This is a genomic window from Pseudomonas sp. IT-93MI4, from assembly GCF_949767635.1.
In the GTDB taxonomy this organism is placed as follows: domain Bacteria; phylum Pseudomonadota; class Gammaproteobacteria; order Pseudomonadales; family Pseudomonadaceae; genus Aquipseudomonas; species Aquipseudomonas putida_A.
Genome location: NZ_CATKPP010000054.1, coordinates 343069 through 400179 on the forward strand (window position 1 = coordinate 343069; position 57111 = coordinate 400179).

Here is a 57111-nt window from a genome sequence, read left to right on the forward strand (position 1 = left end):
TGAAAAATGCGCTGAATGGCGGATTGCATTCGCGAGCAAGCCCGCTCCCACAGGGTTCGGTGTGTACAGATAACATTATGTACACACCCATCCACTGTGGGAGCGGGCTTGCTCGCGAAGAGGCCAGTTCAGGCAACACAACACTGTCAGGCACTACGCGCCTGCAACAGCTGCACCGCACACAACGCAATCCGCGCACAGGCATCCGCCAGCTGCACCCGATCCAGCACCAACCCGATACGAATATGCCCCGCCGCACTCGGCCCGAACGCTTCGCCAGCCAGCACAGAGACCCCATAACCTTCCAGCAATCGCTCGGCAAACGCCTGCGCGCCAAACCCGGTCTGGCGCACATCGACCATCACGAACATCCCGCCATCCGGGCGAATCGGTTGCAACCCCGGGCAACCACGCAAGCGCTCGCACACCAGATCGCGGCGCAACCGATATTCCTCGCGCATCTGCGTCACCTCCGGCAGATCGCTTGCCAACGCGACCTCCGCTGCTTTCTGCACAAAATCCGGCAGGCCGAAAAGCATGCTCAACGACAGGTTCACCAGATGCTCGGCCAGCACCTTCGGCCCGATCGACCAGCCAATGCGCCAACCGGTCATGGCATGGGATTTCGACAGGCTGTTGATGGTTGCCGTGCGTTCGGCCATGCCCGGCAGGCTCGCCGGGCTGATGTGTTCGCCCTCGTAGAGCAGATCGCTGTAGACCTCATCACTGATCAGCCACAAATCGTGGCGCACGCACAGCGCCGCCAACTCTTGCCAGATCAGCAGCGACAGGCTCGCGCCGGAAGGATTGTTGGGACTGTTGAGCAACATCGCGCGGGTCTTCGGCGTGATCCGTGCAGCGACATCAGCGGGATCAACACGAAAGCCGTTTTCCGGTCGAACCGGCACCGGCACCACCGTCGCACCGCACGCGCCGAACACGCCCTCGTAGGTCACGTACATCGGCTCGGCGACGATCACTTCATCGCCCGGATCCAGCAGGCATTGCGCGACCGAATACACCGCGCATTGCGCGCCGGGCAGCACGATCACGTGTTCGGCATCCACCACCTGACCGCTGCGCCGCTGGTGGCGAGCGGCGATCAGCTTGCGCAGCGCCAAACGGCCACGCACCTCGGAATAATGCGTATCGCCGGCCAGCAGACTGTCGATGGCGCCATGAATGATCGGCAGCGGCGTGTCGAAATCCGGATCCCCTACACTCAGCAGCAGGATATCGACCCCCTCGGCGCGCAGCTCCAGCGCTCGGTCATGAATCTGCCAGGCTGCGGCGCCCTCCCCGGCGATGCGTTGGGTCAAGGCTGAATAGCGCATGCACGTCTCCTGATTGCGCGGTTTCCAGCCTTCACCCTAGGTCAAATCACAAACCGCGCCAGCCGCTTTGTCCTTTGGATGAATTTAAAGAAGAACTTCGTACTGTGGTCGATTAGCGGTCGACTGACTACCTGTCAGAGTTGACAGTAGACCCACTTCACAAACGCTCGCTTAATCAACATGAGGAAACAACTGCGGCCCCCTCTAATCGAAACGACGGAGTGTTGAAACGATGACGAATCTGAATGAAAAAACCCTCTTATTGGACGCACCGGAAATCCCCGATGCGCTACCCAATTTCCCTGGCAGTCAGGTTAACCTGTTGCCATTGAGTGCATTGGTATCTCCACTAAAGGTGTTAATTCCAGACTGGCAGTGTTCACCTCCTGATCCAGGCGTGCCCGTACTGTTAAGGCTGTTGTTAAACGGGAATAGGGTGGCGGACTATCGTTTTACGACACCCATCGACCCGGAGCTTTTCCCATTTGAGGCCCATATCCCTGAGACACACCTGGTACAAGACGGCGTATATGAGGTTTCATACATCCTCGATATTGGCGGGAATGAAGACATGGCCGCGAGCACGCCGATCACGGTTGATCTAACGGCTCCCAACTTCGGCAATCCGGGAGAGCCTCCGCAATTTCCACCAGAAATCGACAGTGAGGGGATCACACGGCAGTATCTCGCCACCCACAATGATGAAGTTCTGGTAACCATTGGCATCTATATGCAGCAGCGAGTCTGCGACAGCATCGAATTTCACTTTGGCTCACTTGCGTCGGAGCCGGTCATCATTGAAACGGTGCGTGACGCAACTTCACGTACCGTTATCAAACTGAGTGGCGCGATTATCCGTGGGATAGGCTCCGGCACCATGTTCGCGTTTTACAGGCTACGCGATCGTGCAGGAAACCTTGGGCAACAATCTTTGTTTAAGCAAGTCAAAGTGGACCTGTCTTGAAACGCTGACTCTTCGAGGTGGGCCGAACACTCATCTGGTTCGGCCCACTTCAGGCAACTGCGTATTTCTCAAATCACAAAGCGCGCCACCATCGCATTCAAATCCACCGCCAGACGCGACAGCTCATGGGTCGCGGCGCTGGTTTGATTCGCGCCGGCAGCGGACTGCGTGGCCAGATCACGGATGTTGACCAGGTTGCGATCAACTTCACGGGAGACCTGCGCCTGTTCTTCCGAGGCGCTGGCGATCACCAGGTTGCGCTCGTTGATCTGGTGGATCGACTGGGTGATTTGCTCCAGCGCCACACCCGCAGCGCGGGCCATTTCCAGAGTGGTCTGGGTACGCTGGTTGCTTTGCTGCATCGACGACACCGCTTCGCCGGTGCCGTTCTGGATGCCGGCGACCATTTTTTCGATTTCCTGGGTCGATTGCGCGGTGCGATGGGCCAATGCGCGAACTTCGTCCGCCACCACCGCAAAACCGCGTCCGGCCTCACCGGCACGCGCTGCTTCGATCGCCGCGTTGAGGGCCAGCAGGTTGGTCTGTTCGGCGATGGCGCGGATCACATCCAGCACCTTGCCGATGTCGCGGCCCTGTGCAGCGAGGCCTTCGATCATTTGCGCGGTGCTCTGCACGTCATGGGTCATGGTCTGGATCGCGTCAACGGTTTTCACCACTTGATCGCGACCTTCGCGGGCGGCCTGGGTCGACTGGTTCGAGGCTTCGGAGGTCGAGACCGCGTTACGTGCGACTTCTTCCACAGCGGCGGTCATTTCGTTGACGGCGGTGGCGGCCTGTTCGATCTCGTTGTTCTGCTGTTGCAGGCCACGGGAGGCTTCTTCGGTGACCGCGCTCAGCTCTTCGGCCGCCGCGCCCAACTGAGTCGCGGAACCGGCGATCTGTTCGATGGTTTTGCGCAGGTTGATCTGCATCGTGGACAGGGCTTGCAGCAGTTGGGTGGCTTCGTCCTTGCCATCGACTTCGATGGACTGGGTCAAGTTGCCGCCAGCGATGGTTTGTGCCGCCTGCACGGCACGATTCAATGGGGTGACGATGCTGCGAGTCAGCAACAGGGCCAGCAGTACCGTGGCGAGCGCGGCGACCACGGCAACAACGATGATGCCGGTAATGGCGCTGTCGTAATGTTCACCGGCCTGGGTGGAGGCGACTTTCGCACCCGCCGCGTTGATCGCGATCAGCTTGTTGAGTTGCTCGCCCATCTGGTCGGTGCCGTCCTTGATTCGCGTGTTGATCAAGGTGCGCATCTCGTCGACCTTGTCCTGACGCGACAGCTCCATCATCTGGTTTTGCGCTTGCAGGTAGTTGTCGAGCGTGGTCGCGAACGTCTGATACAACGCACGCTCTTCGCTCTCTGCCGGCAACGCGGCGTAACTGGCCTGAGCGCTGCGAACCTTGTCCACCAGCACGCCGATGCGTGTTTGCGCTTCTTGCAGACCTGCCGGGTCGCGGTTGACCAGAATCCGGAACGACAGAATCCGCAGGCGCAAAACGTTTTCCGTGACCACGCCAAGGTAAGTGACGCTGGGCAGTTGGTTGGTATCCATGTCGATGGAAGCCTGGCGGATGGTCGACATGCGGTTGACGGCGAACACGCCAAGGACAATCACCAACAAGGCGATAAAGGCAAAACCGAGGAAGGCGCGGGGTGCGATATTCAGGTTACGCAAGGACATGGTTGGACTCTCGGATAGAGGTAGCTGCGAGCGTCCGTGCCGTCATCACTGGCCCTTGGGGGCGGGACCAGTCAGGCGTCACTGTTCGAGGGAATCTGTGTGCGCCTGATCTCTGTATCGGCGGGGCTTTAGGAAGATTTGGTGAAAAGCGAAAATATTTTTCAAGGTGTTTCACCACTGAAACACCCTGACACCAACCCTCTGTGGCGAGGGGATTTATCCCCGATCGGCTGCGCAGCAGTCGCAAAATCTCAAAACTGGTTTTTTGCGAAAAACGCGGGGGGCTGCTTAGCAACCCATCGGGGATGAATCCCCTCGCCACAACATCTTCACGCAGTCAGTTATTGAGTTTGGCCATCTGCCAGACCCGGGCGATGTCCGTCGCGCGTTCGCGCAACAAGCGTGGAGCTTCGGCACAGGCCTGCTCCAGGGTCATCGGGCCGCTGGTGACGGCGAATGCGGCGTCGATGCCGTGCTCGTAGAGTTCCTGATAACCCTCACCCAAGGTGCCGGCGATGACGATCACCGGCACGCCGTGCTGCTTGGCAATTCGCGCCACGCCGAACGGGGTCTTGCCGCGCAAGGTTTGCGCGTCGAACCGCCCTTCTCCCGTGATCACCAGATCGGCGCCGTTGACCGCTTCGGCCAGCCCCACCAACTCGGCCACCACTTCCACGCCGGCCTGAAATTGCGCGCCAAGAAACGCCTTGGCCGCAAAACCCAATCCCCCCGCCGCACCACTGCCCGGCTCATCGCGAACGTCCTTGCCCAACGCTTGCGCGCAGAGCTCGGCGAAGTGCCCCAGCGCCTGATCCAGTTGCTGCACTTGCGCCGGCGACGCGCCCTTTTGCGGGCCGAAAATCGCCGAGGCGCCGTGCGGGCCGCACAGCGGATTGTTAACGTCGGCGGCGATGTCGAAGCGCACGTGGGCCAGACGCGGATCAAGCTCGCTCAAGTCCAGTCGCGCCAGTTGTGCCAGCGCCAAGCCGCCCGGCACCAATGGCTGACCCTGCGCATCGAGCAATTTCACCCCGAGCGCCTGCATCGCGCCGGCGCCGCCGTCGTTGGTGGCGCTGCCGCCAATCGCCAGAATCACCCGTTGCGCGCCGGCATCCAGCGCGGCGCGAATCAGTTCGCCGGTGCCGAAAGTGCTGGTGATGCAGGCATCGCGTTGCCCCGTAGGCACTAATTGCAAACCACTGGCCTCGGCCATTTCGATGATCGCGGTGTGATTGTGTGGCAACCAGCCCCACGCGGCATCGACCGGCGCACCCAGCGGCCCGCGTACTCGGGTGCGGCGCAGTTCACCCTCGCAAGCGGCGAGAATCGATTCCACCGTGCCCTCGCCGCCGTCGGCCATCGGGCATTTGACCAGTGTTGCTTGCGGCCAGACTTGCGCCAACCCCAGCGCAATGGCCTCGGCAACGCCTTGGGCACTCAGGCTGTCCTTGAACGAATCGGGGGCGATGACGATCTTCATGCGAATTCTCCAGTTCCAATGCTCCTCATGCTGCCAGTCGGCCTGCGCATTGACGCCGGTCCGCTGCACAAGGGCGGTGGGCGTTTATTGTTCATTTCTACAAAGACCTTGTATGGAATGTGCCGACGCCTTCGCGAGCAGGCTCGCTCCCACATTTGAAATGCATTCCCCCTGTGGGAGCGAGCCTGCTCGCGAAGGTGTCGGTGAAAACACCCGATCAGTCCGGCTCAGTCTGAGGAAGCAACTGCACCCCGAGGTACAACGCCAGCATCCCGTCGAGTTTCAGCGGATCAACCCCGCTCAACTCAGCAATCCGCTCCATCCGATAACGCAGACTGTTGCGATGAATGCCCAGCGCATCGGCGCAGGCCTGACTCTGCCCGTCGTGTTCACACCAACTGCGCAGGGTTGCGAGCAACTGGCCGTTGCTGTCTTTGGCGATGACTTTGCGCAACGGTTTGAGCAGTTCATCCAGCGCGTCGTCATTGCGATGGCGCCAGAGCATCACCGGCAAGCGATAGCGATTGAGCGTCAGCAGTCGCGACTGCGGCAGCACCTCACGCCCATACGCCAGCAGATCGCCGACCCGTCGATAACAGCGGCGCAAACCGGCCAGCCCATCCGCCTGCCCACCCACAGCGATGCGCAGAATATTCCAGCCGAGGCCATCGAGTTTTTCCAGCAGGCGATCATGCTCAACCGTTTGACTTGCCGGTCGGCACCACAGCAGCGACGACTTGGCCGAACTCACGCACCAGCTGTCCGGGTAGCGCGAGGCCAGCCAGGCGCTCAAGGCCTCGACGGTTTGCCCCGGCCCGTGCTCCAGACCCAGTTCGAACAGATATGGCACCCGGGTCAACTGCGGCTTGAGCCCCAATTGCTGCGCCTCATCGACCAGCCGCGGCGAATCCCCGGCTTCGCTCAACAGCAACGCCAACAAGTCATCGCAACGCTGGCGCCGCCATTGCTGCTCGGCCTGCTGGTTGCGCTGACCGACGAGCATTTCGGCGGTCATGCGCACCAGTTCGGCGTAGGTGCGCAGTTGCTCCGGTTCGCCGGTAATGCCGAGCACGCCGATCAGGCGTTGATCGAGCATCAGCGGCAGGTTGATCCCCGGCTGCACACCCTTCAAGTGCACAGCGGTTTGTGCGTCGATCTCCACTACCCGCCCGTTGGCCAGCACCAGTTGCGCGCCTTCGTGACGGGTGTTGATGCGCTCCGGCTCGCCACTGCCGAGGATCAGGCCCTGGCTGTCCATGACGTTGACGTTGTAGGGCAAAATGGCCATGGCCCGGTCGACGATATCCTGAGCGAGGTCGTGATCGAGTTCGAACATGATCGGCAAAATCCTTAAGCAGCGGCGGCGGACGGTTGTTCACCCGCACAGGGTCTGGCGGCAAACCCTGTGCTCAGGCACAAAGACAATCCGGCCACAGGTGGCCGAGACTCTCGGGGCGATCAACGTTAACCTGTGCATCGCAAAAAATCATAATAAAGAGAGAGCCGCTATGTCGCAGAGCGCCGCAGCTACCCAGACCATCGACGACGGTAAAAACGCCGTCTACAAACGCATCACCCTGCGCTTGATCCCCTTCATCTTCATCTGCTACCTGTTCAACTACCTCGACCGGGTCAACGTTGGCTTCGCCAAACTGCAGATGCTCGACGCATTGAAGTTCAGTGAAACCGTATACGGCCTCGGTGCCGGGATCTTCTTCATCGGCTACGTGCTGTGCGGCGTGCCGAGCAACCTGGCGCTGACCCGATTCGGCCCGCGCCGCTGGATCGCACTGATGATGATCGCCTGGGGCACGCTGTCGACCTGTCTGTTGTTCGTCACCACCCCGACCCAGTTCTACACCCTGCGCCTGTTCACCGGTGCGGCCGAAGCCGGGTTCTTCCCGGGCGTGGTGCTGTATCTTTCGCAATGGTTTCCGACGTTCCGCCGTGGACGGATCATGGCGCTGTTCATGTCGGCAATTCCGGTCTCGGGCCTGCTTGGCAGCCCGTTCTCCGGCTGGATCCTCAATCACTTCGCCGCCGGGCAAGGCGGACTGGCCGGCTGGCAGTGGATGTTCCTGCTGCAAGGCATTCCGACCGTAATCCTCGGCGCCCTCGCCTATTTCCTGCTCAGCGACAGCTTCGCCAATGCCAAGTGGCTGAGCCCGCACGAGCGCGCGGTGCTTGAGGCGGATCAGGCCGAAGACCTGGCGAACAAACCGAAAACCACCTCGGACTCGCTGCTCGCGGTGTTCAAGAACCCGGCGATCTGGGCTTTCGGCTTGATCTACTTCTGCATCCAGAGCGGCGTGTACGCGATCAACTTCTGGCTGCCGTCGATCATCAAGAACCTCGGTTTCAGCGACAACCTGGTGATCGGTTGGCTGAGTGCGATCCCCTATCTGCTGGCGGCGGTGTTCATGCTGCTGGTCGGGCGTTCGGCGGACTTGCGCAAAGAGCGTCGCTGGCACTTGGTCGTACCGATGCTTATGGGCGCCCTCGGTCTGCTGATCGCGGTGAACTTCGCCGCCAACCCGGCCATCGCCATTCTCGGCCTGACCATTGCCACCATGGGCGCGCTGACCGGTCTGCCGATGTTCTGGCCAGTGCCGACTGCCCTGTTGAGCGCGGGCGCCGCGGCCGGTGGTCTGGCGTTGATCAACTCGATGGGGCAAATGGCCGGTTTCCTCAGCCCGTACCTGGTGGGTTGGGTCAAGGACAGCACCGGTTCGACCGATGCGGCGTTGTATTTGCTGGCGGGTGTGATTGTTGGCGGGAGTTTGCTGGCATTGCGCATGACGCGGACGCTGCGCGCGTAATCACGCTTCCAGATCAAAAGATCGCAGCCTGCGGCAGCGCCTGCACGGAAATACGCGTTTCCCTGTAGGAGCTGCCGCAGGCTGCGATCTTTTTTTGCTCACTGATTGCAACGCCCGAACTTGCCAATGACGGAAAAATCCCGCAAAAACGCACGAATCTTTAAAGGATTTTTACCAATGAGCTCGATTCTCGATCTGGAGATCTTCGTCCGCGTGGCCGACTCCGGCAGCATCTCTGCCGCTGCCCGCGCGCTGGAACTGACGCCGGCCGCCGCAAGCATCGCGCTGAAGCGTCTGGAAACCCGCCTCGGCATCCGCCTGCTCGCGCGCTCTACCCGCAGCATGCGCCTGACCGAAGAAGGTCGGCGTTATCTCGACAGCGTACGCATTGCCCTGTCCGCCCTGGCCGAAGGTGAGCAGGCACTGAAGCAACACGGCGAAGGCCTCAGTGGAGTGCTGCAACTGGCTGCTCCGTCGGATTTCGGACGCAACGTGTTGTTGCCGTGGCTGGACGACTTCAAACGTGCACACCCGAATATTCAACTGCAATTGTTGCTCAACGATCGGCACGCCGATCTGTTCCGCGAAACCGTGGATGTCGCACTGCGCTTTGGTGTGCCCAGTGATTCGACCCTGGTCGCGTTGCCGATTCTGCCGGCGCATCGCCGTGTTGCCTGCGCCAGCCCGGACTATCTCGCCCGCCATGGCACACCGCAACATCCCGGCGAACTGTGCGAACACAGCGCCCTGCTCTACCTGCGCAATGGTCGGCCCTACAACACCTGGCGCTTCAGTCGCGCAGATGAAACGCTGGAGGTTGAAGTCCACGGCGACTACTTCAGCGATGACGGCGAAGTCGCACGACGCTGGGCACTGGCCGGGCATGGCATTGCCTACAAAGCCTGGCTGGACGTCGCCGAGGATGTGCGCGGCGGACGCCTGCTGACGCTGTTCGATGACTGGCATGGCGAGAGCGTACCGTTCAATCTGCTGTGTCCGCATCGGGTGCAGGTGTCCGAACGCGTTCGGGTGTTGCAGGCGTTTTTGCAGACGCGTTGCGCAGCGCTCAGCCGATAATTCACTTTGCCCCGTCGGATGCTTCTGGTATTTGATTGGAGTTTTCCCACCCGATAAAAGGATTTCGGCATGAGCTACCGCACACTGGGGCACTCGGGGTTGCAGGTGTCCACCCTCACCCTCGGCACGATGATGTTTGGCGAGCAGACCAGCGCCGAGGACTCGCTGCGCATCATCGACAAGGCCTGGGATCAGGGCATCAATTTCATCGACACTGCCGACGTCTATACCAATGGCCGCTCGGAAGAAATCGTCGGCGAGGCGATCGCCCGCCATCGGCACGAATGGGTGTTGGCGACCAAGGTCGGTTTCGGCCCGGCGGACGGCGTGCCAAACCGCAGCGGCTTGAGCCGCAAGCACATCTTCAATGGTCTGGAGGCAAGCCTGACGCGCCTCGGCACCGACTATCTCGACATCTATTACCTGCACCGCGAAGACCACAACACCCCTCTGGAAGTCACGGTGTCGGCGATTGGCGATCTGATTCGCCAGGGCAAGATTCGCTATTGGGGCCTGTCGAACTATCGCGGTTGGCGCATTGCCGAAGTGATCCGTATCGCTGACAAGCTCGGTATCGACCGCCCGGTGATCAGCCAGCCGCTGTACAACATCGTCAACCGTCAGGCCGAGACCGAGCAGATCAGCGCCGCGCAAACCTATGGCCTCGGCGTGGTGCCTTACAGCCCGCTGGCCCGCGGCGTGCTCAGCGGCAAGTACGCACCCGACGCCACTCCCGACGCCAACAGCCGCGCCGGGCGTCAGGACAAACGCATTCTGGAAACCGAATGGCGGGTGGAGTCGCTGCGCATCGCCCAGCAGATTCAGCAGTACACCCAAGGCCGTGGCGTTGGCATCGTCGAATTCGCGATTGCCTGGGTGTTGAACAACAGCGCGGTGACCTCGGCGATTGTCGGACCGCGTACCGAACAGCAGTGGGATGCTTACACCAAGGCGCAGGCGGTGCAGATCACGGCGGAGGATGAAGCGTTTATCGACTCGCTGGTGACGCCGGGGCATGCTTCGACGCCGGGGTTTAACGATGTGAGCCATTTTGTGTCAGGCCGTAAACCGCGTCAGGCCTGAAAGCCTCACAAGCCGGGCATCAGCGGCGTCAGCAGATTACGAGGGCAACACAAATCCATTGTGGGAGCGAGCCTGCTCGCGAAGAGGCCGGCACATTCAACATCTGCGTTGTCTGGCACACCGCTTTCGCGAGCAGGCTCGCTCCCACAGGTTTTGTGCTTATCTTCAGGATGTGGGAAATATTGATCACTCGGCCAATATTCAGCACAAAAACCACGTATCCTGCGCGCCCTGTTTGATCACCCATCCGCGAGGACAGTTTGTCTAAAGGTATCGCTCTATCGGTTTCAGCTTCGGTGCTGTTTGCCGTCATGTATTACTACACCTCGCTGCTCACCCCGTTGAGCGGCGTGGAAATCTTTGGCTGGCGGATGCTGCTCACCGTGCCGTGCATGACCGTGTTCATGCTGGTGTCGGGTGAATGGCGGCGGGTGCTGGAGTTGCTGCGCAAGGTGGCGGGCTATCCAAAGCTGATTGGCGGTCTGATTGTTTCGTCGGGTTTGCTCGGCGTGCAGTTGTGGCTGTTCATGTGGGCGCCGCTCAACGGCTACAGCCTCGATGTGTCGCTGGGTTATTTCCTGTTGCCGCTGGCGATGGTACTGACCGGGCGCATTGTGTACGGCGACAGCCTGTCGTACCTGCAGAAAATCGCGGTGTTCTTTGCCGTTCTCGGCGTGGCGAACGAGCTGTATCGGGTCGGCGGATTTTCCTGGGCGACCCTGGTGGTCGTGGTCGGTTACCCGCTGTATTTCGTCCTGCGCAAACGCCTGAAGACCGACAACCTGGGCGGTCTGTGGGTCGACATGACCTTGATGCTGCCGGTGGCGTACTGGTTCGTGCGCGGTGGTGAGCAAGGTTTCGCCGTGTTCGATCAGTATCCGGGCTTGCTCTGGCTGATTCCGCTGCTCGGTCTGATCAGTGCTTCGGCGCTGGTGGTGTACATCATTGCCAGCCGCTTGCTGCCGTTCAGCCTGTTTGGTTTGCTCAGTTACGTCGAGCCGGTGTTGCTGCTCGGCGTGGCGCTGTTGCTCGGTGAAAGCATCAAGGCCGGCGAGTGGCTGACCTACATTCCGATCTGGCTGGCGGTGGTGGTGTTGGTCTTCGAAGGCTTCAAGCACCTGATGCGGCAACGCCGCCCTTAATCGCACCACAAAACAACTGTGGGAGCGGGCTTGCTCGCAAAAGCGTCAGTTCAGTCAACAAAGACCTTGAACCAAAGACCGAATTCGCGAGCAAGCCCGCTCCCACAGTTTTTGCGGACGCAAAAAAATCCCGGCTGTGCATGACTGCAAGCCGGGATTTTTTCATTCTGGTGGAGGATTACTCGGTTGCGAGCACACCACGACGCACCTGATCACGCTCGATCGATTCGAACAGGGCCTTGAAGTTGCCCTCGCCGAAACCATCATCGCCTTTACGCTGGATGAATTCGAAGAACACCGGGCCCATCAGGGTTTCCGAGAAGATCTGCAGCAGCAGGCGCTTGTCGTCCGGGTTCGACGAGCCGTCGAGCAGGATGCCGCGCGATTGCAGCTGGTCAACCGGCTCACCGTGGTTCGGCAGGCGGCCTTCGAGCATTTCGTAGTAGGTGTCCGGCGGCGCGGTCATGAAGCGCATGCCGATCTTCTTCAACTGATCCCAGGTCTTGATCAGGTCGTCGGTGAGGAACGCCACGTGCTGAATGCCCTCGCCATTGAACTGCATCAGGAACTCTTCGATCTGCCCGGCGCCCTTGGACGACTCTTCGTTCAGCGGGATGCGGATCATGCCGTCCGGTGCGGTCATCGCTTTCGAGGTCAGGCCGGTGTATTCGCCCTTGATGTCGAAATAGCGGATCTCGCGGAAGTTGAACAGCTTCTCGTAGAAGTTGGCCCAGTAGGCCATGCGGCCGCGGTACACGTTGTGGGTCAGGTGGTCGATGATCTTCAGACCGGCACCGACCGGGTTGCGATCAACGCCCTCGATGAACACGAAGTCGATGTCATAGATCGAACTGCCTTCACCAAAACGGTCGATCAGGTACAGCGGCGCGCCGCCGATGCCCTTTATCGCTGGCAGGTTCAGCTCCATCGGGCCGGTTTCGATGTGGATCGGCTGAGCACCGAGTTCCAGTGCGCGGCTGTAGGCCTTTTGCGAATCCTTCACGCGGAACGCCATGCCACACACCGACGGGCCGTGTTCGGCCGCGAAGTACGAAGCGACGCTATTGGGTTCGTTGTTGAGGATCAGGTTGATCGCGCCCTGACGGTACAGGTGCACGTTCTTGGAGCGGTGGGTCGCGACTTTGGTGAAGCCCATGATCTCGAAGATCGGCTCCAGGGTGCCAGGAGTCGGCGATGCGAACTCGATGAACTCAAAGCCCATCAGGCCCATTGGGTTTTCGTATAAATCTGCCATGGTGACGCCTCATCATTCTTATCAATTAACCAGAGTTATTTGTCAGTAATGCTGAGACCGGCGGGCGGTGCGCAGGAGATGCCTCGCACACTGCGGGCGAGGAAGTCACCATAGATCAGTTGAAACCCGAATATCTTCATTGTCGACCCAAGGCTCTTGCGGGCGAGGCTTCTGCTGCCAGAAGACGTTTATTATTGTATGCGTAACCCGATTCTACACAGCGTAAATAGGGTTGTCTGCCCTCTCTATAAAATCCGCCTTTTTCGCATCGGTGCAAGGGGTTTGTTGCACAGGTAAATCCCCACCAGCACCAACCCGCCGCCCAGGCACATGCTCAACGTCAGTTGCTCGCCGAGCAGCAACGCGCCGAGCACCACCGCGGTCAGCGGATTCAGGGCAATGAACACGCCGGATCGGGTCGCGCCGATTTTGCGGATGCCATCGTAGTAGCCGATGTAAGCCAGCGCCGAGCCGAACACGCCGAGGTAAATCAGGCTCAGCCATTGTGCTGTGCCGAGGTTGATCAAGGCTGCTCCGCTGACCTCGCCACGCAACATTGCCAGCGCCCACAGCATCCCGCTGCCGATCAACACGGAAAAGGTCACGGTCTGCAGCGGGCCGATGGATTGGTTCAGCCCCCGGGAAAACAGCGAGTAAACACCCCAGCTCAACACGCAGCCAAAAATCAACAGATCACCGATCCACGCATCGGGTGTCACGGCAAGTAATTGCGGGTCACGGCTGACAATCACCAGGCCGGCGCCCGTGATGCAGATCGCGATACCGGCGACTTTCGCCCGACCCAGGCGCTCCTTGAACAACAACCACGAGGCCAGACCGATCACGGCCGGGTTCAACGCGACAATCAACGAAGCCCGTGAAGCGTTGATGTACTGCAGGCCATAAAAGAAGCACAGGTTGTAGAAGAAAATGCCGAAGAGCCCCAGCAAACTCAGTTGCAGCCATTGCCGGGGCGTCGGTCGCGCCAGCGGGATACGCGCTATCCACAGAAATCCGAGCAACGCGACGCTGGCGAGCAGGAAGCGCAGGCTGGCGGTGAACAACGGGCTGAGGCTGCCCGACAGAAAACGCCCGGCGACAAAGGTCCCGCCCCAAATCATGGTTACCGCTGCCAGCGTCAGGTATACCGGCCGGTCGGAGGCCGTTAGGTGGGTTTGCTCAAGGTTGCGCATGATGCTCCAAACGAAAGAAGTTGAAGGATGGCGTATCATTCCCCTCATGCCCTCTCATCGTAAAATGAGCAAAAACTCATGACCCTCACGCAACTGGAGATCTTCTCGCTGGTCGCCGAACTGCGCGGATTTACCCTCGCCGCCCATCGTCTGGGGATTTCGCAGTCGGCGATATCCCACGCGATGAAATCGCTGGAACAGGAGTTGGGCGTGGAGTTGTTGCGGCGGCACCAGTCGCAGGTGGAGCTCACCGATATCGGCGAGCAACTGCTGCAGCGCGCACGGGCCATGCTCGGTCTGGCCAACACCCTGCGCCAGGAAGCGGCCGATGCGCGGGGCATGAAAACCGGCACGTTGCGTATTGGCTCATTCGGCCCGACGTCATCGATCAAGTTGCTGCCGAAGATTCTGCAGCGCTATCGCGAAGTGCATCCGGGCATTGAAGTGCACATTGATGAGGGACCGGACCGGCAGGTGCTGCAGTGGCTGGAGGAGCGGCGAATTGACGTCGGTTTTGTGGTGCTGCCCGAGGAGCGCTTCGACACTTTTGCTCTGGTCGAAGACCAGATGGTTGCCCTGCTCCCGCTCGATCACCCATTGGCGGCACGTGCGGCGCTGAGCCTCCAGGATCTGTGTGCTGCCCCCTTTGTGCTGACCGAGGCCGGCTCATCGGAACTGGTTTCGCGTCTGTTCAGCGCCGCGCGCCTGCAACCGAACATTCGCTATCGTTGCTCGCAATTGCTCAGTACGCTGGACGTCGTCAGCCGGGGCGATGCCATCACCGTTGTCGCCGAAGGCTCATTGCCGGACGATCCAGCGCCGCGTTACCTGAAGAAGCCGCTGTTGCCGGCGGTACAACGCCTGATCGGCCTCGCTGTCCTCGATCAGCGTCAGGCTTCGCCCGCCACTCGGGCATTTATCGAACTCGCCACGCAGATCAACCAGCCGTGAGCGGCACAAGCGCCAGCGGCCATCTATCATCCCTTCTGACTTCACTGTTTTTCACCGGTGCGCCGTTGCCAGGCCTGCATTCGAGAGTTCCACCCCATCGCGACAGGATGCGCCAATGCCCTTGACCGTCAGACCCCGCCGCAAACGCAGCGTACGCATTTTTGTGAGCCTGCTTTGTGGTGTTTTGCCCGTCCTGCTAGGCGGCGGGATTCTGTATCTGCAAGCCGAACGCACCTTGCAACAGAGCACGCAAAATACCGCCGAGGAGGCGTTGCGCCAGTTTGAACTGATGCTCGACAACACCGCCCAGGCCGCCAGTGAATTGTTGCCATTGGCCGGCCAGCCCTGCGATAGCGTGAAACTGGCCTTGCGTGAACAGGTGACCCGTCGACCTTTTGTGCGCTCGACCAATCTGGTGTGGGACAACAACCTCTATTGCAGCTCGCTGTTCGGGGAGTTCAGGGAGGCCGTGAACCCGGGCGACTATACGCAGGGCAAACTGTGGTTGATGAATGGTAACCCCGTCACGCCCAACACCGCGCTGCTGGTGTATCGCCTCAGCGAAGGTCGCGGTGGCGCGCTGACCACCCTCGATGGTTATCACCTGAGCAACATCCTGCGCCTGATCGGCCGGCAGACGCTGCTGTTGTTGCAGGTCGGCGATAACTGGCTGTCCGTCGATGGCAAGGTGCATCAAGGCGCCCTGCCGCCGTTACCGGTGGCGCAGAGTATGCTCGCGTCTTCGCGCTATGCCTTCAGTGTCAGTGCAGGCTTTTCGCAGGGGCAAACGTGGCGCTACATGGCCGGCGAATACCCGCCGCTGTTCAGTCTGCTGATATTTTTCGGGGTGATCGCGGGCGCTATCGCCCACGTCCTGCAACGGCGCGCCACTTCGCCCAGCCATGAGATGCTGCGCGCGCTGGAGGCTGGCGAATTCATTCCCTACTTCCAGCCGGTGGTGCATGGCGACAGCCGGAAGTGGTCCGGCGCTGAAGTGCTGATGCGCTGGAGTCACCCCAAGGAGGGTCTGGTGCGTCCGGATCTGTTCATTCCGTTTGCCGAACATTCAGGCCTGATCGTGCCCATGACCCGTTCGCTGATGCAGCAGACAGCCGCCCTGCTCGGTCCATTGTCGGCGGACTTCGACAAACCGTTCCACATCGGCATCAACATCACCGCCAGCCATTGTCAGGATCTGCAACTGGTCGAAGACTGTCGCGGGTTTCTCGCTGCATTTTCCCCCGGCAGTATCAACCTGGTGCTGGAGCTGACCGAGCGCGAGCTGATTGAGCCAACCGATGTCACGCACCTATTGTTCGAGCAGTTGCACGCGCTGGGGGTGATGATCGCCATCGATGACTTCGGTACCGGCCATTCAAGTCTGGGCTACCTGCGAACATTCAATGTCGATTTTCTCAAGATCGACCAGAGTTTCGTCGCGATGATCGGCATTGATGCGCTGTCGCGGCATATTCTGGACACGATTATCGAACTGTCGGCCAAGCTCGATTTGGGTATTGTTGCCGAAGGTGTAGAAACTCAGGCTCAGGCTGACTATCTGACCGCACACCACGTCAACTTCCTGCAGGGCTATCTGTTCGGAAAACCCATGCCTGGCGCCGACTTCATCGATGCATTAAGTCACCATTAACTAAAAATAAATTAAGCCCGGCGCTGCGACCGGGCGCACCAAATTGATACAAAACACCACTGTTGTTACATGACGACAAGATCAGGATTTACTCTTGGCGCATTAACTACTACAATTTTTTCAGCCTGTGCAAGATTGGCAGGTGAGCCATTATCACCGAGTCGCTTCAAGGCTCTTGGCTTATAGCTTTGTTTGCGGTTGGTATCAGCCAAACACACTATTGGAGTAAAGATATTGTCCAGACTCGCTGAATTTCGTGCAGCTGAAAAGGCCCTTCAGGAACAGCTCAAGCAGTTGGAATCGCTGAAGAACGATGCCGGGCTCAAGAAAGAAATCGAATTCGAAGAAAAGCTCCAGGGGCTGATGAAAACCTACGGCAAAGGCCTGAAAGACATCATCGCCATCCTCGATCCGAACCCGTCCAAGTCCGGCCTGCAAGTGTCTGCCGCACCGAAAACCCGCCGCGCTCGCGTGGTCAAGGTCTATCAGAACCCGCACACCGGTGAACTGATCGAAACCAAGGGCGGCAATCACCGCGGCCTGAAAGCCTGGAAAGAACAGTACGGTGCTGCCACCGTTGATTCCTGGTTACGCGGTTAATCTTGCGTCAACAAACAAGCCCTGCTCTATGCAGGGCTTTTTTTCGACAATATCTAACAAAAGCAACGATTTCCGCCACGCTAGTTATCAATCTGCTTTAACACCCACAAGCCGTGAGGCTAAACATTTTGCGCCGGGATGTTGCAACCGCAACGACCGCTAAACTTTGTGCTTAATTCCTTCGGGTATCTAAACCCGTAGCGGTGCAAACAGACGCTTAAAGTTTCAAGCTGTTTCTCACTGCGACTATTTCCTCGGCGCTCGCCTTATAAACCTCAGCCTGACCCGCGTAAGAAAGTACATAAGCCTTATCCGTCGCGACCGCAGCAACCAATGTTTGCGACAACACATGACGGCCGTTTTCGGTGATCGTGCAGGTGGTCTCCAGTGCATCCAGAGCGGCGAGTTTTGCCGGATGTATCTTGTTGCAAACGCTTTGATAGCCACCCTGGAAGAAGTCTTTCTGAATAGATTTGCGCATTTCCAGCAGGACACCCTGCACATTGACCTGATGGCCTGCCTCAACCTGGCTCATGGTCAACTCCATCACCATCACCTGATTGCCGTCAGCATCGTTTTTCACCGCGCGCTGGCGCGAAACCTGAGGGGCTTGATCAGGCAGCGCCTCTACTTCCCAGCCTGCAGGCCAGGTGATACTGGGCTGATCCGCCAGCGCCGGACCGGCAAGCAGCGATGAGAAAAGGCAAACGAACAGCGCTTTGAACGGTCGGATCATTACCAGAGGCACTCGCAGATTGAGCTGCAAAGTCTGAGGCCCGGCCGCCCACAGAGCAAGCCGCGCATTCGGTTTGGCGATGCCGCCCCGCATGCGTATCATTGCGCCCATTCACTCGCCCCATTGTTACGGAGGGCCTATGAGCCTGCACGAACTGAACACTTTCCCCGGCGTCACCGCCACTCCAGACAGCGCAACCCGCAACTTCGTCTTCAACCACACCATGCTGCGTGTGAAGGACATCACCAAGTCGCTGGACTTCTACACCCGCGTACTGGGCTTCTCGCTGGTTGAAAAGCGTGATTTCCCGGAAGCCGAATTCAGCCTGTACTTCCTCGCGCTGGTCGACAAGGCGCAGATCCCGGCCGACGCCGCCGCCCGCACCGAATGGATGAAGTCGATCCCCGGCATTCTGGAACTGACCCACAACCACGGCACCGAAAACGACGCCGACTTCGCCTATCACAATGGCAACACCGACCCACGCGGTTTCGGCCACATCTGCATCTCGGTGCCAGACATCGTTGCCGCGTGCGCACGTTTTGAAGAGCTGGGCTGTGATTTCCAGAAGCGCCTGACTGATGGCCGTATGAAAAGCCTGGCGTTCATCAAGGACCCGGATGGCTACTGGGTTGAAATCATCCAGCCTGCGCCGCTGTAACTGACCACATAAAAGCCTTTGTGGGAGCGGGCTTGCTCGCGAAAGCGGTGAGTCATTCAGCGAAAATGTTGGCTGACAGGACGCTTTCGCGAGCAAGCCCGCTCCCACATTAATTTGTGTCAGGCATAAAAAAACCCATGATCGCTCATGGGTTTTTTCGTTTCAGCGACTGCCGTTTTACGCCGGCGCCGAAGTACGGATCAAGTGATCGAACGCGCTGAGGGAAGCCTTGGCACCCTCGCCCACCGCAATCACGATCTGCTTGTACGGCACAGTGGTCACGTCGCCGGCCGCGAAGATCCCCGGGATCGACGTCTCGCCACGGTTGTCGACGATGATTTCACCACGCGGCGACAGCTCGATGGTGCCTTTGAGCCAGTCGGTGTTCGGCAGCAGACCGATCTGTACGAAAATCCCTTCCAGCTCGACGCTGCGCAGTTCGTCAGTATTGCGATCCTTGTAACGCAGGCCGTTGACCTTCTCGCCATTACCGGTGACTTCAGTGGTTTGCGCACTGGTGATCACGGTGACGTTTGGCAGGCTGTGCAGTTTGCGTTGCAGTACCGCGTCGGCACGCAGTTGCACGTCGAACTCCAGCAGTGTCACGTGGGCAACGATACCGGCCAGGTCGATGGCCGCTTCAACGCCGGAGTTACCGCCGCCGATCACCGCCACGCGCTTGCCTTTGAACAGCGGGCCGTCGCAGTGCGGGCAGTACGCCACGCCCTTGTTACGGTATTCCTGCTCGCCCGGCACGTTCATTTCACGCCAGCGCGCACCGGTCGCCAGGATCACGCTCTTGGCTTTCAGGGTCGCACCGCTGGCGAAATGGACTTCGTGCAACTCGCCATTCTTGCCGGGAATCAGCTTGTCGGCGCGCTGCAGGTTCATGATATCGACGTCGTACTGCTTGACGTGTTCTTCCAGCGCCGTCGCCAGTTTCGGGCCTTCGGTTTCCTGCACGGAAATGAAGTTCTCGATGGCCATGGTGTCGAGCACCTGACCGCCGAAGCGCTCAGCCGCAACACCGGTGCGGATACCTTTACGGGCGGCATAGATAGCGGCCGACGCACCGGCCGGGCCACCGCCAACTACGAGCACATCAAAGGCTTGTTTGGCGCTGATTTTCTCGGCCTGACGCTCGATGGCGCCGGTATCGAGTTTGGCGAGGATTTCTTCCAGGCCCATACGGCCCTGGCCGAAGTTTTCACCGTTGAGGTAGATGCTCGGCACGGCCATGATCTTGCGATCGTTAACTTCGTCCTGGAACAACGCGCCGTCGATGGCGACGTGACGGATGTTCGGGTTCAGCACGGCCATCAGGTTCAACGCCTGGACCACGTCCGGGCAGTTCTGGCACGACAGCGAGAAGTAGGTTTCGAAACTGAACTCACCTTTGAGCGAGCGGATCTGTTCGATCACTTCGGCACTGGCTTTCGATGGGTGGCCGCCGACTTGCAACAGGGCCAGCACCAGCGATGTGAATTCATGGCCCATCGGGATGCCGGCAAAACGCAGGCTGATGTCGGCACCCGGACGGTTGATCGAGAACGACGGCTTGCGGGCATCGGTGCCGCTGTCGATCAGGGTAATCTGGCTCGAAAGACTGGCAACGTCTTTCAGCAGGTCAAGCATTTCCCGGGATTTCGCACCGTCGTCGAGGGAAGCAACGATCTCGATCGGCTGGGTAACCCGTTCCAGGTACGATTTCAACTGGGCTTTAAGATTGGCGTCCAACATACGGGCGATCTCCTGTGTCTTTATTCGAGGCGAAAAAAAGCCCGAGCGAATCTCGCCCGGGCTTTTTCAATGGGCGGTGCAGCTTACTGAAGTAGGTGCGGAGTCCCGCCCTGTGTTGCGTGTCTCACAGACTCAGATCTTGCCGACCAGGTCCAGGGACGGAGCCAGAGTGGCCTCGCCTTCTTTCCATTTGGCCGGGCAAACTTCGCCTGGGTGAGCAGCAACGTACTGAGCAGCCTTGATCTTGCGCAGCAGCTCGGAAGCGTCACGGCCAACGCCGCCATCGTTCAGTTCAACGATTTTGATCTGGCCTTCAGGGTTGATCACGAAGGTGCCACGGTCAGCCAGGCCAGCTTCTTCGATCAGCACGTCGAAGTTGCGGGAGATGACGTGGGTCGGGTCGCCGATCATGGTGTATTCGATTTTGCCGATGGCTGGCGAGGTGTTGTGCCAGGCAGCGTGAGCAAAGTGGGTGTCGGTCGAAACGCTGTAGATTTCCACGCCCAGTTTCTGGAACGCGGCGTAGTTGTCGGCCAGGTCTTCCAGCTCGGTTGGGCACACGAAGGTGAAGTCGGCTGGGTAGAAGAACACTACGGACCATTTGCCTTTCAGGTCAGCGTCCGAGACTTGTACGAAGTCGCCGTTTTTGAATGCGGTAGCTTTGAACGGTTTTACTTGGCTGTTGATGATAGGCATTGATGACTCTCCGTCAGGGTTGTGAATTCGATGGGTGAATCCTACCCACTCACTCGACGGATGGCTCATTGGCAAACCTGATGCTGCTGATTTGTTTTCGCTATTAGCAGACTGTATTAATAGAAGAAAACCATATCTACGACGAAGCCGGTTTGTCCGTAATCCGGGCCATCCCGTGAAAGGGGCTGGCTTCAACATAGCGCATGGCTGACTTCATATCCTTCCAGCCGACGTAACTCATGAGCGATTTCAGATCCCAGCCGCTTTGATGCGCCCACGTGGCAAAGCCGCGGCGCAGGGAATGGCTGGTGTAACGCTCGGCCGGGATGCCGGCGCGCTCGAGCGCCTGACGCAACAGCGGAATGATGCTGTTGGCGTGCAAGCCCTCCTCGCTCAGATGCCCCCAGCGGTCAACGCCGCGAAACACCGGGCCGCGTACCAGCGCTGCCTCGGTGATCCAGTCGATATAAGCCTGCACCGGGCACAGCTTGAGCAGCGCCGGCGCCTGATACGTCTGCCCGAGGTTGTCGCGGTCGCCCTTGCTGCGCGGCAGGTAGAGGGTGATGCCGCTGCCGGCGTGCGCCTGCACGTGCTCGATCTGCAGACGGCACAACTCGTCACTGCGGAAGCCCCGCCAGAAGCCCAGCAGAATCAGCGCCCGATCGCGATAGGCCTTGAGCAACTGCGGACGATCCTGATTCTGCCTGGCGCTACTGGCTTCCTGCTCCAGCCAGTCGACCACTTGCTGCAGATCGTGCAATTGCAACGGTTCGGCCTGTTTTTCCTGCGCCGGATGCAGTGCGCGAATGCCTTTGAACACTTTGCGCACCACCGGCGCCTTGGTCGGATCGGCAAAACCCTGACTGTTGTGCCACTGCGCCAGCGCTGACAGCCGCAGTTTCAGTGTGTTGATCGACAGCACCCCGGCATGCTCGACCAGATACCGCGCCACGCTGTCGGCGGTCGCTGGCAGGAAGCCGCCCCACTTCACTTCGAAATGCTCGATCGCCGAACGATAGCTGCGGCGGGTGTTGTCACGGGTGGCGGCTTGCAGATAGCGATCGATCTCGCTCATGGGCAGTGTTCTCGCAGGCGTACTGATTGCTGGATGAAAAAACCGATTCAGGGGTCTGACATTGGGTAATACCAGTATATCCCGCCTGTGATTAATCAAGCATTTAACTTTATTTTCAGCGTGGTACACTTCGTACTTTGGTGGCATGTACCACAGTACGTAATGGTAGGAGTTAAAATGGCCCGTGGTGGCGTTAACAAAGCAGTGGTGCAGATCGCGCGCTCAGCGATTCTGGCCCGAGGCGAACACCCCAGCATCGATGCAGTACGCATCGAACTGGGCAACACCGGTTCGAAAACCACGATCCATCGCTATCTGAAAGAGCTGGATGACGGCAGCCAACCGGTCGAAGCGTCCGCGGAACCGATCAATGACGAACTGACCGCACTGGTCTCGCGTCTCGCCCAGCGCCTGAAAGAACAGGCGCAAGAGCCGATCGAACTAGCGCGCGAGCAGTTCGAAGAGCAGCGCGAAACCCTGGAAGCGGAACTCAAGCAGGTGCGCCAGGCACTTGAGCAACTGGAACAACAGCACGACATTCAAGGCGCGGCGCTGGCCAAGGAATCCGAAGCGCTAAAAGAAACCCGCTCGATGCTGCAGACCGAGCAAACCCGCAACGCCGGACTCAATCAGGCGCTGGCTGATTTCGAATTGCGCCTGCAGGACAAGGACGAGCAGATCCGCTCGCTGGAAGAGAAACACCTGCACGCCCGCGATGCTCTCGAGCATTACCGCAACGCCACTAAAGAGCAGCGCGAGCAGGAGCAGGCCCGTCACGAAGGACAGCTGCAGCAGTTGCAGATGGAATTGCGCCAGGCGCAACAAAGTGCACTGGTGCGTCAGGACGAGATCACTCAGTTGCATCGCGATAACGAACGCCTGCTCACGGAAAACCGTGGCACCCAGCGCGAACTGAGCCTGATGCAGGATCAGCTCAAGCACAGCAACCAGCGTCAGGATCAGTTGCTGGAGCAAGCCACTCGCGTCGACAACGAACGCACCCTCCTCCAGGAACGCCTGCGCGTGGCCCTGCTGGAAAGTCAGACGCTGAAACAGGATGCCGACGAACAGCGGCAGCTCAATCAGTCACTGGAAAAGGAACTGACCAAAACTCAGGCCAGCCTCGAAGACAGCCTGCGTCTGGCGGCTACCGTTGCGGCAGCGCCAGACACAGCCAAAGCGAAGGACGCTTAAGCGCCGACCGGCGTACGCATGGTGACGAACTCTTCGGCGGCCGTCGGGTGCACCCCGATCGTGTCGTCGAAGTCACGCTTGGTCGCGCCAGCCTTCAGCGCGATCGCCAAGCCTTGGACGATCTCCCCCGCGTCCGGGCCGACCATGTGGCAACCGAGCACCTTGTCGGTCTTGCCGTCGACCACCAGTTTCATCAGGGTTTTCTCCTGACACTCGGTCAGCGTCAGCTTCATCGGGCGGAAGCGGCTCTCGTAAATCACCACTTCATGCCCCGCTTCCCGCGCCTCTTCTTCGGTCAGGCCGACAGTGCCGATGTTCGGCAGACTGAACACGGCGGTCGGGATCATCTTGTAATCCACGGGACGGTATTGCTCAGGCTTGAACAAGCGCCGCGCCACCGCCATGCCTTCGGCCAGTGCCACTGGCGTCAGTTGCACCCGACCGATCACATCACCCAGCGCCAGAATCGACGGCTCGCTGGTCTGGTATTGCTCGTCAACCTTGATGAAACCTTTGTCGGTGAGCTGCACATCGGTGTTTTCCAGCCCAAGGTTGTCCAGCATCGGACGCCGGCCCGTGGCGTAGAACACGCAATCGGCTTCGAGCACGCGGCCATCCTTGAGGGTCGCTTTCAGGCTGCCGTCAGGCTGTTTGTCGATGCGCGCGATGTCGGCGTTGAATTGCAGATCCATGCCGCGTTTGGTCAGCTCTTCCTGCAGATGCCTGCGCACCGAGCCATCGAAACCACGCAGGAACAGATCACCGCGATACAGCAGCGTAGTGTTCGCGCCCAGACCGTGGAAAATCCCGGCGAACTCGACCGCGATGTAACCACCACCGACCACCAGTACCCGCTTCGGCAGCTCTTTGAGGAAAAACGCCTGATTGGAACTGATCGCGTGTTCGTGCCCCGGGATTTCCGGAATCTGCGGCCAGCCACCCGTGGCAATCAGAATGTTTTTCGCGGTGAAGCGCTCACCGTTGACCTCGACCTCGTGCGGGCCGACGATCTTCGCGTGGGCTTCGTGCAGGGTCACGCCGCTGTTGACCAGCAGGTTGCGATAAATGCCGTTGAGGCGATTGATCTCGCGGTCCTTGTTGGCGATCAGGGTCGTCCAGTCGAAATTTGCTTCACCCAGACTCCAGCCGAAACCGGACGACTGTTCGAAGTCTTCGGCGAAATGCGCGCCGTACACCAGCAGTTTCTTCGGCACGCAGCCGACGTTGACGCAGGTGCCGCCCAGGTAACGGCTCTCGGCCACCGCCACTTTCGCGCCGAAACCGGCGGCGAAGCGCGCTGCACGTACACCGCCGGAACCGGCACCAATCACATAAAGGTCAAAATCGTAGGCCATTGCTATCTCCTCGGCAGGCCAACAGCATACCCGCCGCCGTCTATTGGGCAAGCGCCGTGAGCAGCTTTTCGCCCGTCTCGGCGAAGTCGGGAAATATCTCCAAATAATAATATTTCTTGTTTGTTACTAAATCGCCGGCCTGCACCTCGTCTTTGAACCAACGGATTTTTTCCCTCGAAGACAAGGAGTCGGCTGCGATGTTCGCGCCCATTACCCGTTCCATGACCCTGACTGTCGGCTTGTTCAGCATGGCGTTGAGTCCCGATCTGCTGGCTGAAACCGATCCTGAAACAGCGCCACAATCCGCCGCCCAGGCGCTGGAACTGGACGCCACCAGCGTCAGCGCCGAAGGCCTCGGCGTTAACACTGAAAACACTGATTCCTACACCACTGGCGCGATGAGCACCGCGACGCGAATGAACCTGTCGATCAAGGAAACCCCGCAATCGGTGTCCGTAGTCACGCGCCAGCAGATGGATGATTTCAAGCTCGGTACCTTATCCGAAGCCATGCGCCAGACCACCGGCATCGTCGTGCAACACAACGACTCGGATCGGGTCAGCTATTCGGCGCGGGGTTACCCGATCAACAATTTCCAGATCGACGGAATGCTCAACACCTTCGGGCGCATGAAGTCAGACTCGGACACCATCATCTACGACCGCATCGAAGTGGTACGCGGCGCCACCGGCCTGACCACCGGCGCGGGTGATCCTTCAGCGACGATCAACATGGTGCGCAAGCGCCCGACTGCCCAGTGGCAGGCACTGGCCGGGGTCAGTGGCGGCAGCTACGACAACTACTACAGCTATGTCGATGTCGGCGGGCCGCTGGCCTTCGATGGTCGGCTGCGCGGGCGTACGGTGCTGGCCTATCGCGACAGCCAGTCGTTCCGCAACAAATACGCGCTGCAGCGCGAGGTCGGCTACGGCATTCTCGAAGCTGATCTGACCGACTCCACGGTGCTTGCCGTCGGTTACGACTATCAGGACAAGCAGGTTCAGGGCACCTCCTGGGGCACCGTGCCGTACTGGAACGCCGACGGCAGCAAGGCCGGCCTCGGACGGTCGACCAACATGGCGACATCCTGGAGTTCCTGGCCGCTGAAGGACAAGACCGCGTTCGTTACCCTGGACCAGCAACTGGGTGATGGCTGGAAGCTGAAGGCCGCCTACACCCACCGCGAAAGTGATACCGACGGCAAGGTCTATTACGGCGGCAGCGGATTCCCCGAGGCCGACCGCAGCGGCATGACGGCCTACATGGGGCACATGCTCGGCACGCAGAAAATGAGCGTGTACGACTTCAACCTGTCAGGGCCGTACCAGCTGTTCGGCCGCGAACACGAGATGATGTTCGGCTACGGCGAGGCGGAAAACCGCTCGACTTCGCCCTACGCCTTCAACAGCCCCCAAGCCGCCGACTACGGCAAGATCCGCGACTGGAAATACATGGGTGACATCGGCAAATTCGCCGACACCGTTACCGGCCTGCCGGGCGCGCGAGGCATCACTCGGCAAAAGGCTGGTTACCTCGCGACCCGCCTGAGCCTGACCGATGAGCTGCATGCCGTCATCGGCAGCCGCTATGGCAGCTGGGACGAATCCAGCACCGATTACTACTATGATGCGCAGCAAAAACTGACCAGCACCGATGCCACCCATCAACGCCAGAATGATATCTGGACACCCTACGCCGGCCTGCTTTACGACCTGACGCCTGAGTACACGGTTTACGCCAGCTACACCGACATTTTCAAACCGCAGAGTAAGCGCGACAGCAACCGCAATTACCTCGACCCGGTGATCGGCAGCAACTACGAAGTCGGGCTCAAAGGCAGCCTGCTCGACGAACGCCTGAACCTGGCGACGGCAGTGTTCTGGAGCAAACAGGACAACGTCGCCGAGCGTGACAACTCGGTACCCCCGGACCCGGTGAGCGGCGAGGAGTTTTTCAAGTCCGGCGGCAAGGGTAACAAGGTCAATGGCTTCGAGGCCGAAGTGTCCGGGGAAATTCTCAGCGGCTGGAACATGACCGCCGGCTACACCTACACCCACTCCGTCGACGGCGAAAAACAGCGCAGCAACACCGCTCAACCACTGAACATGCTGCGGCTGTCCACGGCCTATCGTCTGCCGGGCAACTGGCACGCATTGACCGTGGGTGGCGCGGTGAACTGGCAGAGCGACGTCTATGGCGCGGCTAACCGCCCGGTCGGGCGCGGCGCCAACGGCCGGATCATCACCGAACCGGCGCGGATCAACCAGGAGGCCTACACCGTGGTCAAGCTGATGTCGCGCTATGAGTTCGACAGGCATCTGTCGGCGTCGCTGAACGTCGATAACCTGTTCGACAAGAAGTATTACGACAACGTCGGCTTCTACAACGGCGTGTACTGGGGCGACCCGCGCACGGTGACCCTGAGCCTGGACTGGAAGCTCTGAGCGCACCGGTTCAAACACCCCCCTGTGGTGAGGGGATTCATCCCCGACGGGTCGCAAAGCGGCCCCACTCTTCCAAGGGCATACCGTCAGAGCCCCTCACCACAGCTGTTAACCCCGAGTTAATTCCCCGCCGGGACACTGTGCCCCGAGATCTGCTTCATGGACGAACGGCTCCGACGTTTTTCAGTAGGAGGCACCATGAAAACCACCACCGCCATTCTTGCCGGGCTACTCGCCCTCGGTTCCGCCAGCGCCTTTGCCGAGGGCGGCGCCGAACGCATGCGGCATTACTACGACAACTTCCCGGTCCACCACGCGCCAAGCGAACAGCCGACCGATGCAAAAACCCCGGAACTGAAGGTTCCCAACGATCAGACCGCGCAAGTCACCGAGTCTTATCGCGACTGATTCACCGAGCAACCGATGGACCTCCGATGGCTCCGCTCTGGCCTCGGAGACGACAGTTGGGCGCCCTGTCCGGGGCGCCTTTTTTTATGCCTGCAGATCCTTGATCCAGAACAGCATACGGCCATGTTCCGGGTCGAACATGCCGGGGGCGAAGCCGAATTTGCGGTAGGAGTTCTGTGCCACCTCGTTGCCTTCGAGCACTTCCAGGGTGATCTTGCAGCAACCGCGCTGACGGCAGATTTCCTCGACCTTGCGCAGCATTTTCTGACTCAGGCCGAGGCCGCGAAATTTGCTCACGACCGCCACGTCATGGACATTGACCAGCGGCTTGCAGGCGAACGTCGAGAAACCTTCAAAGCAGTTCACCAGCCCTGCCGGCTCGCCACCGACGAACGCCAGCACACTGAACGCATGAGGCCTGCGCGCAAGTTCTTCCGGCACGCGACGCAACAGTTCCGGGTCAAGCGAATGGCCGCCGCCCATGGGATCTTCTGCGTAATGATTGAGCACGATGCCGATGGCTTCGGCGTGCAGTGGATTGGTGTAACTGGCTTGCAGCACAAGAATTTCTGCGGAATCCATTTCCATCCCCGATCATGGCCCCGGCGTGCAAAGTGCGCACCTGAAAGGCTGTTCGACCTTACCGCGAGGATGTTGCGGGCCACAACCGGATCTTTTCATTTCCAGGCATCAACGCCCCCAGATCAGCTCTTCCGTCCAGCCCAACTCGGCAAAATCCTGAGCACGCAACCCGCTCTCGCCGACGCAGAAAAACTCATCCAGTTGCGGCGGTTTCACCGAGGTCGCGCTGAGCATCGCGTGCACCTGCCCCCGGTGATGGATCTGATGCTCGAACAGGTGCGAAAGCATACGCAAGCGACTGTCATGCTGCGGCGTTTCCCGGGCGATGGTGACGATCCGCCCCAGATCGGCATCGCGCAGTTGTTCGCAATAAGCGATCAGTCGACGATCGACGTGCGCCTGCTCTTCACGCAGCGCTGCGGCCTCGGTAAACGGCTCGTCATGGTTGAAAAACACATAGCAATCAGGATGCGGTTCGTCACCGCGCAACTCGCGTTCCAGTGCATCAACGTAGAACCAGTCGCACGTCAGGATGTGATTGAGGGTGAGGCGGATACTCGGAAAAAAGCTCGTTCGCGGCGCCGCCAGCTCAGTGGCGTCGAGCTGATTCCAGGCTTTGCCGAGGCGATGATTGGCCCACGCGTTCTGGTAGGCCATGGTCAGTAAATGATGCGACAGCGGTTGGCTCATACTCGCGCCCTCTTCGCTCAGGATTCGGCAAAACGCTGCAACTGCATCTCCTGCAACCGGCTGAGGGTGCGCCGGAACGGGAATTCCAGATAACCCTCGGTGTACAGCGCCTCCATCGGTACCTGGGCCTCAATGTACAGCGGCACCTTACGGTCGTAACACTCGTCGACCAAGGCAATGAAGCGACGCACGCCGTCGTCGTGCACCGACAGTTGCGGCAACTCACGGTCACCGGCCACCACCTGCGCCGAGCCGTCCTCGGTGCCGCGAGCGATGCGCCCTTCGCGTTTCTGCGCGCTGAGGTTCGGCACGTCGCTCAACAGAATAGACCGATAGTTGTCGCACAGTGCGATGAAATCCATCGCGGCAAATGGTTGCTCGCAGAGATCGGCATAGCGGCACCAGAGCACCGTCGCACTGGCTTGCACCACGTTCAGCACACGATGGCCGACGGGCACCGGCTCGGCGCTGGCGGGCTGCCCGGCATTCAGTGCCTGGAACACCGGCTGCAACGCACTGTCCTGCCCCGGCGCCACGACGAAATAACGCTGCAGGCCCGCGCCCGGATGCAGACGATGATCCTCGGCGCCGTTCACCGCCACCACCTGCATGTGCGCCTTGATCGCGGCAATCGCCGGGACAAACCGATCTCGGTTGAAGCCGTCGGCGTACAGCTCATCCGGCGGCAGGTTAGAGGTGCAGACCACCACCACGCCTTCGTCGAACATCACCTGAAACAGCCGACCGAGGATGATCGCATCGCCGATGTCATTGACGAACAGCTCGTCGAAGCACAACACCCGTACTTCCGCCGCCAACTCTTTGGCCAACGCCCGCAACGGATCGGCGATGCCAGTGAGCTGGAACGAGCGCTGGTGCACCCAGCCCATGAAATGATGAAAGTGCTGCCGTCGCGCCGGCACCCGCAGGCTCTGATAGAACTGATCCATCAACCAGGTCTTGCCACGCCCGACCGGGCCCCACAAATACACGCCGGTGACCAAACGGGCACCGGCGTGCAAGGCTTCATGGCATTTTTGCAAGGCCCAGACCGCATGTTCTTGGGCTTCATCCTGGATGAAACCCTTGTGCTCGATCGCGTGTTGCCAGGCGCTTAAAGGAGAGTCGAAAGTCATGCGCGGCAGTATGCCACGATGTCCCTGAAAAACAGGTGCCCTTTTGTGGGAGCGGGCTTGCTCGCGAAGGTGTCGGGGCAGCCAACATCATCGTTGAATACACACCGCTTTCGTGAGCAAGCCCACTCCCACATTGGCTTTGTGGGGGGCAAAGATCGACTGTATATCTCGCGACCTCAAAACAGCGTGCAACAACTGCCTGGAATACAACCTCCTGTGGGAGCGGGCTTGCTCGCGAAGGCGTCAAGTCAGCCAACATCATCGTTGAATGACACACCGCTTTCGTGAGCAAGCCCACTCCCACATGGCTTTGCGGTGTTTTAAAGGTCGACTTTGTGTCGGGCGGCGTAAAGGCAGAGCATTTCCATCGCCAGGGTGGCCGCTGCCAGTGACGTCACGTCCGCATGGTCATAAGCCGGCGCCACTTCCACCACGTCCATGCCCACCAGATTGATCCCGCGCAACCCGCCGAGGATTTCCAGCGCCTGCACCGTGCTCAGCCCGCCACACACGGGAGTGCCGGTGCCCGGGGCAAAGGCCGGATCCAGGCAATCGATATCAAACGTCAGGTATACCGGGTGATCGCCGACCCGCGCGCGAATCGCCTCGACAATCGCCTCGCAGCCACGCCGATGCACCTGGCGGGCGTCGAGCACGGCAAAGCCCTGATGATCGTCATTGGTGGTGCGCAAACCGATCTGCACCGAGCGCGCCGGATCTACCAGCCCTTCCCTGGCCGCGTGCCAGAACATGGTGCCGTGATCGACGCGTTTGCCGCCCTCGTCCGGCCAGGTGTCGCTGTGCGCATCGAAGTGGATCAGCGACAGCGCGCCGTGTTTGCGCGCATGGGCCTTGAGCAGCGGATAGGTGATGAAATGGTCGCCGCCAAACGTCAGCATCGCGCTGCCAGCTTGAAGAACGCGCTCGGCGTGAGCCTCGATGCTTTCCGGAATGGTGTGCGGCGAGCCGTAATCGAAATCGCAGTCGCCGTAGTCGATCACCGCCAGATGATCGAACGGATCGAACGCCCACGGCCAGTGGCGTTCCCAGGCGATCCCGGTGGAGGCGGCGCGAATCCCCCGTGGGCCGAAGCGTGCGCCCGGGCGGTTGCTGGTGGCGGTGTCGAACGGAACCCCGCTGACCGCCACGTCGACGCCGCGCAAATCACGGCTGTAGCGACGACGCATGAAACTGGTGATCCCGGCGTAGGTGCTTTCGGCACTCGTGCCGTACAGGCTGTCGCGGGTCATGGCTTGGTCATTGAGCATCGGCACGTCCATCGGTGTGCTCCTTTTGTTATTGATGGCTACGGAAAGTGGTCCACAGACGCGTGCGCTGACGCATGTCCTTGAGGCTCATGCTGCGGTCGGCGTACAGGCGTTCGCGCATTTCGGCGGGCGGATAGATGTCCGGATCGTTGCGCACCGCCTCATCCACCAGCGGCGTCGCGGCCTGGTTGGCGGTGGCGAAAAACAGCGTATTGGTCAGCTCGGCCACCGACTCGGGGCGCAGCATGAATTCGATGAACGCCCGCGCCGCTTGCGGGTTTGGCGCGTCCTTGGGAATGGCCAGATTGTCCTGCCAGATCAACGTGCCTTCGCGCGGAATCCGGTAGGCGACTTCGTAGGCTTTGTTGGCCTTGTGCGCCTGATCGGCGGCCATGCTCACGTCGCCGTTGTAGGTCAGCGCCAGACAGACACTGCCATTGGCCAGATCGTTGATCTGCCGGCCGGTGGCGACATACAGCACCGACGGCTGGAGTTTCTGCAACAAGGCTTCGGCAGCGGCCAGATCATGCTTGTCGGTGCTGTAGGGATCCTTGCCGAGGTAATGCAGCGCCAGACCAATAACTTCCTGCGGCGAATCGAGCACGGCAATCCCGCAGTCCTTGAGCTTGCTGGCGTACTCGGGCTTGAACAGCAGATCGAGGCTGTTCAGCGGCACGTCCGGCAAGCGCTTTTTCACCGCTTCGACGTTCAGCCCCAAACCGAGTGTGCCCCAGGTATAGGGCACGGCGTAGCGATTGCCGGGATCGACGGCGGCGAGTTTTTCCAGCAGATCGGGATCAAGGTTGGCGTAGCCCTTGAGGCCTTGATGCGGGATTTCCTTCAGCGCGCCTGCTGCCAAACCCCGGGCCAGCACGCTGGACGACGGCACCACCACGTCATAACCGCTGCCGCCGGTCAGCAGTTTGGTTTCCAGCACCTCGGAAGTATCGAAGGTGTCGTAGCGCACATGAATGCCGGTCTCCTGCTCGAAACGCTGTAGCGTCTGCGCCGGCACGTAATCGGCCCAGCTGTAGAGATTGAGGGTTTTATCCTCGGCCTGTGCCTGGATGACCACGGACAACAACAGCGCGGGAAAACACAGCTTGAACACGGGAGCCATGACGAACACCTGACCGGAGGAAGTGGTGGCAGGATGCGCCGTCGGATACATTGCAGAAATATCAAGTTTGTTAACCTGAGTTTATCCCGGAGTAATGTAATGCTCGGTCAGCTTCACGACCTCGATTTGCAGTTGCTGCGCCTGTTTGTGCGGGTCGTGGAATGTGGCGGCTTCAGCGCGGCGCAAGGTGAGCTGGGCCTGAGCCAGTCCAGCATCAGTCAGCAAATGGCCAAGCTGGAAACCCGCCTCGGCTATCGCCTGTGCAGCCGGGGCAAGGGCGGTTTCAGCGTCACGCCCAAGGGTGAGCAATTGCTTATCGCGATTCGCGCACTGTTCCAGTCCATCGAGACGTTCCGGCATCAATCCAACGGCGTCGCTGGACGGCTGATCGGTGAGGTGCGGTTGGGCCTGTCCGAGGCAGTTGATCAGTCGGTGCTGCTGCGGGTGGCGGACGCGATCCGGCGCTTTCGCGAGCGCGATGAGTCGGTGCGCATCGAGTTGATCAGCGCGATGCCCGGGGAGATGGAGCGCTTGCTGCTGCAACAGCGGCTGGATCTGGCCATCGGTTATTTCTCCCAGGTGCAGAGTGCTTTCGATTACCGCGAGCTGTTCCGGGAAACCCAGCATTTGTATTGCGCGCAGGGGCATTCGCTGTTCAGCGTCGATGCGCCGGATGACGCGGCGTTGCAGGTCTGCGATCGGGTGGATCATCCATATCGATTCATGCGCAGTGGCGAGCCGTTCCCGGACAAACGCTTTTCCGCGCGTTCGGAGCAGGTCGAGGGCACCCTCGCCTTCATTCTCTCCGGCAAGCATGTCGATTATCTGCCCGATCACTACGCGCGCGTCTGGGAGGACAAGGGCTTGCTGCGCGCGCTGCGGCCTGGGGAATTGAGTTTCGAAGTGGCGTTTCATCTGGCCCGGCACCGGGCGCAGGTGCCGGGGGATGCGCAGAAGGCGTTTGAGGAGGATTTGCTCGCAGCCTTCACCTGAAAAATTTCTGCCAGCAAATAACCCTGTAGCGAGGGGATTTATCCCCGATGGGCGCGAGCGGCCCGGCTCTTTGGTATTCAGGAGCTGGGCCTGCTACGCAGTCCATCGGGGATAAATCCCCTCACCACAGAAACGGCAACCAGTTCAAACCCCGTTTTTCTTGACCTTTCAGGCAATTTTTGCTCGTTGCCCTCGCCGCCCTCTTGCGGCATCCTGCGCCTCCATTTTCTGACCCGGCCCCGCCTTACGGCGCGCAAAACACCATGACCGCCTCTGAAAAAGTCCCGCGCAACAACGATCTGCTCTACGGCCTCAACGACCGTCCGCACCTCACCGCCACCGTCTTCGCCGCGCTGCAACACGTGCTGGCGAGCTTCGTCGGCATCATCACCCCGACCCTGATCATGGGCGGCGCCCTCGGTCTGCAAAGTGAAATTCCGTACCTGATCAGCATGGCGCTGTTCGTTTCGGGCCTCGGCACGTTCGTTCAAGCCAAGCGTTTCGGCCCGGTCGGTTCCGGGTTGTTGTGCCTGCAAGGCACCAGTTTTTCCTTTATCAGCGTGATTCTCAGCGCCGGGTTCATGGTCAAGGCCCGGGGCGGCGGTACCGATGAAATCCTCTCGACGATTTTCGGCGTGTGCTTTTTCGCCGCGTTCATCGAAGTGGTGCTGAGCCAGTTCATCGGCAAACTGCGGATGCTGATCACTCCGGTGGTCACCGGCACCATCATCACCCTGATGGGCCTGTCGCTGATCAAAGTGGCGATGACCGACATTGCCGGCGGCTTCGGCGCGCCCGATCTGGGCGCCGCCAGCCATGTGTTTCTGGCCGCGTTGGTGATCGGCACTATCGTTGTGCTGAACCGCGTCGACGTGCCGTTTCTGCGCTTGGGTGCGATCGTCATCGGCCTGACCCTCGGCTACGTGGTCGCCTGGCTGATGGGCACCGTGGATTTCGCCTCGATGCCCGAAGTGCCGCTGGTCAGCGTGCCGGTGCCGTTCAAGTACGGCTTCAATTTCGACTGGGTGGCGTTCGTGCCGGTGGCGGTGATCTTCCTGGTTTCGCCGCTGGAAGCAGCCGGTGACCTGACCGCCAACTCGATGATCTCGCGGCAACCGGTCAAGGGTCCGCTGTACATCCGCCGAATCAAATCCGGTCTGCTCGCCGATGGCCTCAACTCGGCGATGGCAGCGGTGTTCAACAGCATGCCGATGGTCACGTTCGCGCAGAATAACGGCGTGATCCAGTTGACTGGCGTGGCCAGCCGCTACGTGGCGTTCTTCATCGCCGGCCTGCTGGTGCTGCTGGGGCTGTTCCCGATGATCGGCGCGGTGCTGCAACTGATGCCTAAACCGGTACTCGGCGGCGCGGAACTGGTGATGTTCGGCACCGTGGCAGTGGCCGGGATCAAAATTCTCGCCGAGGCCGGCCTGCATCGGCGCAACATGCTGATCGTGGCGATCTCGGTGGGCATGGGCCTGGGCATTGCCGCCGTGCCGGAAGTGCTGCGCGAGTTGCCGCAAGCGCTGCGTAACATCTTCGAATCGCCGATCACCGTCGGTGCGTTGTGCGCTATCGTGCTGAATATCTTCCTGCCGGAAGAATTCATTGAGCTGGAAGAAGACAATTTCGATCCGGAAGCGTCGATTCTGCAGGTCATGGAAAACCCCGATCTGCCGGCCAAAGCTGAACCTGCAACGGCAGCGGCGGTCGCACAGTTGAACCGCTGACGCTGCGCCATGAAAAAAGGGCTGAGCCGGCAACGGTTCAGCCCTTTTTCGTTGAGAGACTGTTTATGCGCCGCGTCCACGCCGTCATCCTGTCCCTGCTGCTGTTGTCCCTGAGCGCCTGCGCGCTGTTTCCCAACCGCGATCCAGTGAACATCAACGTGGTCGGCCTCGAACCGTTGCCGAGCCAGGATCTGGAAGTGCGTTTCGCGATCAAGTTGCGGGTGCAGAACCCCAATGAGACGGCCATCGATTACAACGGCATCGCCCTGGATCTGGAGGTCAATGGCCGTCCACTGGCCTCGGGCGTCAGCGATCAGACCGGCTCGATCCCGCGCTTCTCGGAAACCGTGGTCAGCGTGCCGGTCAGCGTTTCCGCGTTCTCGGTACTGCGCCAGACCCTCGGCCTGAGCCAGACACAAACCCTCGACAACCTGCCCTACGTACTGCGCGGCAAACTCGCGGGCGGCGTGTTCGGCACCATGCGATTTGTCGACAGCGGCAAGCTGAGTTTGCCGAAGGCCACTGCTGCGACGTGGTAACCCACTAAACACACAAGTCTCCTGTAGGAGTGAGCCTGCTCGCGATAGCGTCACGTCAGTCAATAAAGGGGTTGGCTGATCAGACGCCATCGCGAGCAGGCTCACTCCTACAGGTTATGTGTCAGTCCTGAGGTTATGCGGTGAAGCGCACCCCCGGTTTGGCCCGCTCATCGACACTCAGCTCAAACACATCCGGCCGCGCATAGTGGCCAACCACGTCATAGTCGTACCGCGCCCGCACCAGCTCATCAGTATCGATCTCAGCCGTCAGCAACCCGGCCTCGCCACGCAACGGCCCCGCCAACACATCGCCCATCGGCCCGACAATCACACTGCCGCCGGCAATCAGCGGCCGATCCGCCGGCCAGTTGGCAATCTCCACGCCCAGCTCGTTCGGCGAAGCCTGCACCTGACAGGCGCTGACCACAAAGCAACGGCCCTCGTGGGCGATGTGACGCATGCTGACCTGCCACATCTCGCGCTCGTCCACGGTCGGCGCGCACCAGACTTCAATGCCTTTGGCGTACATCGCCGTGCGCAGTAGCGGCATCATGTTTTCCCAGCACACCACCGCACCAAGTTTGCCGACCTGTGTGTCGAGCACCGGCAGCGTCGAGCCATCACCCTTGCCCCAGATCAGCCGTTCGGTGCCGGTCGGCATCAGTTTGCGATGCTTGGCCACCAGCCCTGCCTGCGGATCGAAATACAGCGCCGTGCAATACAACGTGCTGCCGGCACGCTCGATCACGCCGATCACCAGATTGGCCCCGGTGCGCGCCGACAAACCGGCCAGTGCCTCGGTTTCTGCCCCCGGCACGTCAATGGCGTTGGCGAAGTAGCGGGCGTAGGCCTCACGCCCCTCGGGCAAGCGATAGCCCAACTGCGTGCCGAAGCCCTCACCTTTCGGATAGCCACCGAGCAACGCTTCAGGCATCACCACCAGTGCCGCGCCGGACTCGCTGATCGCGTCTTCCCAGCTCAGGATCTGTTCCAGGGTTTCACCCTTGCCACCGGGCAAGGCGCCGATCTGCAGGGCGGCGACGATTGATTTGGGCATTACATTCACTCCATCGGGTTCAAGTGTTGCCGATTCTGCGGCGGCGCGGGATCATGAATAAAGACCGACTCACTGCTGAATGATATGAACCAAATGAATATCGCAACCGTCGACCTCAACCTGCTGAAAGTCTTCGAAGCCTTGCATGAGGAGTCCAGCGCCAGCCGTGCGGCGCTGCGTCTGGGCGTGACGCAATCGGCGGTCAGCGCAGCATTGCGTCGATTGCGTGAGATGTATGGCGATCAATTGTTCGTACGCACCGGGCGCGGATTGGCGCCGACACTCAAGGCCAATCAACTGAAACCGGTGGTCAGCGAGGCGCTGAACAAATGTCGGCAGAGCCTGGCGATGGTCGATCCGGCGGCCCACCACTATGACGGCCGATCAGTCACCGTGGGCCTGTCGGATGATTTCGAAATCGCTTATGGCCGGCGCCTGATCGAAGCCATCGCTCGCAGCGCTCCCAAGCTACGGCTGATCTTCCGCCAGACCCACAGCCAGATCGTCGCCCGCGCCCTGATGGAACGCAGCATCGACCTGGCGATCACCGCCGGTGGGTTCGCCGAGCGTCTGCTCAGTCGTCAGGTGCTGGGTGAAGGGGATTATGCGTGTCTGGTCGATCCGGGCAGTCTGGCGCCCGGCCAGCAGAACATCGATTTGCCGGAGTTCGTCGCCCGCGAGCACGTTCTGGTGTCCTCGGGCGGTTTTATCGGCATCACCGATGAAGGCCTGGCGGCGCTGGGTCTGAGCCGGCGGGTCTGCGCCTCGACCACGCACTTTGCCGCGCTGCCGCATCTGCTCAAGGGCAGCGGCGCGGTGGCAACCATCCCCCGCCATGCCGCGCAGGCCATTGCCGAGCTCAGCGGACTGGTGCTGCTGCCCTGCCCGCTGGCGTTGCCGCGTTACCCGATCGAACTGGGCTGGCGCACCAGCACGCAGATCGATCCGGTAGTGATCAAGGTGCGTGAGGCGATTGTCGGGTGTTTCAACGCGGACTGAGGCGCGTGTTACTTGTTGGCTGCCATCAGTCGATTGACTTCACTGCGCACCATGTTGGCGAATTCCGGCGGGGACATGCCATCCAGCTCGGCGCGCACCCACTCGGCCCATTTGCCCTTGCGCTTGGAGCGTTCGCCGAACAACCGCGCGGCTTCGCCTTTGGCTTTGCCCAGATTGTTCTGCCAGAGTTCGAACAGACGGGATTTCTCGTCTTCCAGCGCTGCGCGCTCGGCGAGGGATTTGTCGGCCAGATTGAAACTCATGGGGAAATACCTGCTGCGTAAAATGGCGACATCTTACACGCTCGAGGGAAATCTCCCGCGCAGGTTTTTCTTTCGCACCTAAAATCAGTGCAACTTTTCAGTCAGCGCCACACTCCATTGATCACTGTTCATCCATCTGCAAGGAGTCACCCAATGGCCCGCAAATCCCGCGTGCAAGCCGTCGAAGACCAAATCAAGGATCAGGCATTCAGCGAACTTCAGGCTTTGATCGAAGAGTCCGACAAACTGCTCAAGAGCAGCGCCTCACTGGTGGGCGAAGAAGCCGAGACCCTGCGCGGACAAATCGCCCTGAAACTGCAACAGGCGCTGGATTCTGTTTCGAGCGTGCGTGAGCGCACCAAACCGGCGGTCGAGGCCACCGAGAGCTACATTGGCGGCCATCCATGGCAGACCGTAGCGATTTCCGCCGGTTTCGGTCTGGTGGTGGGCTTGTTGCTCGGTCGTCGTTGATCGACGTCTGACAAAAAACCTGTGGCGAGGGAGCTTGCTCCCTCGCCACATGGGTTATCTGACAATTATTCCCCGGCCAATTCGCGCAACTGCGCCAGCGTCTGCTCCTCCAGCACAATCCCCTCGGCCAGCGACCGCGCGCGCTGCAAATGCCGACGATCACCCGGCAAGCGCTTCAACCCCACCCCATGCATCTGCCGCACCAGTTCTTCGCTGCGCTCGGCAAAACTTTGCCCGGCGGATTTGCTTGGGTCGATGAGGATCAGCAACTGCCCGGTCCACGGGGTCTTGGCCCCGGGATGGTTCGTCCAGTCGAACTCGAAGGAAAAATTGCCACCCGTCAACGCCGCCGCCAGCAACTCGACCATCATCGACAATGCCGAACCTTTATGGCCGCCGAATGGCAACAGTGCGCCGCCCTCAAGAATGGCCTTCGGATCCTGCGTCGCCTGACCGAGACCGTCCACGCCCATTCCGGCGGGCAGACGTTCGCCCTTGCGCGCCGCGATCTGCACATCACCGTGAGCAATGGCGCTGGTCGCCAGATCGAAGACAATCGGCGCACCACCGGCCCGCGGCGCGGCAAAGGCAATCGGGTTGGTGCCGAACAGCGGCCGATCGGCGCCATGCGGCACCACGCAGGTCATGCTGTTGACCACGCTGAGCGCCACCAGCCCTTCTTCGGCAAACGGCTCGACGTCCGGCCACAGCGCCGCAAAGTGATGCGAGTTGCGAATCGCCAACACCGCGATCCCGGCATTGCGCGCCTTCTCCACCAGCAACGAACGAGCAGCGGCCAGCGCCGGCTGGGCGAAACCGTTGCCGGCATCGACTCGCACGAAACCCGAGGCTACGTCCTCGACTTGCGGCACAGCCTGTCCATTGACCCAACCGCTATTGAGGGTCGAAACATATCCGGGGATACGGAACACGCCATGACTGTGCGCACCGTCGCGTTCGGCACCGGCGCAGTTGGCAGCCAGAGTGCGGGCGACGGACGCCGACGTACCGTGGCGCAGGAAAACCTTTTCAAGCAATTGCGTCAGCGCTTCGAGCGAGAGTGTGGACGCAACGGGGGAAGACACGCAATCGTGTGGCGCAGACATCTGAAGCTCCAGACTAATTATTGGAGGGAACAACAGCGTACGAACAGCTTGCCCAGCGATTAACCACGCCCGGTACGGGTGCTGTCAACCGTTGTGGTGCCGGCTTGTCGCGGCTAGCACATTGCGCTGCCGCTGGTGCGGTAACTATGTACCACCTCTGTAATCGATCCGGTCTTTAGTCTCGTGTCTCAATTTACCGGTGCACCGGACGGTGCCCTGAACGAGACCCGATGATGCCTGCTCCCATTCCTCCCCTGCTGTTCCAGCCCATCCTCAACTCCCCCGGATCGTGGCGCGAACTCGGCAATCTCCATCACTTGTCGACTGCTGACTTTCAATGGCTGAGTCACGTGCAACTGGCGACCCACGCACTGCGCAGTCAGCAGACCCCGCCCATGCTTGCCCAGCGCATCCTGCTCAATACCGCTGGTGCGCCAGCGGTGCCTCTAGCCGGCAGTTTCATACTCAGTGCCACCCCGGATGATCACGGGATCCTGTTGTACACACCTTTCGCCGGGCTGAAAAAACATGCCAGCCTCACCGCCCTGACCGCGCACCTGGAACAGCAGCTGAACAGCGCCAGCGAGGACGACCGACTGCTGGCGTTCCTCGCCTTTTCCCAACGCAAACGACTGGCAGAACAGCACGGCATCAGCGTGACCTACCAGCTCGTCGAAGGCGATATCTTCGAAGATCAACGCGCCGTCATCGAGCATTGCCAGCAGCTCAACACGCAAGCGATGCTTGATGAATTGATGCAACTGCCCGAACTTGGCAGTCTGCTCCAGACCATAGTCGACGCACTGCTGACGCCAACGATGCGCGGCGTCGATCAGACACGCACGCGCGTGAACCTGTACGCGACCACGACTGCCACCGGCCCGGCATCGACCGACCTCGCTTCGCGGCATGGGCTTGAAGCGCTGTCGCTTGGCGATGCGCTGCTGTTGCACTATCGCCACACCGGATGGCCGGTTGGCCAGACCCATGAGTTTTCGCACCCCGACCGGACTTTCCAGGCCAGTGATCAGCAACACTGGGAGACAGCCGTCACCACGGCATCAGGCAAACTGCTGGTGTTGCTGTACCAGCAAATGGAGCGCTACTGGAATGGGCCCAGTGCTGACGGGGCCTCGCGGCGCGACGTATTGGCGCAGATCATTCGGCAGCAGGCGCTGGCGGACTTTTTGCTCAAACGCGAGGCTGGCATCATCGATCAGCGCCAATTCGACAGCCTGCTGACGTCGCTGGGTTTCAGTGAAAGTCTGGCACCTCGCGCGGCCGTGGAAACCGTGCGGTTATGGGAGCACCAGGCAAACTTCGTGGAGCTGGCCGGCGCGCTGATGATCGGCCATTCCGAAAGCTGCCTGTATACCCCGACGCACGGCTTGCAGGTGCTCAAGGACTACGCAGATCTAAAATCCATGCTGCTCGGCAAGTTCGCCAGCCCCGGGCACGAAGACGAACTCTATGGTCTGCTGAGTCTCGACGAGCGCCAGCGCTTCCTCGGTTTCGACCGGCCGCAGGTTTCCGGCAAATCGATCGCCGGAGACGTGTTCAGCGTACTGCTCGAATTGATCATCACCAAGCAACGACAGAACATCGACTATGCCTTGCAGTTGTCCCGGCACAGCGACGGCGTCGTGGATATCCGCGCACTGTTCGATAAGGCCCTGGACATCCGCTCGATGCTCCACGAGCGCCTTGTCACCCTGGATGCTCGCGGGCGCTGGAGCACCCGGCCGATGCTCACCGGCAACCCATTGCCTTCAAGGGTGCTGGCGGACACCGCCGCAGCCGAAGTGCGCAAGTTCGCCAGCATCATGCCAACCATCGCCGCAGACTTCGCCGCCCAGCCGTTGACCGTCACAGCGCTGCAGCGTACCTACCTGCAAGGTATCGCAGCGAAGCTGGCGCACGCCCTGTCTGTTGGCATCAATGGCGAAGCACGGTTGAGAGTCCTGGACGGAACGCTAAGCCGTCATGCACAAACCCTGGTCGACACCGTGTTCAATCCGGATCACCCGGATCGCAGCCGCCGCAAGGCACTCAACGGGATTCGGCCGGATGCCTGGTCATTGACGTTACAGGTCGCCGGTGAGAGCGAAGTGCTGCCGCTGGCCAACTGCGTCCTGCTCACGGAACGCGGTGGCCTCGATACGCAGCACTCCGGACGCGCGATCTTGTGGACCCCGGCTCTGGGCCTGGAAGTCTTCCGCTCGATCGAGCACGCCAGACAGGTTTTGAGCCAGCGGCTGCTGGATCCGCAAAAACGCCTGGTGCTGCTGGAAAACCTTTCACCACAGCACCAGAGGTTCCATCAACGCTACACGCTGGGACGGTTACAGCTGATCAGCGGCAATGTCCTGCAGGATCGCACCGAATCAGCGATCGAACACTTTCTCCAGCGCTGTGAACAGGTACGGGGCCGCCATTGGCCAAAGCCACGGGAACATCAGATCCTCAAGACGTTGAGTGAGCAAGTCGTTGAGACCAACCTGCAACGCGCCACCGCTCTGGCGATGGCACTCGGCAAGCAGCATTCACTGCCTGCCTGGCTGGGGATGGCCAGGCTTGAAGATCAGCAGTTGCACCTGGAACTGCTGGAACAGTGGCGGCACAGCGTCATCGACGACGAGGATTATCTCCATGCGCTGCCAACCTTGCGTGATTACATCAGGCAGACGCTTGAAACGCTGCTGAGCACCCGCTTGCACAGGCAGGATCTCGACCCCGAACAGATCACCGTCACCCCGGCGCTACCCCTGATCGGGTCCGCGATGAGCCTGACCGATTTCGCCTTGAACCATGCGCATATTGCCCAGGACACTGCATTCACCCTCAGCTCGAGCACCGACCGGGAGCTACCGACGGGACTCGACCAGCAAGCGGTCAGAAGCCTGCTGTTGTCCTTGAACGTTGCGACAACATTTGCCAATAAGATCACCACGGTGTTGTCCGCGAATGACGTCGACGCCGAACAACGCAAGCTGCGTTTCATCCAGCAACTACCCTGGCAACTGCTGCAACATGCCCATCAGTTACAACTGCAACAACGCTTGTCGACAAAAGCCTTCGACTTGATTACACAGGTGCTCGACATGCCCGATGCCGTCGCTCGTGCGACCGTGCAAGGGGCCGATGCGATTGTCCGGCCGTTGGCGCTGATCAAGACCGCCGGAGCCTCAGCGATCAAGGCGCTGGGGCTGTACTTGATCGGCCCTGCGGAAAAACCCGGCCCTCAGGTGCTTTATGCGCCCTACCATGGAGAACACGCATTCAGTGAGTTCGAGGACGAGGCGGCAGTGATCGCCGCGCTGAATACGCCGGGCTCACTGCAGGACCTGCTGCTGCGCCGCTTGCCGGAAGGTCAGCGTTCGATCTTCAGCGCGTTGTTCAAGGCGAGCAGCGGCCAGACGAGCGAGATGACCCTGGCCACCACCCCGATCAACGGCAACTTGCTGCTGCAGTTGTTCGACGACAATCTGGCCTTGTTGCCACACTTGCTGAGCAGCCATTCGCTGCCATCGGCGCAGGTGGATTGGGACGCCGCGAAGCACCTGTTCAGTTCCGGCATCCAGCAGATCCGGGGCCTGCTGCCGGGTAAACTCGCCTATGTGCAGTTTCTCTGGCAAAGCTACAAGGACTTCATGGGTTCGGCCGAAGCGTTGCAGGATCACCATTGGAAACGTGCGCTGGAAACCTTTGTCGCCGGCGCAGCGCAGATGATCAGTCTCGGGCGACTGGCGCTGGAGTCACGTCTGGAATCTCAAACCGTGGCAGCGCCGCAACCACCGCAGCCAACCACGCTGAGCGCCCCCGTCCTTGCGCAGACAAAGCCGACCGATCCGCTGCGCGCCTCGCTGCAGACATTCGAAGCTCCGACTATCGCCCTGAAGGATCTGACTCACGATGCTGCCGAGGGCACGTATCAGGATCTGACAACCAAAGCGACTTACGCCCCTATCGCCGGCAAAGTCTATCCCGTGGAGCGGCCGGGAGCCGTCTGGCAGATCAAAGGCGCCGAGCAGCCAGGCCCGGTGTTGCAACACACCGCTTCCCGGCAACTGGTGCTGGACCCGGATCGCCATACCGTGCATTTCGGCAAGGCCATGTCGACGATGTTCAACCATTACGCCACCCATCGCCAGGCGCGGTACATGCTGAATATCGAAGCGCAAGGCATGGAGGAAATCCGCGCCCGCCATCCGGAAAAAGCCCGCATGTTGATCGAGGCAATTGATCTGGCCCGGCATTACGCGTTCAACAGCCTGCACAATCTTGCGCAGCTGAGAAACTATGTGCCGGGCACCCGCCTCGATACTTTTCTCAAGTCTTTTTTTGACGTGCAACGGATTGATGCCGACATTCTCGACAAGCTGAAGCAGGCCATCGTGCCGATCTGTGATGCCTTGGTCGATCCAACAGAAGACCTGTTGAACACCAGTCGCTTTGTGGTCGGCTCGAACAGACACAGCAGCTCGGGTGTAATCGCCTTTGTGCTGGGTGGCGATTTACTCAAGAAAGTCCACTTCACCGAAAAGTTCTTCAATCAAGGGCTGGATTGGTACAACACAGGCCTGACCGAACCGTTCAATGTTGACGGGCATGCACGGGCAGCGACGCTGATCCACGAGTTTTCCCATCAGTTCAGCAAGACCGTCGACATTGCCTCCCTGGAAGCGCGGCGCCCGTTTGCTGATCTGATTGCTACGGTGACCGGTTATGGAGCTGCCCGCAAACAGGTACAGACACGATTTCAGCGCGAAGCACTGTCACTGTCCACGCGCCGTGAAGAGCTGTTTTCGCGCTGGAGCGACAACCTTCAGGAGTGGCTCGATATCGACGAGTTTGAGGGCATGGAACATGTGCGCAGGGAAGTTCTCAAGACCACGGGGACGAGGAATCTCGAGGACGCGCGAACGGCATTTCTCAGCCCGACCAACCCGCATCCACGCATCGACACGATATTGCGCAATGCCGATTCGATCGCCTTCCTGATTTGCGAAATGGGCCGCCAGCTGGATCCGGTAACCCAACCTCACGGAGGGCTCAACTGAGGTAAAAAAATGCGCAGGCGGTTGGCCTGCGCATGGTTTATCGCTGGGTGAACTCAGTCTTTCTGGTCACGCAATACATTGCCCGAGGCGCCATCGATGCGGAACTCATATACCGAACCGTCGGCCTTGCGGCCCTCGCCTTTCCAGTAGCCGTCATTGTCGGCCTCGATTTCATAGACTTCGACGTAACCGGCCTTGGTTTTCACGATCTCGATAGCCTTTTCAATGGTGACCCAGCCCGCACCGGGACGATCAGCCATGGCGGCACCGGCGCTGAACAAAGCGGCGGTGGCGATTGCAGCGGCTAAGGTTTTTTTGATCATTTTTTCACTCCATTTGTGGATGATGTTCCTCTGATGTCCTGTTTTTGGGCGTCTGCCGGAAAAATAAGTTCCACTTTGATGGGCAATTGCCATGACGGATGTTCTCGGCACCCGGCTCGCAAGGTTAGAATGCAGCAAATCAGGACGAGTCAATGACCCAAGAATCCCTCTCGGAAGCCGAATACGATGCGATCACCGATGCCGCCGCGCACTGGTGCATGCGTCTGCACGCCGTAGACTGCTCCGCCGAGGAGCGTCTGGCTTTCGAGCAATGGCGCGATGCGCATCCGCTGCATGCATTCGAATACGAAGCGATGCTGGAGATCTGGGACGTTGCCGAACATCTGCCGCGTCCGCCGCTACCCCCAACGCTCAATGTGCCGCTGACCGCTGCGGTGCCCGCCTGGCGGCGCTACGCAATTGCCGCGAGCGTCTGCGCCCTGGCCTTGCCACTGGCGGCGTACGGTGGCTGGAATCTGGGCTGGTTGCCCAACAGCTATCAGCATTTCGAAGCCACCGACAATGTCCGTCAGGTCACCTTGAAGGACGGCAGTCAGGTCGAGCTCAACCTCAATACTGAGTTGACCTTCAGCAATTACAAGGACGAGCGGCGGGTCACCCTGAAAAAGGGTGAAGCGTTTTTCGAAGTCAGCCATGACCTCTCCCACCCATTCGTGGTCAGGGCCGGCGAAGGCAAGATCCGCGTGACCGGCACCCGCTTCAATGTCTGGCTCTACGAAGATCAGGTGCGGGTCAACCTGATCGAAGGCTCGGTGCTGGTAACCAGCAACGCCGCCCTGCCCGGCGACGGCCTGCGCCTTGGACCGGCCATGCAGGCGCAGTACCGGCATGGCGACTACACGCCACAGATCAGCCAGACCTACGCCAACGATAACGCCCTGGCCTGGCGCAGTGGCAAGCTGGTGCTCGACAACCTGGCACTCAACGAAGCCTTGCCGCTGATCAATCGCTACCTGAGCAAACCGCTGAAACTGGCCGACGCCAGTACCGGCGCAATCCGTGTCGGCGGTGTCTACAACATCAAAGAGCTCGGCGGCCTCGTCAACACCCTGCCCAAGGTGCTGCCGGTCTACCTGACGCGCAATACCGAGGGTGATCCGGTGATCAACTCGATGCCGCGGCAGCCACCAAAAACCTGAAACCGGGCACCACCTGCCACGGTTAACTCAGGGCAACAAAAAAGCCGCTGTTCCCGTCAAGGAGCAGCGGCTTTTTCGTTCAGGACACCTTACTGCGCAGCTACTCCGGCAGTCTTGTCCGTCACCTCGCGAACCGTCTGCACCTGATACTGCGGATCGGCAGCGATCTGCTGCTCAGTGAACGGCAACACACTCCACTGCTTTTTCGAAAATACCTCGGTCTGATCGCGAGAGTATTTCGACTCCGGGTCACTCGACAGCGAGAACGCCAGCAGCCCTTGAGCGTGCGGGCCTTTGTCGTCGAAGGTCACCACTTGCAGGTAGCTGGTGCCGCTGACCACTTCGAGTTTGCCGTCTTCACGCGGCACGCTCTGGATCGCGTTGTAGATCCCCAGCGTTCCCGGCCCGCCGTGAATTGCGGTTTGTTGAGCGCCGCTGCTCGCCACCTGAATATCGCCCCAGCGGGTTTCAGGCTTGAGACCCATTTTCTGCGCAGTGGCAGCCGACGCCAGCAGCGCTTCACGCAGTGCCTTGCTCACCGCCGGTTGCTCGATCGCCAGACCGCGTGGCGTGTGCTGCGGGTCTTTTGGATCGAACGGCACACGCCAGACATCCGGCGACGCTTGCAGCGCCTGCATGATGTTCTGGAAATGCACCAGACCAATGCCCGAATCCAGATTCGCCCGGCCATCCCAACCCTTGAGACTGGCACAAACCAGCTTCAACGCGGCCGCGTCCGCACCCAGATCCGCAGCGCAGAACTTCAGCAGATCGGGCAGCACCTGAGTCGCCAGATAGACGTTGTCGTCCATCACCATCTGTTGCAGATCCTTCACCGCCAGCGGCCCTTTTTTGCCGAGTGTGTTCAGGCGCTCCAGCGCAAATCTTGATCGCAGGCCCAGCGGCTGGCCGTCCTGACTGATCAGCGGCGAGAACCCGGTCAGCGGTTGTGCCGGGTTCGCCAGCCACGCGGAATCGTTGGAATGCTGGACGAAGTCCTTGCGCAACAGTTGCGGCAGCTGGCTGGCGGCATAGATGCCCTTCTGCGCAGCTTGCGGATCGATATCCCAGGCGCAAGCGCTGTTGGAACCGTCGAGCACGATCATCTGCAAGCCGATGCGCGGGTCGCTGCACTTGGCCAGTTTGTCGGCGCTGACGTTCGGCACCACCGACAGGTTCATATACAGCGTCTGCCCCTTGTCATCCACGGCCAGGGTGTTGACCCAGGGGATGCCCTGAAGCTTGTACACCGAATCCTGCAGAGCCTTGAGGCTCGACGCCTGGTTCATCGCGTACCACTGCGTCAGCACGCGATCATTGTCCAGGTTGGCGTCGCGCAGGCTGTAGGCGTACTGATGATCCCAGTCGAGTTTGCCCGGCCATTGCACGATCGGGCCGAACTGCGAGCTGTAGACATCGCGCGAGACCGGCACCACCTGACCGTCCGCCTGTTTGACCTGCACAGTGACCGTCTGCTTGTTCAACGGCAGCGACTTGCCGTCGAGCAGGTAGCGGGTCGGGTCTTTCGGGTCGAGTTGCAGACGATACAGGGTGAAATGTTTGGATGAATCCACCGTGTGGGTCCAGGCCAGATGCTGATTGAAACCGATGTTGATCATCGGCAACCCCGGCAAGGCTGCGCCCATGACGTCGAGTTTGCCCGGAATGGTCAGGTGCATCTGGTAAAAGCGCATGCCGCCAACCCATGGAAAATGCGGGTTGGCCAGCAGCATGCCGCGTCCGTTGAACGAGCGTTCGCTGCCGACCGCCACGGCATTGCTGCCGCGATCCAGAGCGAAGCGCTGCAGGCGCGCGTCCGCCAACTGATAGGCCCGGGCATCGCTGCCGAGCTGCGCCGTGGCCTGCGGCGGCGTCGCGCCAGCCAAGGCTTCGGCGAACTGCCCGACACCGCCCTCGACCAACAGGCGCCGAGTGAGTTTGACCAGATCTTCGGCGCTGATATCACGCACCCACTCACCCTGGCACTGTTGCGGGAGACCCTGCTGGCGGCGTTCGGCGAGATAACGGTTATAGCCCGCGGCATAACCTTCCACCAGGTCGTGCACCTGCGCCGGTTGCGCGCCCCAGAAGGCTTTCACCGCTGCGGGAGTGTTGAGCCAGGTGAAGAACAGGTCGCTGACGCGATTCTCGCGTTGTTCGACGGTGAACTGCTCCGGCCCGAAATAACGCGAGCGCTGGCCATTGACCGTGACGATCTCGTTGGCCAGCAGGCACAGGTTGTCCTGCGCGTAGGCGTAACCGATGCCGAAACCCAGTCCGCGTTCATTTTCCGCGCGGATGTGCGGCACACCAAAGGAGGTGCGGCGGATATCGGCACTGGCTTGTGCAGCGGGACTGAACGCATGGGCGGACAGACTGAGTCCGAGAAACGCACCGGCGAGGGCCAGTCCGGTTAACTGTCGGGAAATAATCACACTCGCTCCTGAACGACAAGACAAGGATCGGCGCTTGCGCCGGATCCACTCTGAAATTGATTCATGCGCCTGGGCGCAAGACGGCTGTTCAGGAAACGAATGCGAGAAAAAAAATTTAGCTCGATTGAGGAAGGTGAAATTCACTGATTACGGGAAAACAACGAATAACCGACAAAATTTCTACATATTTCCTTTCATGATTTGTCGTGCTGAAACGTCTTGTTTACTGAGAGCAGTCAAAACGTTTCCTGATCGGGCTCTGAAAAGGAGTAACCCCATGTACAACTCGCAACTACCAATGGACGGTAGCCAGGCGTCACCAGGAGCTTCCATGAGTTCCCGCGCGAGCAGCTTCGCCCCCAGCCCCGAGCGTCAGGGCAATGAGCGTATTCGTCTGTTGCTGAAAAGCTTCGGCCTGCGCACCAGCCTGATTCGTCTGAAAGTCATCGACGCCCTGCTGGTCGCCGCACAAAGCGATCGACGCCTGGGCGTGCGCGGCGTGCACAGTCAACTGCTGGATCTGGATATTCCGTTGTCCTTTCTCAGCGTGCGCGAAGTGTTGAAGCGTCTATGCGCCGAAGGGGTGGTCACCTTCAACCCGGACAAGAGTTACAGCCTGCATCCACGGGCTGCTGCCGTGCTCAATCACGATTGAAGCGTCCCGCGATCGCCGTCAGGGCTTGACCTTGCGGCGCATCACCCCGTTGATCACCACCACGACCACCGCCACACCCATGGCGATGTACTGGAACATCTTCTGACTGATCATCCCGGCATTTTGCAGCCAGGACAGGCCGAGCATGATCGCCAGCACCGACAGGGCGATCAGGATCGAGTATTTCAAACGTTGCTTCTGGGTCATTGCGGGTTCCTGAAACTTTCAAATGTATCCGGTTTGTATCCGGTTGCATGCCATGCACATACCGTGTTGCGGGGATGGGCCTGGCCGAACGCGGTCTCATGTTACAGCCGATGAAGAGTTTTGGCTTCATGCCGGCGTAACCATGAGGATCTTTGAAATGTTCCGTCGAATCACCTGGCTGATTCCCCTCCTTGCCGTACTGACCTTGAGCGGCTGCATCATTTTCCCCCACGGCGGTTGGCATGATGGCCACCATCGTTATCAGGAAGGCCCCGGTTATTACCATCGATAGAACAGGATCGTTCGCCCGCCGGTGCGCCTGAAATACCGGTCGGGATACCTCACCAGCCTTTTCAATGCCAACCATGCCCGCCCGCCAGCGGGCATTTTTGTTGGCGCGGCAGTGCCTAGCCAATGCCTTTTCGATCAGCCTGCGGGGGTCAGTAAATACGCTGTAAGTATTTGAAATTTCATGTCGCAGCAAAGGATTGGCTGCCGCGACAACTCTGCCTCTAGTCTCTGCGAACTTTTCTCGCTTACTGAAACAGGGATGTTTATGCAGAGAACCTTGATCGTAATGACGCCCGTGCAGATTATCGGATTCTGCCTGGCCATTACCGCTTTTGAACTGCTCACCTATATGGCCAGCGACATGATCATGCCGGCCATGTTGACGGTGACCCGCGAGTTCAACGCCGATACCCGGCATGTAGCCAACGCCTTCAACCTGTATCTGATTGGCGGCGTGTGCCTGCAATGGCTGATCGGCCCCCTTTCCGACCGTTACGGCCGGCGTCGCTTGCTGTTGCTCGGTTGTGCGCTGTTCGGCCTGGCGTGCAGCGCCGCAGTCATCACGCAGCGCATTGAAGCCTTTAATGCGTTGCGCCTGATCCAGGGCATGGGCCTGGGCTTTGTGGTCGCCGTCAGCTACCCGACCCTGCAGGAAGTGTTCTGCGAGGCCGATGCCGTGCGCCTCATGGCATTACTGGGCAACGTGGCGCTGCTGTCGCCGCTGCTCGGCCCTTTACTCGGCAGCCTGCTGCTGGAATGGCTGAGCTGGCGACAGATGTTTCTGGGGCTGGCGGCAACGAGTGTGGTTGTCTGGCTCGCTCTGTTTGCCTGGATGCCGGAAACGATCGACGTCGTGCGCCGTGACAGCCAGCGACAGGCTCCAGCGGCGTTTTCGCTCAGGCAGATCGGCCTGGGTTACCTCGCGCTGCTGCGCAACCGACGATTCATCGGCGCCAGTCTGACACTGGGCCTGATGAGCCTGCCGCTGATTGCCTGGATCGGACTGGCGCCGGTGCTGCTCATGCAACGCCTGGAGCTGTCTGCGCTGGAATATGGCCTGTGGCAGATCCCGGTGTTTGCGGCGGTGATCCTCGGTAATTTACTACTGGATCGATTGCTCGTCGGGCACACGCTCGCCCAGGTGATCGGTCTGGCCCTGTGGCCGTTTTGCCTCGGACTGCTGGGGCTGATCGCTGCTGCCCTGAGTTTGGCTGCGCTGCCATTGGCCGTTTGCGCACTGGCCGTGTATGCACTGGGGCTTGGTATGAGCAACGCCGCGCTGTACCGCCTCGCGCTGTTCTCCAGCGATGCGGGCAAGGGGCTGGTCTCGGCCATGATCGGCATGCTGTCGATTGCCGTGATGGGCAGCGGCGGCTCGCTCATCGCCATCATCGGCGGTGGCTCGAACCTGCAATCCTTTTCCCTGCTCGCCGGCCTCGGCGGCCTGCTGTGCCTGCCCCTGCTCTACCGCCTTCTGCGGCACCCGCCGCGCCCACCACACATCAATAAGGATATTCGATGACTCTGTTCCCCCACAGCGATGCGCTTTGCGCATTGCCGCAGCCCTATTGCCAGGAGGCCGTCCCCAAAGGGCTGTTCAATCTGGCCATGAGCGAAATCACCCGGTTTCACGCTCACCATACGCCCGGTTATGGCCACTGGTTGAACGCCCATGCAATCGCTGTCGATGACCTGGACGAGCTCGACGACTGGTCGCAATTGCCACCGATTTTCGCCAGTTTCTTCAAGCAACAGATGCTGCTCAGTCCGACGGGCGAAGACGCCCTGGAACTGACTTCCTCCGGCACCAGCGGGCAGAAGAGCCGCATGCGCTACGACGCGCGCAGCCTCGGCGCCGCGCAGTACATGGTCGAACGGATTTTCGCCCAATATGGCTGGATTGCCCCGCATGCCCCGTGCAACTACCTGTTGCTCGGCTATGAGCCGGAGCAGAAAAACACCTTGGGCACATCCTTCACCGATCAATTCCTGTGCGGTTTTGCTCCCGCCCATCGGGTGGTTTACGCCCTGCGTCGCAATGGTGACGGCCACCAGTTTGATCTGTTCGGCGTGATCAGCGCCTTGCAGGCCTTTGCCGAAGAAGGTCTGCCGGTGCGCATCTTCGGCTTCCCCGCCTTTCTCTGGGAAACCCTGCAACGCATGCGCGCCACCGGCGTGGCGGACCTGCAACTGCCAGCTGGATCGCTGGCATTTTTCGGCGGCGGCTGGAAAACCCGCGCCGCCGAAGAAGTCCCCAGACAAGCCTTATATGCACGGATCCAGCAACAACTGGGCATCGCGACCCAAGACTGTCGCGACGGTTACGGCGCCGTCGAACACGCGGTGCCTTACGTCGAATGCGCCCACCATCACTTTCACGTACCGGTCTACGCAAAAGTATACGTACGCAGCCCGGTGGATTTTTCAGTCTTGCCCTATGGCCAGCGCGGCCTGCTGAATCTGGTCTCGCCCTACATTTCCTCAAGCCCGGCCCATGCCGTGGTCATGAGCGATCTGGCCACGCTGCATCCGGGCACCCGTTGTGCCTGCGGTCTGGCCAGCGACTGGTTCCAGTTGCATGGCCGCGCCGGCACCACGGCCGCGAGGAGCTGTGCCATGGCCGCGTCCGAACTGCTGGGGAGGCACTGATATGTACCTGATCAACGGTCAGTTGCACACCGAGTGCAGCCTCGACAGCGCCTTGCACCAACTTCAGCGGGAGTTGCCACGAAGGCTGCAGATTCCACTGCAAACCAGCACGCTGCTCGCCACTGCCAAGGCCTTCGCCGAACGTCTGCAACAAGAAGAAACGGAACTGCCACTGGCTCCCGGTCAGCGCGAAGCACTTATCGATTTCTGCCAGCCTGCCGCCCTGCAAGCCAAATTGGATCGTGAACTGGGCCTGCGCCCGGAATCGCTGCGCCGTATCGACTATCGACAATCACGCTTCGAGCGCTGGAGTCCGCTGGGCCTGGTGGTGCATATCACTCCGGCCAACGCGCCGCTGCTGGCGTTCTGTGCGGTGATCGAGGGTCTGCTGAGCGGCAACGTCAACTGGCTGCGGCCCAGCAGCAGTGACGCTGGCTTCACCGCGCGCCTGCTTCAGGCGTTGGTTGCATGTGATACAAGCGGACAACTCAATGGTTACGTGGCGGTGCTGCCGACCCGCACCGAACAGATCGGCCAGTTGTGCAGGCACGCCAACGGTGTCGCGGCGTGGGGCGGCGAAACCGCGCTGCAAGCCATCCGCCAGCAGATCCCGCCAGGCTGTCGCTGGATCGACTGGGGGCACCGCATCAGCTTCGCCTACCTGACCGCGGACGCGGCATCGCCCGCCGTCCTCGATGCGATTGTCGATGAAGTCTGCCGCCTCGATCAGCAAGCCTGCTCCAGCCCGCAGTGGTTGCTGGTGGACAGCGACGACGCGAGCGTACTGAACGATATCGGGGAGCAACTGGCCGCCGCATTCGAACGCCGTGCCGGACAATGGCCGGCGCTTGCGCCGACGCTTGAAGAGGCTTCGCAAATCACCACCTGCACGGCGATGGCCCGGCTGGCCCAGAGTTTTGCCGGGCAGACCGGCCGGGTCTGGAGTGCGCCGGGCTGGCGGGTGATCTGGAGTCATGATCGCCAGCTCGAACCTTCTGCGCTGTTTCGCAGCCTGTTGCTCAAACCCCTGCCCCGCGAGCGGCTCAGCGCTACATTGCTGCCCTGGCGCAACGTGCTGCAGAGCTGCGCCTTGCTGTGCCCCGAGGCGCAGATCGCCGAACTGGCACAAACGCTGATTGCCGCCGGTGTGACGCGCATTACCCCGATCGAGACTATTCACGATGGCTACGACGGCGAACCCCACGACGGTGTTTATGCGCTGCAGCGCCTGAGTCGACGCGTGTCGGTCAGTCTGCCGGCGAACGTGCTGACCCGCCACTCCACGCTCGACCAGCCGCCAGCCCCACCACCACTGACCGGGCTGCCAATCATGAACAAGGCACAATTCGTCGGCCAGCCGCCGACTTCAGCGGCGCAGCTGTTCTTTCGCTCCGGCGGCAGCAGTGGCGCACCTGTGCTTTCCGGCTTCAGTTACCACGACTTCCAGCGCCAGATGCAGGCGGCCGCCGATGGCTTGCTCGCAGCCGGACTGGACCCGGCGCAAGACAGGGTCATGAACCTGTTTTTCAGCGGCGGACTGTACGGCGGCTTTTCCAGTTTTGCCAAAGTACTGGAACAACTGCAGGCCCGACACTGGCCGATGGGCGCCCCGGCGGACGACGATTACCGCGAGATCGCGCAGATGATCGAGGCTCAACGGATCACCGTGCTGATCGGCATGCCCGGCACCCTGCACCGGTTGTTTATCAACGAACAACAAATACTGCGGCGCTATGGTGGCGTCGCCAAGGTCTTTCTCGGTGGCGAACACCTGAGTGAGCAAACCCGCGAGCTCTTGCAAAGTTGCGGCGTCAGCCTGATCCGCTCGGCGATTTACGGCAGCGTTGATGCCGGTCCCCTGGGCCATGCCTGCCGGGCCACGGCAGATGGCGTTTTCCATCTGATGAGCGACATCCAGCACCTGGAAATTGTCGATTTCGAGCATGACGTGTCGGTCGGTGACGGCGAATCCGGTCGTCTGCTGGTGACCTCCCGCGAGCGTCAGGGTCAGTCCGTGCAGCGCTATGACATTGGCGACAGCGGACGCTGGTTACCCGGCCTGTGTGCCTGCGGTCTGACTTCGCCGCGCTTCGAACTGCTGCAACGCCACGGCAATCTGCTGCGCATCGGCACCGATTTCATTTCACTGGTGATCCTGGAGCAGCACCTTCAGGCACCGTTTCAACTGGTCCTCGATCATGGCCCTGACGGCCTGGAACGCATGCGCCTGCACTGCCCTCTGGAGCCGGCCGAGGTACACCGCCGACTGCAGAATTATTCGACGCTGATCACGCTGGTGCAGACCGGTTTGCTCACGCTGGACGTCGAGCAGTGTGCCGTCGAGCAGTTCGCCCGAAACCGGCACAGCGGCAAGACTCCCCTACTGATTGATACGCGCCGCTGACAGCAGCTATCTGCACGCGGCCCATCGCCACTTCATACAAGAAAAAATCATGAACACGCTCATTGAATTGAACAATTTGCTCGGTTACACCCGCCAACATTCGGCCTATTGCCGCGAACACTTCAAAGATGTCGCGGCACCCATCAGCGCTTTGACTGAACTGCCCCTGATCGACCCTGAACAATACTGGCGTGACAGTCAGCATCCGCATCAATGGCCAGTGTTGTCAGGCCCGCTGGAAGACGCGATGGTCTTCAAGACCGGGGGCACCACCGGCTCAGGAAAACTCTCGCTGTTCACCCGCGCAGAATGGCAAACCCTGGTGCGCGATTTCGGCAGCCAACTCACGGCGCAACTGAACCCCGGCGACCGGGTCGCCAATCTGTTCTTCGTCGGCGACCTGTATGCCAGCTTCATTTTTCTCCACGACGCGCTGGCCCATGTCCAGACCCCTGTCAGCGAATTTCCCTTCACCGGGGCCGTCGACAGCGCCGTACTGGCCGAGTCGATCCTTGCGTACCGGATCAATGTGCTGGCCGGTCTGCCGGCGCAAATGCTCAAATTCGCCGCCTGGCTGGAACGCCAGTCACGGATCCTGGAGGGCGTCGAAACCCTGCTCTACGGCGGCGAAAGCCTGTTCGCCGCCCAGTTGCAAACGCTCCAGCGAGTGTTCCCGAACGCACGCATTGCCTCTATCGGCTACGCCAGCGTCGATGCCGGACTGATCGGCGTCAGCACCCGCGATTGCACCCTGGGCGAACACCGGATGCTGGAGCGGCACAGCGTGCTGGAGATCATCGATGAGGTGAGCGGTGCCGTCATCGAAGAGTGCAACCGTAACGGCAGGCTGGTCCTGACCAATCTCACCCGGCGCCTGATGCCGGTGATCCGCTATCCGGTCGGCGACCTCGCCTGCTGGCGTGAACCGGCGGGGACGCCGATGCGCAAGTTCGCCCTGATGGGCCGCAGCATGAACAGCCAGCGCGTGCGGGTGAGCGTGTTGAGTCTGGATACCGGTGACATCGGCGAGCTGGTGCGCAAGATCGCCGCCAGCGATGACTGGCAACTGCTCATCGAACAGCGAGCAAGCAAAGATCTGCTGAGCCTCAAGTGGGTACCCTGCACGCAAACGGCTGACATCAGCCAGGCAAGCTCAACCCTGCGCCGTGCGCTGATCGACCAATACCCGCTGATCGAGAAACTGCAGTCCGATCAATTGCTGGAGCTGAACGTGACCGCCTGTGCGAACGATGAACTGACCTGTCATCCACGCTCCGGCAAACATCAGCGGGTCGTGGATCGACGGGTTTATGACCATCCGCAGCAGGGGCAAGCGTGATGGACACGACAATCATCCGCCGCTATCGCGTCGCCGATGCGCCGGCAGTCAGCCGCCTGTTCGAAGAAATCTACGGCGTTCATTATCCTCAACCCCACGTGTATCTGCCCTGGATGATCAGCCAGAACCACAGCGTCGGTCGCTGGCACTCGCTGGTGGCGGTGGTAAACGAGCATATCTGCGGGCACGCCACGTTGTTTCGCCAATCTGGCCGAACCGCACTGGCGGAGCTGGCACTGACCGTGGTGCACCCGGACACTCGCGGGCAAAACATCGCCACCCAGTTGGGCCAGCAGCTGCTGATTCATGCCCAGGCGCTGGATTGCCGAGGCGTGACGATCAAGCAGGTCACGCACCACCCGTATACGCAGCGCATGGCCGCCGGCCTGGGGTTTCACAGCTGTGGTCTGTTGCCCGATTACGCGCCTTCGCCGTTCGGTGGAACAGGGCGGGAGACGATTGTTGTGGGTCACTGCAGCATCGACGGTTATCGGCGCCCGCTGCCGGCACTCGCCTGGCCGCAGGATTGCCGCGAGCTGATGTCGCGTCTGGAGGCGGTGTTTGGTACCACCGACCATACCGTGCCATGGAAAGGCCCGAAGATCCGCTTCGATCACGTATCCGGGCGCTACGACCTGCTGCTCAAGGCCCTCGATGACAACCTGCTCGAGCAATTGGGACAACTGCCGGCGCACTGGCTGATTTCGATCAGACTCAGACTCGCCCAAGGGTTTTCCAGCGCGCTGCGCAAACTGGCCGATGCCGGTTTCGCTTTCACCGGGATTGTCCCCGATGATCACAGCGACGGCTGGCTGGCACTATTTCATCGTGGCTACCAGGCCTCCACGCTGAGCCTGCACTGTCCACATATGCAGAATCTGCAGGATCAGGCGCAGCAGGCCGGCGAAAGGTATCAGGACTAAAAACGAAAACGGCCCACCCAATCAATGGGTGGGCCGTGGGTGACCGGCTCAGGCCTTGGACTTGACGCCTTGATCCACCGGTTTCGCCGCGTTGCCTTCACCGTAGGTTTTCAGGTTCTGCAGCACATAGATCGCCTTTTTGTATTCAGGGATCAGGTT

51 protein-coding genes (2 of these 51 cut by a window edge) are annotated in these 57111 nt (G+C 60.3%); 27 read left to right on the plus strand and 24 right to left on the minus strand.

What is annotated here, in order from left to right; translation table 11 throughout:
• On the plus strand, window positions 1-3 hold the 3' end of the coding sequence (locus ACM6I7_RS20635) for a 2-hydroxyacid dehydrogenase (RefSeq protein ID WP_097089675.1). 975 nt of this gene lie to the left of the window's left edge; the window shows 3 of its 978 coding nt (coding positions 976-978); its start codon lies off the left edge, out of view; its stop codon occupies window positions 1-3.
• A 143-nt stretch (window positions 4-146) separates the two neighbouring features.
• Here the strand turns inward: ACM6I7_RS20635 and ACM6I7_RS20640 are convergent, their stop codons facing one another.
• Window positions 147-1334 (minus strand): pyridoxal phosphate-dependent aminotransferase, encoded by a 1188-nt coding sequence (locus tag ACM6I7_RS20640; protein ID WP_027611991.1) that lies wholly within the window; start codon window positions 1332-1334, stop codon window positions 147-149.
• Between the two features lie 232 nt (window positions 1335-1566).
• On the opposite strand from ACM6I7_RS20640, the gene ACM6I7_RS20645 reads away from it, so the two are divergent.
• Window positions 1567-2298 (plus strand): hypothetical protein, encoded by a 732-nt coding sequence (locus tag ACM6I7_RS20645; RefSeq protein ID WP_414889176.1) that lies wholly within the window; start codon window positions 1567-1569, stop codon window positions 2296-2298.
• Window positions 2299-2366: 68 nt separating this feature from the next.
• Here ACM6I7_RS20645 and ACM6I7_RS20650 read toward each other — a convergent pair whose 3' ends face one another.
• The 3 genes from ACM6I7_RS20650 to ACM6I7_RS20660 form a co-directional block, all read right to left on the minus strand.
• Window positions 2367-3992, minus strand: coding sequence for a methyl-accepting chemotaxis protein (locus ACM6I7_RS20650; RefSeq protein WP_096797428.1), 1626 nt, complete (start codon window positions 3990-3992; stop codon window positions 2367-2369).
• Window positions 3993-4329: 337 nt separating this feature from the next.
• Window positions 4330-5472, minus strand: a complete 1143-nt coding sequence (locus ACM6I7_RS20655) for a glycerate kinase (protein ID WP_210557051.1) — start codon at window positions 5470-5472, stop codon at window positions 4330-4332.
• Between the two features lie 217 nt (window positions 5473-5689).
• Entirely contained in the window at window positions 5690-6808 is a 1119-nt protein-coding gene (locus tag ACM6I7_RS20660) for a sugar diacid recognition domain-containing protein (protein WP_115989841.1), read from the minus strand.
• Between the two features lie 172 nt (window positions 6809-6980).
• On the opposite strand from ACM6I7_RS20660, the gene ACM6I7_RS20665 reads away from it, so the two are divergent.
• The 4 genes from ACM6I7_RS20665 to rarD all read left to right on the plus strand — a co-directional run bounded on the left by ACM6I7_RS20665 (window position 6981) and on the right by rarD (window position 11593).
• Window positions 6981-8291 carry an MFS transporter gene (locus tag ACM6I7_RS20665; RefSeq protein WP_414889177.1) on the plus strand — a complete coding sequence of 437 codons (1311 nt, stop codon included), beginning with the start codon at window positions 6981-6983 and terminating at the stop codon, window positions 8289-8291.
• A 177-nt stretch (window positions 8292-8468) separates the two neighbouring features.
• Window positions 8469-9368: a LysR family transcriptional regulator gene (locus ACM6I7_RS20670; RefSeq protein ID WP_414889178.1), complete on the plus strand. Its 900-nt coding sequence runs from the start codon at window positions 8469-8471 to the stop codon at window positions 9366-9368.
• A 69-nt stretch (window positions 9369-9437) separates the two neighbouring features.
• The gene (locus ACM6I7_RS20675; RefSeq protein ID WP_414889179.1) at window positions 9438-10451 is read left to right on the plus strand and encodes an aldo/keto reductase; all 1014 of its coding nucleotides are present in this window, start codon (window positions 9438-9440) and stop codon (window positions 10449-10451) included.
• A gap of 260 nt (window positions 10452-10711) precedes the next feature.
• Window positions 10712-11593 (plus strand): EamA family transporter RarD, encoded by an 882-nt coding sequence (rarD, locus tag ACM6I7_RS20680; protein WP_414889181.1) that lies wholly within the window; start codon window positions 10712-10714, stop codon window positions 11591-11593.
• A gap of 178 nt (window positions 11594-11771) precedes the next feature.
• Here rarD and hppD read toward each other — a convergent pair whose 3' ends face one another.
• Both hppD and ACM6I7_RS20690 read right to left on the minus strand, forming a co-directional pair.
• A complete protein-coding gene (gene hppD, locus ACM6I7_RS20685; protein WP_115989844.1) occupies window positions 11772-12848 on the minus strand; it encodes a 4-hydroxyphenylpyruvate dioxygenase in 1077 nt (358 codons plus the stop codon).
• 245 nt (window positions 12849-13093) lie between these two features.
• Window positions 13094-14041: a DMT family transporter gene (locus tag ACM6I7_RS20690; protein WP_183784962.1), complete on the minus strand. Its 948-nt coding sequence runs from the start codon at window positions 14039-14041 to the stop codon at window positions 13094-13096.
• Window positions 14042-14119: 78 nt separating this feature from the next.
• On the opposite strand from ACM6I7_RS20690, the gene ACM6I7_RS20695 reads away from it, so the two are divergent.
• The 3 genes from ACM6I7_RS20695 (at window position 14120) to ACM6I7_RS20705 (ending at window position 17243) form a co-directional block, all read left to right on the plus strand.
• Window positions 14120-14992, plus strand: coding sequence for a LysR family transcriptional regulator (locus ACM6I7_RS20695; protein ID WP_414889182.1), 873 nt, complete (start codon window positions 14120-14122; stop codon window positions 14990-14992).
• A 115-nt stretch (window positions 14993-15107) separates the two neighbouring features.
• Window positions 15108-16643 (plus strand): EAL domain-containing protein, encoded by a 1536-nt coding sequence (locus ACM6I7_RS20700; protein WP_414889183.1) that lies wholly within the window; start codon window positions 15108-15110, stop codon window positions 16641-16643.
• Window positions 16644-16877: 234 nt separating this feature from the next.
• Window positions 16878-17243, plus strand: a complete 366-nt coding sequence (locus tag ACM6I7_RS20705; RefSeq protein WP_003224630.1) for a histone-like nucleoid-structuring protein, MvaT/MvaU family — start codon at window positions 16878-16880, stop codon at window positions 17241-17243.
• A gap of 217 nt (window positions 17244-17460) precedes the next feature.
• Here the strand turns inward: ACM6I7_RS20705 and ACM6I7_RS20710 are convergent, their stop codons facing one another.
• Window positions 17461-17979 carry a DUF4946 domain-containing protein gene (locus tag ACM6I7_RS20710; RefSeq protein ID WP_096797438.1) on the minus strand — a complete coding sequence of 173 codons (519 nt, stop codon included), beginning with the start codon at window positions 17977-17979 and terminating at the stop codon, window positions 17461-17463.
• A gap of 139 nt (window positions 17980-18118) precedes the next feature.
• On the opposite strand from ACM6I7_RS20710, the gene gloA reads away from it, so the two are divergent.
• Window positions 18119-18640 (plus strand): lactoylglutathione lyase, encoded by a 522-nt coding sequence (gloA, locus tag ACM6I7_RS20715; protein WP_007963339.1) that lies wholly within the window; start codon window positions 18119-18121, stop codon window positions 18638-18640.
• Window positions 18641-18817: 177 nt separating this feature from the next.
• On the opposite strand, the gene ahpF is transcribed toward gloA, so the two are convergent.
• From ahpF to ACM6I7_RS20730, 3 genes are all read right to left on the minus strand, one after another.
• Complete coding sequence (gene ahpF / locus ACM6I7_RS20720) at window positions 18818-20380, minus strand: alkyl hydroperoxide reductase subunit F (protein ID WP_027612006.1); 1563 nt, start codon at window positions 20378-20380, stop codon at window positions 18818-18820.
• 132 nt (window positions 20381-20512) lie between these two features.
• A complete protein-coding gene (ahpC, locus tag ACM6I7_RS20725; RefSeq protein WP_003224621.1) occupies window positions 20513-21076 on the minus strand; it encodes an alkyl hydroperoxide reductase subunit C in 564 nt (187 codons plus the stop codon).
• Between the two features lie 136 nt (window positions 21077-21212).
• Window positions 21213-22151, minus strand: coding sequence for a site-specific integrase (locus ACM6I7_RS20730; protein WP_007963337.1), 939 nt, complete (start codon window positions 22149-22151; stop codon window positions 21213-21215).
• 177 nt (window positions 22152-22328) lie between these two features.
• Here ACM6I7_RS20730 and ACM6I7_RS20735 point away from each other — a divergent pair, with 177 nt between their 5' ends.
• Window positions 22329-23345 (plus strand): DNA-binding protein, encoded by a 1017-nt coding sequence (locus ACM6I7_RS20735; protein WP_027612008.1) that lies wholly within the window; start codon window positions 22329-22331, stop codon window positions 23343-23345.
• Here ACM6I7_RS20735 and gorA read toward each other — a convergent pair.
• On the minus strand, window positions 23342-24700 hold the full coding sequence (gene gorA / locus ACM6I7_RS20740; RefSeq protein ID WP_346650178.1) for a glutathione-disulfide reductase: 1359 nt from the start codon (window positions 24698-24700) through the stop codon (window positions 23342-23344). The genes ACM6I7_RS20735 and gorA overlap by 4 nt on opposite strands.
• Before the next feature lie 40 nt (window positions 24701-24740).
• Entirely contained in the window at window positions 24741-24911 is a 171-nt protein-coding gene (locus ACM6I7_RS20745; protein ID WP_155953488.1) for a hypothetical protein, read from the minus strand.
• On the opposite strand from ACM6I7_RS20745, the gene ACM6I7_RS20750 reads away from it, so the two are divergent.
• Window positions 24898-27144 carry a TonB-dependent siderophore receptor gene (locus ACM6I7_RS20750; protein ID WP_414889184.1) on the plus strand — a complete coding sequence of 749 codons (2247 nt, stop codon included), beginning with the start codon at window positions 24898-24900 and terminating at the stop codon, window positions 27142-27144. The two genes, ACM6I7_RS20745 and ACM6I7_RS20750, sit on opposite strands and share 14 nt — an antisense overlap.
• A gap of 198 nt (window positions 27145-27342) precedes the next feature.
• Entirely contained in the window at window positions 27343-27552 is a 210-nt protein-coding gene (locus tag ACM6I7_RS20755) for a hypothetical protein (protein ID WP_123586250.1), read from the plus strand.
• An 84-nt stretch (window positions 27553-27636) separates the two neighbouring features.
• Here the strand turns inward: ACM6I7_RS20755 and ACM6I7_RS20760 are convergent, their stop codons facing one another.
• From ACM6I7_RS20760 to ACM6I7_RS20780, 5 genes are all read right to left on the minus strand, one after another.
• Window positions 27637-28134: a GNAT family N-acetyltransferase gene (locus tag ACM6I7_RS20760; RefSeq protein WP_098968408.1), complete on the minus strand. Its 498-nt coding sequence runs from the start codon at window positions 28132-28134 to the stop codon at window positions 27637-27639.
• A gap of 108 nt (window positions 28135-28242) precedes the next feature.
• Window positions 28243-28824 carry a DinB family protein gene (locus tag ACM6I7_RS20765; protein ID WP_414889185.1) on the minus strand — a complete coding sequence of 194 codons (582 nt, stop codon included), beginning with the start codon at window positions 28822-28824 and terminating at the stop codon, window positions 28243-28245.
• Between the two features lie 17 nt (window positions 28825-28841).
• On the minus strand, window positions 28842-29960 hold the full coding sequence (zapE, locus tag ACM6I7_RS20770) for a cell division protein ZapE (protein WP_414889186.1): 1119 nt from the start codon (window positions 29958-29960) through the stop codon (window positions 28842-28844).
• 320 nt (window positions 29961-30280) lie between these two features.
• Complete coding sequence (gene speB, locus ACM6I7_RS20775; protein ID WP_414889187.1) at window positions 30281-31240, minus strand: agmatinase; 960 nt, start codon at window positions 31238-31240, stop codon at window positions 30281-30283.
• A gap of 16 nt (window positions 31241-31256) precedes the next feature.
• On the minus strand, window positions 31257-32348 hold the full coding sequence (locus ACM6I7_RS20780; protein ID WP_414889188.1) for a polyamine ABC transporter substrate-binding protein: 1092 nt from the start codon (window positions 32346-32348) through the stop codon (window positions 31257-31259).
• Window positions 32349-32447: 99 nt separating this feature from the next.
• Between ACM6I7_RS20780 and ACM6I7_RS20785 the strand changes: the two genes are divergently transcribed.
• The 3 genes from ACM6I7_RS20785 to ACM6I7_RS20795 all read left to right on the plus strand — a co-directional run bounded on the left by ACM6I7_RS20785 (window position 32448) and on the right by ACM6I7_RS20795 (window position 35610).
• Entirely contained in the window at window positions 32448-33341 is an 894-nt protein-coding gene (locus ACM6I7_RS20785; RefSeq protein ID WP_414889189.1) for a LysR family transcriptional regulator, read from the plus strand.
• A 263-nt stretch (window positions 33342-33604) separates the two neighbouring features.
• A complete protein-coding gene (locus ACM6I7_RS20790) occupies window positions 33605-35071 on the plus strand; it encodes a nucleobase:cation symporter-2 family protein (RefSeq protein WP_414889190.1) in 1467 nt (488 codons plus the stop codon).
• Between the two features lie 65 nt (window positions 35072-35136).
• Complete coding sequence (locus tag ACM6I7_RS20795) at window positions 35137-35610, plus strand: LEA type 2 family protein (protein WP_086791096.1); 474 nt, start codon at window positions 35137-35139, stop codon at window positions 35608-35610.
• 133 nt (window positions 35611-35743) lie between these two features.
• On the opposite strand, the gene ACM6I7_RS20800 is transcribed toward ACM6I7_RS20795, so the two are convergent.
• Window positions 35744-36667: a carbon-nitrogen hydrolase family protein gene (locus ACM6I7_RS20800; RefSeq protein WP_097089638.1), complete on the minus strand. Its 924-nt coding sequence runs from the start codon at window positions 36665-36667 to the stop codon at window positions 35744-35746.
• An 84-nt stretch (window positions 36668-36751) separates the two neighbouring features.
• Between ACM6I7_RS20800 and ACM6I7_RS20805 the strand changes: the two genes are divergently transcribed.
• A complete protein-coding gene (locus ACM6I7_RS20805) occupies window positions 36752-37666 on the plus strand; it encodes a LysR family transcriptional regulator (protein WP_414889191.1) in 915 nt (304 codons plus the stop codon).
• 8 nt (window positions 37667-37674) lie between these two features.
• On the opposite strand, the gene ACM6I7_RS20810 is transcribed toward ACM6I7_RS20805, so the two are convergent.
• Window positions 37675-37929 carry a hypothetical protein gene (locus ACM6I7_RS20810; protein ID WP_003224595.1) on the minus strand — a complete coding sequence of 85 codons (255 nt, stop codon included), beginning with the start codon at window positions 37927-37929 and terminating at the stop codon, window positions 37675-37677.
• Window positions 37930-38082: 153 nt separating this feature from the next.
• On the opposite strand from ACM6I7_RS20810, the gene ACM6I7_RS20815 reads away from it, so the two are divergent.
• The gene (locus tag ACM6I7_RS20815; protein WP_007961870.1) at window positions 38083-38400 is read left to right on the plus strand and encodes a DUF883 family protein; all 318 of its coding nucleotides are present in this window, start codon (window positions 38083-38085) and stop codon (window positions 38398-38400) included.
• A 65-nt stretch (window positions 38401-38465) separates the two neighbouring features.
• Here the strand turns inward: ACM6I7_RS20815 and ACM6I7_RS20820 are convergent, their stop codons facing one another.
• Window positions 38466-39506: an Ldh family oxidoreductase gene (locus ACM6I7_RS20820; RefSeq protein WP_414889192.1), complete on the minus strand. Its 1041-nt coding sequence runs from the start codon at window positions 39504-39506 to the stop codon at window positions 38466-38468.
• Between the two features lie 233 nt (window positions 39507-39739).
• Here ACM6I7_RS20820 and ACM6I7_RS20825 point away from each other — a divergent pair, with 233 nt between their 5' ends.
• Window positions 39740-44566, plus strand: coding sequence for a hypothetical protein (locus ACM6I7_RS20825; RefSeq protein ID WP_414889212.1), 4827 nt, complete (start codon window positions 39740-39742; stop codon window positions 44564-44566).
• 53 nt (window positions 44567-44619) lie between these two features.
• Here the strand turns inward: ACM6I7_RS20825 and ACM6I7_RS20830 are convergent, their stop codons facing one another.
• Window positions 44620-44889 (minus strand): PepSY domain-containing protein, encoded by a 270-nt coding sequence (locus tag ACM6I7_RS20830; protein WP_007961867.1) that lies wholly within the window; start codon window positions 44887-44889, stop codon window positions 44620-44622.
• Window positions 44890-45041: 152 nt separating this feature from the next.
• On the opposite strand from ACM6I7_RS20830, the gene ACM6I7_RS20835 reads away from it, so the two are divergent.
• Window positions 45042-46049, plus strand: a complete 1008-nt coding sequence (locus ACM6I7_RS20835) for a FecR family protein (RefSeq protein WP_414889193.1) — start codon at window positions 45042-45044, stop codon at window positions 46047-46049.
• A gap of 89 nt (window positions 46050-46138) precedes the next feature.
• Here the strand turns inward: ACM6I7_RS20835 and ACM6I7_RS20840 are convergent, their stop codons facing one another.
• Entirely contained in the window at window positions 46139-48484 is a 2346-nt protein-coding gene (locus tag ACM6I7_RS20840; RefSeq protein WP_414889194.1) for an acylase, read from the minus strand.
• A 277-nt stretch (window positions 48485-48761) separates the two neighbouring features.
• Between ACM6I7_RS20840 and ACM6I7_RS20845 the strand changes: the two genes are divergently transcribed.
• A complete protein-coding gene (locus ACM6I7_RS20845; protein WP_414889195.1) occupies window positions 48762-49139 on the plus strand; it encodes a fe2+ zn2+ uptake regulation protein in 378 nt (125 codons plus the stop codon).
• A gap of 18 nt (window positions 49140-49157) precedes the next feature.
• Here ACM6I7_RS20845 and ACM6I7_RS20850 read toward each other — a convergent pair whose 3' ends face one another.
• Entirely contained in the window at window positions 49158-49346 is a 189-nt protein-coding gene (locus ACM6I7_RS20850) for a hypothetical protein (protein WP_007961862.1), read from the minus strand.
• Window positions 49347-49503: 157 nt separating this feature from the next.
• On the opposite strand from ACM6I7_RS20850, the gene ACM6I7_RS20855 reads away from it, so the two are divergent.
• From ACM6I7_RS20855 to ACM6I7_RS20880, 6 genes are all read left to right on the plus strand, one after another.
• Window positions 49504-49638: a hypothetical protein gene (locus ACM6I7_RS20855; protein WP_256214187.1), complete on the plus strand. Its 135-nt coding sequence runs from the start codon at window positions 49504-49506 to the stop codon at window positions 49636-49638.
• A gap of 264 nt (window positions 49639-49902) precedes the next feature.
• Window positions 49903-51159: an MFS transporter gene (locus ACM6I7_RS20860; RefSeq protein WP_414889196.1), complete on the plus strand. Its 1257-nt coding sequence runs from the start codon at window positions 49903-49905 to the stop codon at window positions 51157-51159.
• Window positions 51156-52286 (plus strand): acyl-protein synthase, encoded by a 1131-nt coding sequence (locus tag ACM6I7_RS20865; protein WP_414889197.1) that lies wholly within the window; start codon window positions 51156-51158, stop codon window positions 52284-52286. Before ACM6I7_RS20860 ends, ACM6I7_RS20865 begins: the two co-directional genes overlap by 4 nt.
• Window position 52287: 1 nt before the next feature.
• On the plus strand, window positions 52288-54690 hold the full coding sequence (locus ACM6I7_RS20870; RefSeq protein ID WP_414889198.1) for an aldehyde dehydrogenase family protein: 2403 nt from the start codon (window positions 52288-52290) through the stop codon (window positions 54688-54690).
• A gap of 49 nt (window positions 54691-54739) precedes the next feature.
• On the plus strand, window positions 54740-56029 hold the full coding sequence (locus ACM6I7_RS20875) for a phenylacetate--CoA ligase family protein (protein ID WP_414889199.1): 1290 nt from the start codon (window positions 54740-54742) through the stop codon (window positions 56027-56029).
• Window positions 56029-56952 carry a GNAT family N-acetyltransferase gene (locus ACM6I7_RS20880; RefSeq protein ID WP_097089625.1) on the plus strand — a complete coding sequence of 308 codons (924 nt, stop codon included), beginning with the start codon at window positions 56029-56031 and terminating at the stop codon, window positions 56950-56952. The genes ACM6I7_RS20875 and ACM6I7_RS20880 overlap by 1 nt, the downstream gene beginning before the upstream one ends.
• Before the next feature lie 48 nt (window positions 56953-57000).
• On the opposite strand, the gene ACM6I7_RS20885 is transcribed toward ACM6I7_RS20880, so the two are convergent.
• A protein-coding gene (locus tag ACM6I7_RS20885; RefSeq protein ID WP_027612032.1) for a hypothetical protein crosses the window boundary here: on the minus strand, window positions 57001-57111 show its final stretch. The gene runs 417 nt beyond the window's last position; the window shows 111 of its 528 coding nt (coding positions 418-528); the start codon falls outside the window, past its right edge — the gene reads right to left on this strand; it ends in the stop codon at window positions 57001-57003.

Bases quoted from the DNA above. Each gene is read 5' to 3' on its own strand.
- ACM6I7_RS20785 (WP_414889189.1), top strand. From the start codon at position 32,448: ATGCTCGGTCAGCTTCACGACCTCGATTTGCAGTTGCTGCGCCTGTTT.
- ACM6I7_RS20795 (WP_086791096.1), top strand. From the start codon at position 35,137: ATGCGCCGCGTCCACGCCGTCATCCTGTCCCTGCTGCTGTTGTCCCTG.
- ACM6I7_RS20640 (WP_027611991.1), bottom strand. From the start codon at position 1,334: ATGCGCTATTCAGCCTTGACCCAACGCATCGCCGGGGAGGGCGCCGCA.
- ACM6I7_RS20855 (WP_256214187.1), top strand. From the start codon at position 49,504: ATGTTCCGTCGAATCACCTGGCTGATTCCCCTCCTTGCCGTACTGACC.
- ACM6I7_RS20805 (WP_414889191.1), top strand. From the start codon at position 36,752: ATGAACCAAATGAATATCGCAACCGTCGACCTCAACCTGCTGAAAGTC.
- ACM6I7_RS20810 (WP_003224595.1), bottom strand. From the start codon at position 37,929: ATGAGTTTCAATCTGGCCGACAAATCCCTCGCCGAGCGCGCAGCGCTG.
- ACM6I7_RS20825 (WP_414889212.1), top strand. From the start codon at position 39,740: ATGCCTGCTCCCATTCCTCCCCTGCTGTTCCAGCCCATCCTCAACTCC.
- ACM6I7_RS20655 (WP_210557051.1), bottom strand. From the start codon at position 5,472: ATGAAGATCGTCATCGCCCCCGATTCGTTCAAGGACAGCCTGAGTGCC.
- ACM6I7_RS20765 (WP_414889185.1), bottom strand. From the start codon at position 28,824: ATGAGCCAACCGCTGTCGCATCATTTACTGACCATGGCCTACCAGAAC.
- gloA (WP_007963339.1), top strand. From the start codon at position 18,119: ATGAGCCTGCACGAACTGAACACTTTCCCCGGCGTCACCGCCACTCCA.
- ACM6I7_RS20750 (WP_414889184.1), top strand. From the start codon at position 24,898: ATGTTCGCGCCCATTACCCGTTCCATGACCCTGACTGTCGGCTTGTTC.
- ACM6I7_RS20830 (WP_007961867.1), bottom strand. From the start codon at position 44,889: ATGATCAAAAAAACCTTAGCCGCTGCAATCGCCACCGCCGCTTTGTTC.
- ACM6I7_RS20735 (WP_027612008.1), top strand. From the start codon at position 22,329: ATGGCCCGTGGTGGCGTTAACAAAGCAGTGGTGCAGATCGCGCGCTCA.
- hppD (WP_115989844.1), bottom strand. From the start codon at position 12,848: ATGGCAGATTTATACGAAAACCCAATGGGCCTGATGGGCTTTGAGTTC.
- ACM6I7_RS20695 (WP_414889182.1), top strand. From the start codon at position 14,120: ATGACCCTCACGCAACTGGAGATCTTCTCGCTGGTCGCCGAACTGCGC.
- ACM6I7_RS20660 (WP_115989841.1), bottom strand. From the start codon at position 6,808: ATGTTCGAACTCGATCACGACCTCGCTCAGGATATCGTCGACCGGGCC.
- speB (WP_414889187.1), bottom strand. From the start codon at position 31,240: ATGGACGTGCCGATGCTCAATGACCAAGCCATGACCCGCGACAGCCTG.
- ACM6I7_RS20645 (WP_414889176.1), top strand. From the start codon at position 1,567: ATGACGAATCTGAATGAAAAAACCCTCTTATTGGACGCACCGGAAATC.
- gorA (WP_346650178.1), bottom strand. From the start codon at position 24,700: ATGGCCTACGATTTTGACCTTTATGTGATTGGTGCCGGTTCCGGCGGT.
- ACM6I7_RS20880 (WP_097089625.1), top strand. From the start codon at position 56,029: ATGGACACGACAATCATCCGCCGCTATCGCGTCGCCGATGCGCCGGCA.
- ACM6I7_RS20755 (WP_123586250.1), top strand. From the start codon at position 27,343: ATGAAAACCACCACCGCCATTCTTGCCGGGCTACTCGCCCTCGGTTCC.
- ACM6I7_RS20860 (WP_414889196.1), top strand. From the start codon at position 49,903: ATGCAGAGAACCTTGATCGTAATGACGCCCGTGCAGATTATCGGATTC.
- ACM6I7_RS20690 (WP_183784962.1), bottom strand. From the start codon at position 14,041: ATGCGCAACCTTGAGCAAACCCACCTAACGGCCTCCGACCGGCCGGTA.
- ACM6I7_RS20850 (WP_007961862.1), bottom strand. From the start codon at position 49,346: ATGACCCAGAAGCAACGTTTGAAATACTCGATCCTGATCGCCCTGTCG.
- ACM6I7_RS20835 (WP_414889193.1), top strand. From the start codon at position 45,042: ATGACCCAAGAATCCCTCTCGGAAGCCGAATACGATGCGATCACCGAT.
- ACM6I7_RS20845 (WP_414889195.1), top strand. From the start codon at position 48,762: ATGTACAACTCGCAACTACCAATGGACGGTAGCCAGGCGTCACCAGGA.
- ACM6I7_RS20815 (WP_007961870.1), top strand. From the start codon at position 38,083: ATGGCCCGCAAATCCCGCGTGCAAGCCGTCGAAGACCAAATCAAGGAT.
- ahpF (WP_027612006.1), bottom strand. From the start codon at position 20,380: ATGTTGGACGCCAATCTTAAAGCCCAGTTGAAATCGTACCTGGAACGG.
- ACM6I7_RS20745 (WP_155953488.1), bottom strand. From the start codon at position 24,911: ATGGGCGCGAACATCGCAGCCGACTCCTTGTCTTCGAGGGAAAAAATC.
- ACM6I7_RS20730 (WP_007963337.1), bottom strand. From the start codon at position 22,151: ATGAGCGAGATCGATCGCTATCTGCAAGCCGCCACCCGTGACAACACC.
- ACM6I7_RS20865 (WP_414889197.1), top strand. From the start codon at position 51,156: ATGACTCTGTTCCCCCACAGCGATGCGCTTTGCGCATTGCCGCAGCCC.
- ACM6I7_RS20700 (WP_414889183.1), top strand. From the start codon at position 15,108: ATGCCCTTGACCGTCAGACCCCGCCGCAAACGCAGCGTACGCATTTTT.
- ahpC (WP_003224621.1), bottom strand. From the start codon at position 21,076: ATGCCTATCATCAACAGCCAAGTAAAACCGTTCAAAGCTACCGCATTC.
- ACM6I7_RS20710 (WP_096797438.1), bottom strand. From the start codon at position 17,979: ATGATCCGACCGTTCAAAGCGCTGTTCGTTTGCCTTTTCTCATCGCTG.
- ACM6I7_RS20800 (WP_097089638.1), bottom strand. From the start codon at position 36,667: ATGCCCAAATCAATCGTCGCCGCCCTGCAGATCGGCGCCTTGCCCGGT.
- ACM6I7_RS20870 (WP_414889198.1), top strand. From the start codon at position 52,288: ATGTACCTGATCAACGGTCAGTTGCACACCGAGTGCAGCCTCGACAGC.
- ACM6I7_RS20875 (WP_414889199.1), top strand. From the start codon at position 54,740: ATGAACACGCTCATTGAATTGAACAATTTGCTCGGTTACACCCGCCAA.
- ACM6I7_RS20820 (WP_414889192.1), bottom strand. From the start codon at position 39,506: ATGTCTGCGCCACACGATTGCGTGTCTTCCCCCGTTGCGTCCACACTC.
- zapE (WP_414889186.1), bottom strand. From the start codon at position 29,960: ATGACTTTCGACTCTCCTTTAAGCGCCTGGCAACACGCGATCGAGCAC.
- ACM6I7_RS20790 (WP_414889190.1), top strand. From the start codon at position 33,605: ATGACCGCCTCTGAAAAAGTCCCGCGCAACAACGATCTGCTCTACGGC.
- ACM6I7_RS20665 (WP_414889177.1), top strand. From the start codon at position 6,981: ATGTCGCAGAGCGCCGCAGCTACCCAGACCATCGACGACGGTAAAAAC.
- ACM6I7_RS20780 (WP_414889188.1), bottom strand. From the start codon at position 32,348: ATGGCTCCCGTGTTCAAGCTGTGTTTTCCCGCGCTGTTGTTGTCCGTG.
- ACM6I7_RS20760 (WP_098968408.1), bottom strand. From the start codon at position 28,134: ATGGATTCCGCAGAAATTCTTGTGCTGCAAGCCAGTTACACCAATCCA.
- ACM6I7_RS20675 (WP_414889179.1), top strand. From the start codon at position 9,438: ATGAGCTACCGCACACTGGGGCACTCGGGGTTGCAGGTGTCCACCCTC.
- ACM6I7_RS20650 (WP_096797428.1), bottom strand. From the start codon at position 3,992: ATGTCCTTGCGTAACCTGAATATCGCACCCCGCGCCTTCCTCGGTTTT.
- ACM6I7_RS20670 (WP_414889178.1), top strand. From the start codon at position 8,469: ATGAGCTCGATTCTCGATCTGGAGATCTTCGTCCGCGTGGCCGACTCC.